Source organism: Streptomyces sp. NPDC006925, assembly GCF_042869575.1.
In the GTDB taxonomy this organism is placed as follows: Bacteria; Actinomycetota; Actinomycetes; order Streptomycetales; family Streptomycetaceae; genus Streptomyces.
Genome location: NZ_JBIAGB010000034.1, coordinates 1 through 56584, shown reverse-complemented (window position 1 = coordinate 56584; position 56584 = coordinate 1). Strand labels below are relative to the sequence as shown.

Annotated in this window: 47 protein-coding genes and 1 pseudogene (1 of these 48 cut by a window edge); 14 read left to right on the top strand and 34 right to left on the bottom strand. The window is 73.0% G+C overall.

The annotated features are described in order from the left end of the window. The 13 genes from ACFYNS_RS29725 to ACFYNS_RS29665 all read right to left on the bottom strand — a co-directional run. Window positions 1-797: the 5' portion of a TatD family hydrolase gene (locus ACFYNS_RS29725; RefSeq protein WP_388605890.1), read on the bottom strand. Its footprint begins 79 nt before the window's first position; only the first 797 of its 876 coding nucleotides appear in the window; its start codon is at window positions 795-797; the stop codon falls past the left edge of the window. A 46-nt stretch (window positions 798-843) separates the two neighbouring features. Continuing rightward, window positions 844-1662 carry an EboA domain-containing protein gene (locus ACFYNS_RS29720; RefSeq protein WP_388605889.1) on the bottom strand — a complete coding sequence of 273 codons (819 nt, stop codon included), beginning with the start codon at window positions 1660-1662 and terminating at the stop codon, window positions 844-846. Then, window positions 1656-2576, bottom strand: a complete 921-nt coding sequence (locus tag ACFYNS_RS29715; RefSeq protein WP_360303818.1) for a sugar phosphate isomerase/epimerase family protein — start codon at window positions 2574-2576, stop codon at window positions 1656-1658. Before ACFYNS_RS29715 ends, ACFYNS_RS29720 begins: the two co-directional genes overlap by 7 nt. Further along, entirely contained in the window at window positions 2573-3505 is a 933-nt protein-coding gene (locus ACFYNS_RS29710; RefSeq protein WP_388605887.1) for an SCO3242 family prenyltransferase, read from the bottom strand. Before ACFYNS_RS29710 ends, ACFYNS_RS29715 begins: the two co-directional genes overlap by 4 nt. Next, on the bottom strand, window positions 3502-4752 hold the full coding sequence (locus ACFYNS_RS29705) for an inositol-3-phosphate synthase (RefSeq protein ID WP_360292271.1): 1251 nt from the start codon (window positions 4750-4752) through the stop codon (window positions 3502-3504). The genes ACFYNS_RS29710 and ACFYNS_RS29705 overlap by 4 nt, the downstream gene beginning before the upstream one ends. A gap of 192 nt (window positions 4753-4944) precedes the next feature. Next, on the bottom strand, window positions 4945-6321 hold the full coding sequence (locus ACFYNS_RS29700; protein ID WP_388605886.1) for a ThuA domain-containing protein: 1377 nt from the start codon (window positions 6319-6321) through the stop codon (window positions 4945-4947). A gap of 13 nt (window positions 6322-6334) precedes the next feature. Further along, the gene (locus ACFYNS_RS29695) at window positions 6335-8761 is read right to left on the bottom strand and encodes a PQQ-dependent sugar dehydrogenase (protein ID WP_388605884.1); all 2427 of its coding nucleotides are present in this window, start codon (window positions 8759-8761) and stop codon (window positions 6335-6337) included. A gap of 321 nt (window positions 8762-9082) precedes the next feature. Next, complete coding sequence (locus ACFYNS_RS29690; RefSeq protein ID WP_388605882.1) at window positions 9083-10081, bottom strand: sugar phosphate isomerase/epimerase family protein; 999 nt, start codon at window positions 10079-10081, stop codon at window positions 9083-9085. Between the two features lie 9 nt (window positions 10082-10090). Then, on the bottom strand, window positions 10091-11305 hold the full coding sequence (locus ACFYNS_RS29685; RefSeq protein WP_360292279.1) for a Gfo/Idh/MocA family oxidoreductase: 1215 nt from the start codon (window positions 11303-11305) through the stop codon (window positions 10091-10093). A gap of 124 nt (window positions 11306-11429) precedes the next feature. Then, the gene (locus tag ACFYNS_RS29680; protein ID WP_360292281.1) at window positions 11430-12515 is read right to left on the bottom strand and encodes a substrate-binding domain-containing protein; all 1086 of its coding nucleotides are present in this window, start codon (window positions 12513-12515) and stop codon (window positions 11430-11432) included. Beyond that, window positions 12512-13522: an ABC transporter permease gene (locus ACFYNS_RS29675; RefSeq protein WP_360292284.1), complete on the bottom strand. Its 1011-nt coding sequence runs from the start codon at window positions 13520-13522 to the stop codon at window positions 12512-12514. The genes ACFYNS_RS29680 and ACFYNS_RS29675 overlap by 4 nt, the downstream gene beginning before the upstream one ends. Before the next feature lie 158 nt (window positions 13523-13680). Next, window positions 13681-15168, bottom strand: coding sequence for a sugar ABC transporter ATP-binding protein (locus ACFYNS_RS29670; protein ID WP_388605899.1), 1488 nt, complete (start codon window positions 15166-15168; stop codon window positions 13681-13683). A gap of 190 nt (window positions 15169-15358) precedes the next feature. Then, entirely contained in the window at window positions 15359-16540 is a 1182-nt protein-coding gene (locus ACFYNS_RS29665; protein WP_388605880.1) for an ROK family protein, read from the bottom strand. A 198-nt stretch (window positions 16541-16738) separates the two neighbouring features. On the opposite strand from ACFYNS_RS29665, the gene fdhD reads away from it, so the two are divergent. Continuing rightward, window positions 16739-17653 carry a formate dehydrogenase accessory sulfurtransferase FdhD gene (gene fdhD, locus ACFYNS_RS29660; protein ID WP_388605878.1) on the top strand — a complete coding sequence of 305 codons (915 nt, stop codon included), beginning with the start codon at window positions 16739-16741 and terminating at the stop codon, window positions 17651-17653. A 73-nt stretch (window positions 17654-17726) separates the two neighbouring features. Here fdhD and ACFYNS_RS29655 read toward each other — a convergent pair whose 3' ends face one another. Then, window positions 17727-18752, bottom strand: coding sequence for a bile acid:sodium symporter family protein (locus tag ACFYNS_RS29655; RefSeq protein ID WP_388605876.1), 1026 nt, complete (start codon window positions 18750-18752; stop codon window positions 17727-17729). A gap of 366 nt (window positions 18753-19118) precedes the next feature. On the opposite strand from ACFYNS_RS29655, the gene ACFYNS_RS29650 reads away from it, so the two are divergent. Continuing rightward, the gene (locus ACFYNS_RS29650; protein WP_360292294.1) at window positions 19119-20945 is read left to right on the top strand and encodes an AMP-dependent synthetase/ligase; all 1827 of its coding nucleotides are present in this window, start codon (window positions 19119-19121) and stop codon (window positions 20943-20945) included. Window positions 20946-21081: 136 nt separating this feature from the next. After that, entirely contained in the window at window positions 21082-21921 is an 840-nt protein-coding gene (locus ACFYNS_RS29645) for an aldo/keto reductase (RefSeq protein WP_388605874.1), read from the top strand. A 34-nt stretch (window positions 21922-21955) separates the two neighbouring features. Here the strand turns inward: ACFYNS_RS29645 and ACFYNS_RS29640 are convergent, their stop codons facing one another. Further along, the gene (locus ACFYNS_RS29640; RefSeq protein WP_360292298.1) at window positions 21956-22351 is read right to left on the bottom strand and encodes a 4a-hydroxytetrahydrobiopterin dehydratase; all 396 of its coding nucleotides are present in this window, start codon (window positions 22349-22351) and stop codon (window positions 21956-21958) included. Between ACFYNS_RS29640 and ACFYNS_RS29635 the strand changes: the two genes are divergently transcribed. Next, window positions 22350-23222, top strand: a complete 873-nt coding sequence (locus ACFYNS_RS29635) for a helix-turn-helix transcriptional regulator (protein ID WP_360292301.1) — start codon at window positions 22350-22352, stop codon at window positions 23220-23222. The two genes, ACFYNS_RS29640 and ACFYNS_RS29635, sit on opposite strands and share 2 nt — an antisense overlap. Window positions 23223-23243: 21 nt before the next feature. Then, the gene (locus ACFYNS_RS29630; RefSeq protein ID WP_360292303.1) at window positions 23244-23552 is read left to right on the top strand and encodes a YrhK family protein; all 309 of its coding nucleotides are present in this window, start codon (window positions 23244-23246) and stop codon (window positions 23550-23552) included. A 172-nt stretch (window positions 23553-23724) separates the two neighbouring features. Here the strand turns inward: ACFYNS_RS29630 and ACFYNS_RS29625 are convergent, their stop codons facing one another. Beyond that, window positions 23725-24093 carry a VOC family protein gene (locus ACFYNS_RS29625; protein WP_388605872.1) on the bottom strand — a complete coding sequence of 123 codons (369 nt, stop codon included), beginning with the start codon at window positions 24091-24093 and terminating at the stop codon, window positions 23725-23727. Window positions 24094-24496: 403 nt separating this feature from the next. Between ACFYNS_RS29625 and ACFYNS_RS29620 the strand changes: the two genes are divergently transcribed. Then, window positions 24497-25630, top strand: a complete 1134-nt coding sequence (locus ACFYNS_RS29620) for a fatty acid desaturase family protein (RefSeq protein WP_388605870.1) — start codon at window positions 24497-24499, stop codon at window positions 25628-25630. 7 nt (window positions 25631-25637) lie between these two features. Here the strand turns inward: ACFYNS_RS29620 and ACFYNS_RS29615 are convergent, their stop codons facing one another. Further along, entirely contained in the window at window positions 25638-27803 is a 2166-nt protein-coding gene (locus ACFYNS_RS29615) for a phage holin family protein (protein WP_388605868.1), read from the bottom strand. A gap of 298 nt (window positions 27804-28101) precedes the next feature. On the opposite strand from ACFYNS_RS29615, the gene ACFYNS_RS29610 reads away from it, so the two are divergent. Beyond that, window positions 28102-28878: an MBL fold metallo-hydrolase gene (locus tag ACFYNS_RS29610; protein ID WP_360292315.1), complete on the top strand. Its 777-nt coding sequence runs from the start codon at window positions 28102-28104 to the stop codon at window positions 28876-28878. Continuing rightward, the gene (locus ACFYNS_RS29605; RefSeq protein WP_360292318.1) at window positions 28875-29540 is read left to right on the top strand and encodes a VTT domain-containing protein; all 666 of its coding nucleotides are present in this window, start codon (window positions 28875-28877) and stop codon (window positions 29538-29540) included. Before ACFYNS_RS29610 ends, ACFYNS_RS29605 begins: the two co-directional genes overlap by 4 nt. A gap of 49 nt (window positions 29541-29589) precedes the next feature. On the opposite strand, the gene ACFYNS_RS29600 is transcribed toward ACFYNS_RS29605, so the two are convergent. Next, window positions 29590-30969: an MBL fold metallo-hydrolase gene (locus ACFYNS_RS29600; protein ID WP_388605866.1), complete on the bottom strand. Its 1380-nt coding sequence runs from the start codon at window positions 30967-30969 to the stop codon at window positions 29590-29592. Then, window positions 30970-32274 (bottom strand): aminotransferase class I/II-fold pyridoxal phosphate-dependent enzyme, encoded by a 1305-nt coding sequence (locus ACFYNS_RS29595; RefSeq protein ID WP_388605865.1) that lies wholly within the window; start codon window positions 32272-32274, stop codon window positions 30970-30972. A 544-nt stretch (window positions 32275-32818) separates the two neighbouring features. Here ACFYNS_RS29595 and ACFYNS_RS29590 point away from each other — a divergent pair. The 3 genes from ACFYNS_RS29590 to ACFYNS_RS29580 all read left to right on the top strand — a co-directional run bounded on the left by ACFYNS_RS29590 (window position 32819) and on the right by ACFYNS_RS29580 (window position 34683). Next, complete coding sequence (locus ACFYNS_RS29590) at window positions 32819-33346, top strand: CBS domain-containing protein (protein WP_360292327.1); 528 nt, start codon at window positions 32819-32821, stop codon at window positions 33344-33346. 69 nt (window positions 33347-33415) lie between these two features. After that, window positions 33416-34225, top strand: coding sequence for a methyltransferase domain-containing protein (locus tag ACFYNS_RS29585; RefSeq protein ID WP_360292330.1), 810 nt, complete (start codon window positions 33416-33418; stop codon window positions 34223-34225). A gap of 95 nt (window positions 34226-34320) precedes the next feature. After that, on the top strand, window positions 34321-34683 hold the full coding sequence (locus ACFYNS_RS29580; protein WP_360292332.1) for a VOC family protein: 363 nt from the start codon (window positions 34321-34323) through the stop codon (window positions 34681-34683). Between the two features lie 66 nt (window positions 34684-34749). On the opposite strand, the gene ACFYNS_RS29575 is transcribed toward ACFYNS_RS29580, so the two are convergent. Both ACFYNS_RS29575 and ACFYNS_RS29570 read right to left on the bottom strand, forming a co-directional pair. Continuing rightward, on the bottom strand, window positions 34750-36762 hold the full coding sequence (locus ACFYNS_RS29575; protein WP_388605862.1) for a DUF5107 domain-containing protein: 2013 nt from the start codon (window positions 36760-36762) through the stop codon (window positions 34750-34752). Window positions 36763-37129: 367 nt separating this feature from the next. After that, the gene (locus ACFYNS_RS29570; protein WP_388605860.1) at window positions 37130-37984 is read right to left on the bottom strand and encodes a helix-turn-helix domain-containing protein; all 855 of its coding nucleotides are present in this window, start codon (window positions 37982-37984) and stop codon (window positions 37130-37132) included. Window positions 37985-38010: 26 nt separating this feature from the next. On the opposite strand from ACFYNS_RS29570, the gene ACFYNS_RS29565 reads away from it, so the two are divergent. Further along, the gene (locus tag ACFYNS_RS29565) at window positions 38011-39291 is read left to right on the top strand and encodes an MFS transporter (RefSeq protein ID WP_360292340.1); all 1281 of its coding nucleotides are present in this window, start codon (window positions 38011-38013) and stop codon (window positions 39289-39291) included. Here the strand turns inward: ACFYNS_RS29565 and ACFYNS_RS29560 are convergent. The 12 genes from ACFYNS_RS29560 to ACFYNS_RS29505 form a co-directional block, all read right to left on the bottom strand. Beyond that, window positions 39269-39961 carry a 4'-phosphopantetheinyl transferase family protein gene (locus ACFYNS_RS29560; RefSeq protein ID WP_388605858.1) on the bottom strand — a complete coding sequence of 231 codons (693 nt, stop codon included), beginning with the start codon at window positions 39959-39961 and terminating at the stop codon, window positions 39269-39271. The two genes, ACFYNS_RS29565 and ACFYNS_RS29560, sit on opposite strands and share 23 nt — an antisense overlap. A 336-nt stretch (window positions 39962-40297) precedes the next feature. Further along, on the bottom strand, window positions 40298-40831 hold the full coding sequence (locus tag ACFYNS_RS29555; RefSeq protein ID WP_388605856.1) for a DinB family protein: 534 nt from the start codon (window positions 40829-40831) through the stop codon (window positions 40298-40300). Beyond that, entirely contained in the window at window positions 40828-42852 is a 2025-nt protein-coding gene (locus ACFYNS_RS29550; protein WP_388605854.1) for a prolyl oligopeptidase family serine peptidase, read from the bottom strand. Before ACFYNS_RS29550 ends, ACFYNS_RS29555 begins: the two co-directional genes overlap by 4 nt. A gap of 4 nt (window positions 42853-42856) precedes the next feature. Then, window positions 42857-44302: a M20/M25/M40 family metallo-hydrolase gene (locus ACFYNS_RS29545; protein ID WP_360292351.1), complete on the bottom strand. Its 1446-nt coding sequence runs from the start codon at window positions 44300-44302 to the stop codon at window positions 42857-42859. Between the two features lie 25 nt (window positions 44303-44327). Then, on the bottom strand, window positions 44328-45161 hold the full coding sequence (locus tag ACFYNS_RS29540; protein ID WP_360292354.1) for a M55 family metallopeptidase: 834 nt from the start codon (window positions 45159-45161) through the stop codon (window positions 44328-44330). A gap of 74 nt (window positions 45162-45235) precedes the next feature. Continuing rightward, window positions 45236-45931, bottom strand: coding sequence for a hypothetical protein (locus tag ACFYNS_RS29535; RefSeq protein WP_388605852.1), 696 nt, complete (start codon window positions 45929-45931; stop codon window positions 45236-45238). A 321-nt stretch (window positions 45932-46252) separates the two neighbouring features. Then, a complete protein-coding gene (locus ACFYNS_RS29530) occupies window positions 46253-47125 on the bottom strand; it encodes a GNAT family N-acetyltransferase (RefSeq protein ID WP_388605850.1) in 873 nt (290 codons plus the stop codon). A gap of 121 nt (window positions 47126-47246) precedes the next feature. Continuing rightward, window positions 47247-48575, bottom strand: a complete 1329-nt coding sequence (locus ACFYNS_RS29525; protein WP_388605848.1) for an asparagine synthase-related protein — start codon at window positions 48573-48575, stop codon at window positions 47247-47249. Then, window positions 48572-48712 carry a hypothetical protein gene (locus ACFYNS_RS29520; RefSeq protein ID WP_388550810.1) on the bottom strand — a complete coding sequence of 47 codons (141 nt, stop codon included), beginning with the start codon at window positions 48710-48712 and terminating at the stop codon, window positions 48572-48574. Before ACFYNS_RS29520 ends, ACFYNS_RS29525 begins: the two co-directional genes overlap by 4 nt. Window positions 48713-49975: 1263 nt before the next feature. After that, the gene (locus ACFYNS_RS29515; RefSeq protein WP_388605846.1) at window positions 49976-50797 is read right to left on the bottom strand and encodes a hypothetical protein; all 822 of its coding nucleotides are present in this window, start codon (window positions 50795-50797) and stop codon (window positions 49976-49978) included. 111 nt (window positions 50798-50908) lie between these two features. Next, window positions 50909-51727, bottom strand: a complete 819-nt coding sequence (locus tag ACFYNS_RS29510) for a relaxase/mobilization nuclease domain-containing protein (protein WP_388605844.1) — start codon at window positions 51725-51727, stop codon at window positions 50909-50911. Then, complete coding sequence (locus tag ACFYNS_RS29505; RefSeq protein ID WP_388605842.1) at window positions 51724-52110, bottom strand: hypothetical protein; 387 nt, start codon at window positions 52108-52110, stop codon at window positions 51724-51726. Before ACFYNS_RS29505 ends, ACFYNS_RS29510 begins: the two co-directional genes overlap by 4 nt. A gap of 2435 nt (window positions 52111-54545) precedes the next feature. Here ACFYNS_RS29505 and ACFYNS_RS29500 point away from each other — a divergent pair. Together ACFYNS_RS29500 and ACFYNS_RS29495 are read left to right on the top strand one after the other, a co-directional pair. Next, window positions 54546-55091 (top strand): transcriptional regulator, encoded by a 546-nt coding sequence (locus ACFYNS_RS29500; protein WP_388605840.1) that lies wholly within the window; start codon window positions 54546-54548, stop codon window positions 55089-55091. After that, entirely contained in the window at window positions 55088-55477 is a 390-nt protein-coding gene (locus tag ACFYNS_RS29495; protein WP_388605838.1) for a winged helix-turn-helix domain-containing protein, read from the top strand. The genes ACFYNS_RS29500 and ACFYNS_RS29495 overlap by 4 nt, the downstream gene beginning before the upstream one ends. A gap of 114 nt (window positions 55478-55591) precedes the next feature. On the opposite strand, the pseudogene ACFYNS_RS29490 reads toward ACFYNS_RS29495, so the two are convergent. Next, window positions 55592-56584, bottom strand: a pseudogene (locus ACFYNS_RS29490) (hypothetical protein); the annotation flags it as partial.

Below are 56584 nucleotides of genomic sequence, written 5' to 3'. Positions count from 1 at the left end.
AGGCGTCCGCTCTGGCCGTAGAAGGCGACGGGGTTGCGCCACAGCACTGTGTCGACGTCGTCGTCCTCGAAGCCGGCGGCGAGCATGGCGTCGGCGACATGGCCGGTCTTGAGCGGGTCGCTGTGCCCCCAGTCGGCGGCGGAGTTGACCAGCACCCGCTCGGTGCCGTGCACCCGCAGGATGCGGACCATCCGGTCGGGGTCCATCTTGGTGTCGGGGTAGATGGAGAAGCCCAGCCAGCAGCCGCTGTCCGCCGCGTCGCCCACCGTCGTCTCGTTGAGGTGGTCGAGCAGCACCCGCTCGGGAGCCAGCGGGGATTCCCGGAGCACGTCGAGGGTGCGGGCCAGCCCGGCGGCCTTGTCCCGGTGCGGGGTGTGGACGAGGGCGGGCAGTTCGTGGTCGTGGGCGAGTTGGAGCTGGGCGGCCAGTGCGTCGTCCTCCGCCGGGGTCATCGAGTCGTAGCCGATCTCACCGACGGCGACCACCCCGTCCTTGAGGAGGTAGCGCGGGAGTTCGTCCAGTACCGGGAGGCAGCGCGGGTCGTTGGCCTCCTTCGGGTTGAGCGCGAGGGTGCAGTGGTGGGCGATGCCGTACTGGGCGGCCCGGTAGGGCTCCCAGCCGAGCAGCGCGTCGAAGTAGTCGAGGAACGTCGCGGGCGAGGTGCGCGGCTGGCCGAGCCAGAAGGAGGGCTCGACCAGGGCCCGCACCCCGGAGGCGTACATCGCGGCGTAGTCGTCGGTGGTGCGGGACGTCATGTGGATGTGCGGGTCGAAGATGCGGCGGGTCGGCCTGGTCATGGGCGTCACGCTCCTCGCTCCGGGCGCCGCTGCGGCGCGCGGCTGGCTACGGCTCGGGGGACGGGCGGGGCGGGGTCGGTGGTGCGGCGGCCGGGCGGGGCGGGTGCACAGGCGCGGACTTCCCGGTCTCCCCCGGCGCTGCGAGCCGGGCCAGCCGCAGCGCGCGGTCGAGGTCCTCGGGCACGGTGCGGCCCGCCGCGGTGCGCTCGTGCGCGTAGTCCTCCAGCATCCGGGCGAGTTCCTCGTCCCCCGAGGCCCGGTGCGCCAGCCCGGCCAGCGCGGCCAGCGGTACGCCGGTGAACAGGCACTTGAGCACGCCGTGCCGCCACTGGTGCGCGTCCAGGTGTGCTGCGGCGTACGGTCCGAGCGCGGCGGCGATCAGCCGGGTGTCGTTGGTCCGCAGCGCGTCCTCGACCAGTTCCAGGGCTGCCGCCGGTTCGGGCGGCGGGTCCAGATGCGGCAGGGCCAGCAGGACGGCCCGCCGCTCGTCGCCGGTGCCGTGCCGGTAGAGCCGGGTCAGCTCCCGGATGCCGGGGGCGGCCGCGTGCAGGATGAGGACGCGGGCCGCGTCGACCGGGTCCGGCACGTCGGTGCTGTCCGCGGCCGCCCCGCGGCAGATGCGGCCGGCGCGGGCGAAGTGCAGCTCCCAGCGCGGGAGGCGGGGCACGGAGCGGGTGCGGGTCGCGGGGGTCCGGGTGTCGGACAGTGGGCTCGCGGTCTGCTGGACACCGGCCGGCGGGGCGTCCGCGTCCGTGCGGTGCCGGTCGTCCGCCGCTTCGGCCAGCGCCCGTTGCAGCCAGGCGCGGGGCTCAGCGGCCAGTCGCAGTTCCAGGCCGGTGCGCAGGGAGGCGAGCGGGGTCAGCACGGGATCTCCTCCTGCGGCAGGGTGCTGTGCCGTGCCAAGGCCGCCGTCCCGGCTTCGGTCTCGGCGGCGGTCAGGAACGCGAGCGAGTCGGCGGCGCGTGCGGGGCCGGCGTGCGAGTCGCGGGGCAGTTCGACCGTGACCAGGCCGTCGTAGTCCGCCTCGCGCAGCGCTGCCAGCACCGGCGGGAAGTCGATCTCGCCGTCGCCGAACGGCAGGTGCGTGTGGTCGCCGCGCCGCATGTCCTCGATCTGCACATGCCGCAGCCAGGGTGCCGCGTCCCGGACACAGTCGGCCGGGGGGCGCGGTTCCAGGCACTGGCAGTGGCCGATGTCGAGGGTGACGCCGAGGAGTTCGGGGCTGCCGAGCGCGGTGCGCAGCCGGTGGAACCCGGCCAGGTCCCCGAGCAGGTGGCCGGGCTCCGGCTCGATGGCCACCGGGACGCCCGCCGCGCCCGCGGCGTCCAGCACCGTGCCGATGCCGTCCGCCAGCCGTGCCCATCCGGTCTCGGGGTCCGTGCCGGTCGGGAGGGGGCCGCTGAAGCAGTGCACGGCGTGGGCGCCGAGGTCCGCGGCGACGCGGACGGCCTTGAGCAGCAGGTCGGTGCGGGCGGTGCGGGCTTCGGCGTCCGGGTCGAGCAGCGTGGGGTGGTGTTTGCGGCGTACGTCGAGCACGTAGCGCGCTCCGGTCTCGACGGTGGCCGTCAGCCCGTGGCGGTCCAGCGCGCGGCCCACGGCGGCGGTGCGGGCCGGGAGCCGGGGGGCGAGGGGGTCGAGGTGCATGTGGTCGAGCGTCAGCCCGACGCCCGCGTACCCGAGGTCGGCGAGCAGTCCGAGGGCGTCCTCGAGCCGTAGGTCGGCCAGGCCGTTGGTGCCGTAGGCGTAGCGCAGTGCGGAGGCGGTCCTGGGCGGGGTCATGTGGGGCTGACCTTCCGGGAGAGGCGGCGGGCGACGGGCAGCAGGCCGAGCAGTGCCGCGGCGGAGAGTGAGGCCGCGGTCCGGGCCCGCGGCGGGTGGGAGGAGCGGCAGCCACGCGCGGTGAGCGCGGCCTGGAGCGGGATCATGGCGCGGATCCCGCCGCCCACCGCGCGCTGGAGCAGCGGCGGCGAGGGGTTGAGCGCGGCGTGTGCCAGCGGTCGGGCGGCTGTCGCCGCGTAGGCCGTGCTCGCCGCGAGGGTCAGCGGTGCCCGCTGCCGGGCCAGCACGGCGGTGGTCGCCGCCACCGCGCCCAGTGCCGCGAGCGGCACCGCCGGGGCGCCGCCCTCGGCCTCCCGCCGGGAGACGGAGGTGACCGCGAGGGTGTGTGCCCCCATGAGGGCGGCCGCGCCCAGCACCGGTGCGGGGCTGCGCCTCGGCGGGGGTGCGAGGGCGCCGTCGGTCCCGGGCGCGGCGGGGCGCGCGGTGGCCGCCGCGCCCAGGAGTACGTCCAGGGAACGGGCCGTCGCCATGGCGACGGGACCTGCCGGGGTGTGCTTGAGGCGGAGGTCGTACGCCCACACGGTGGTGGCCAGCGCGGTGGCCGTGAGGAGCGGGAGGCGCCCGGCGCGGGCGGCCAACGCCAGTCCGGCAGCGGTCAGTCCGGTCGCGGCCGCGAGGGCGGCCCCCGGCCGGATGCGACCGGAGGGCAGCGGCCGCTGCGGTCGCTCGCGGGCGTCCTCCTCCTGGTCGGCCCAGTCGTTGAGCGCCATGCCCGCCTCGTACAGGCACAGCGAGGCCCCCGCGGCCAGCACCGTCCCCCGGCCCGGGCCGCTGCCGCCCGCCACGGCGCCGACCAGCGCGTCGCCGGGCACGGTCGAGACCGCGGAGATCCGCAGGAGTTGCGCCCAGGCGGCTCCTCGGCCGGTCACCGGGCGGACCCGGCGCCGTCGGCGGATCCCGTACCGTCGGCGGACGCGGCACGCTCGTCCGGCCCGGCAGCGCCTCCCGGCGCGTGCTGGAAGCCGCGGGCGAGGTCGAGCAGGGCCCGCCACTGCCCCGGCAGGTCGGCCGGACCGCTGTCGGGGTCCTTGAAGTAGAAGCCGAGTCCGGGCACCGGGCCGGTGAGGCCGCGTTCGTCGGCGCGGGCGAGCAGCCGGGCCAGGTCGAGGACGAGCGGGGCGGCGAGCGCCGAGTCGCAGCCCTGCCAGGTGGTCTGCAGCGTCATACGGGAGCCGAGAAAGCCGTCGAAGGCGATGTGGTCCCAGGCGGTCTTCCAGTCGCCCATCGCCGGGACGTCGTCGATGTGCACCTCTCCTTCCGGGAGGGTGCCGAGGTTGTCGGCCAGGACCCGCGCTTTGCCCGCGTTCTTGGCGGCCGCCGCCGCGGGGTCGGCGAGTGCCGCGCCGTCCCCGCCGCCGAGCAGGTTGGTGCCGCTCCAGGCCCGTACGGCCAGCGCGCGCTGCGCGAACATCGGGGCCAGCACCGAGCGCAGCAGGGTCTGCCCGGTCTTGCCGTCCCGTCCCGCGTACGGGACGCGGGCGGTACGGGCGGCTGCGGCCAGCCGGGGGTGGTGGAGGCCGGCGGACGGGGTGAAGTTGATGTACGGGCATCCGGCGCGCAGGGCCGCTGCCGCGTAGCGGGAGCTGGGCGGCAGGGGGGTGTGCGCGGTGCCGGGCGCCTCCCCGGGTTCGGGCGGGGGCGGCTCGGTGCTGGCCACGTTGATCACCACGGTGCGGGCCAGGCCGTGGGTGCGGGTGAATTCGGTGAGGTCGGCCGCGTATTGGGCGATCAGTTCTTCCTCGGCGCCGGCGTCCTCCGCGGCTGGTCCGGCCGCCGGGGCGCCGGGGCGGAGGGCGGTGTCGGCGGTGGCGAGTTCGGCGCGCACCGCCGCTGGCAGGCCGTGCGGGATCACCCCGGCTTCGGCCAGCGCCTCGGCCCGCTTGGGGAGCGGGCAGGAGGCGGTGTCGTGTCCGCCGAACACGAGGGAGTCGAGCGGCGGCAGGGCGGCATCGGCGAAGGGTCCGGTCTCGGTGACCATCCCGACGGGTGAATGCAGCCGGGCCGCGAGCGCCGCGGCTCCGGTGATCGCGGTGGTCGCCACGGAGCCCCTGGCGCCGATGAGCCACACCCCGGTACGGGGCGGCCGGAGGCCGGAGCTGTCGGTGCGGTCGGTCACGGTGTCCTCCCTGATGCTGCTGCGTACGAGGGGCCGCGGGTGGGCGGGAGCGCGGGGCCGGCCGCGCCCCGCCCGCGGCGGCCGGACCGGGCAGGACGGGCCCGGGTGGAGGTCCGGGCCGCCCGGGCCCGAGCCGCCCGGCCCGGAGGGACCGGACGGCGGGACGGCCGGGCGGCCGGTGGGGAAGCGGTGTCAGCGGGGTGCCGACGCGCGGATGCGTACGTCGCGGAAGGCGACCTCGTCCCCTTCCCCGTGGTTCTGCAGACCCACGTATCCGTCGGTGAGGCTCCGGGCCGGGTCGGTGTTGGTGAAGTCGTTGATCAGTACACCGTTGAGGTGGACGCGCAGCCGCTCACCCTCGACCCGGATCTCGTAGGTGTTCCACTCACCGGGCGGGTTCAGCGCGGCGTCCCGTGCCGCGAGGTCGGCCGACTGGAAGCCGTAGACCGCCCCGGTGGTCCGGTCGTCGGCGTCGGTGGCGTCGGTGGCGTCGATCTGGATCTCGTACCCGCGGTCCACGGCCGACCAGGGGTCGTCGGAGGCGGGGAAGCCGACGAAGACACCGGAGTTGTCGTCCCCGTCGGCACTGGCCATCCGCCAGTCGAGCTTGAGCGAGTAGGAGCCGTAGGAGCGGGCGGCGTACCACAGCAGGCCCATCCCGCCGCGGGTGGTGAGGGTGCCGTCGGCGCTCTCCTCGAACGAGCCGGGACCGGCCTGCCGCCACTCCTCGGTTCCGGGACCGTCGCCGGTTCCCTCGTACAGCGTCGTATAGCCGGTCTCCGGACGGCAGTCGGCACGTACCGCGCCGGTGGCGTACCGGATGCCGCCCAGCAGGTGTGCGCGGAAGGCGGGGTCGGCATAGGACTCCCGGGTGTGCCCGGCGCCGGTGTAGAAGGCGCGGCCGCCCGCGTACTCCTGGCACCAGGCCAGCGGGTGCTCCTCGCCCATCGTGCCGCCGGTGTAGGAGTCCTCGTCCAGGGACGCCAGGATGCGGGCCTGTTCGCGCGGATCGGAGCGGTAGTTGTACCACTCGTCGGTGCGCTCCCAGTCCGTGCCCAGGTGCGCGGTGGCGGGGTGGGCGCGGTCCTCGATCCGCACCGTGGCGGGCTGGATCGCCGGGTGGGACGCGAAGTAGGCGCCCGCGAGCCCGCCGTACCACTCCCAGTCGTACTCGGTGTCGGCCGCGGCGTGCACGCCCACGTAGCCGCCGCCGTCGCCGATGTATTCCTCGAAGGCCGCCTGTTGGCGCGGGTCGAGCACGTCGCCCGTCGTCGAGAGGAAGACGACGGCGTCGTAGCGGGCCAGCTTCTTCGGGGTGAAGGCGGCGGCGTTCTCGGTGGCGTCGACGGTGAAGCCGTGCTCGGCGCCGAGTTCCCGCACGGCGGCGATGCCGTCGGCGATGGAGTCGTGGCGGTATCCGGCGGTCTTGGAGAAGACCAGCACGCTGCCGGCCGCCGGCTCGTGCCCGCCTGGGTGCTGCGCGGCCTGGCTCGGCGCGGCGAGCGCGCCGGCCAGTAGCGCACCGGCTGCCAAGGTGAGGCGGGCGCGAGGGGTGGATGCCCGGTTCATACGCGTCCTCCGTTCAGCCGGTGGTGACGGTGAAGCTGTCCAGGTCGTAGAGCGCCCCGTCGCCTCCGGTGAAGACGAGGCAGAGCGCGCCCGCGTCCGCGGGGACGCCGCTGATGTCGGTGCTCACCTCGGTCCAGCCGTCCGTGGCGGAGATCTGCGCGGTGCCCAGCAGGGGGCCGTCGGGGCCGTCGGCGCGGACTTCGAGCGCGGCGTCAGCGGTGCCGGCCACCCGCGCGGTGAGTTGGGTGACGTCGGCGGGCGCGTACGGCTCGTAGGCGATCCACTGGCCGTCCCGCGCCCCGGTGACGGCCTTGCCGCCCTCGGCTCCGGCGGGCTCGCCGGTGCTGACGCCGTCCGCCGCGCCGGTGAAGTGCTCGGCCTGGCGGTGCTCGGGCTGCAGGATGCTCTGCCCGTGGCTGGTGAGCGGGGGTTGCCCGCCTGCGCCGTTGTCGGTGTAGGAGGCGTCGAGGACGCCGAAGATGTCGGCGTTCGGGTCGTGTTCCCCGTCGGCGAGGGTCTTGATGGTGCCCTTGCAGCCCTTGGCGGAGGTGAGGGGGTGGCCGTGGCTGTCGTGGCCGAGGATGTAGGCGACCTCGACCCGGGAGCAGTCGATCTGTTCCTCCTCGGGGTCGGTGACCTGCACCTCGAAGGGGATCTCGTCGCCGAAGGAGAAGGGCTGCCCGTCGGCGGGGAGCTTCAGTTCGACCTGGGGCGCCGTGTTGCCGACGGTGAGGTGCACGCTGGCGGAGCCGGTACGGCCGGAGGGGTCCTCGGCGGTGACGGTCGCGGTGTAGGTGCCGTTTGCCTGGTAGGTGTGGGTCGGCTCGGCCTCGTCGGAGGTCGCGCCGTCGCCGAAGTCCCAGCTCAGTTCGGTGGTGTCACCGTCCTGGTCGGTGGCCTGGGCGGAGAAGGAGACGGTGAGCGGGGCCTGGCCGTCGCTGATGTCGCTGCTGGCCTCGACGACGGGGCTGTGCCCGTCGGCGGCGTTCTCGATGCGGTAGAGGGCGGAGTTCTCGTCGCCGTTGAAGTAGCCGGTGCCGTAGTCGAGGACGTACAGCGCACCGTCGGGGCCGAAGTCCATGTCCATGACCTGGGTTCCGGACCAGGGGAAGTCGTTGATCCGCACGTTGCCGCCGTCGCGGTCCTGCTCGACGCGCTTGATCCAACGGCGGCCGAACTCTCCGGCGAAGAAGTCCCCGTCGTACTCGCGGGGGAAGGCCACCGGGGAGTCGTTGTGGGGGTCGTATCGGTAGACGGGGCCGCCCATCGGGGACTCGGAGCCGTCGCCGAACTCGGGGACGGAGTCGCCGTCGTAGGGGATCCACGCCGGCTGGGCCGCGGGGAGCCGGGTGCGTCCGGTGTTGTGGGGCGAGGTGTTGCGCGGTGCGGAGCAGTCGAACTTCTCGCCGGAGGTGCCGGTGGCGAAGTCGTAGTCCGTGTAGGCGTCGTTCTTGCCGGTGCAGTACGGCCAGCCGTAGTTGCCCGGGCCGGTGACGCGGGCGAACTCGACCTGGCCCGCGGGGCCGCGTTGCGGATCGGCGGTGCCCGCGTCCGGTCCGTAGTCGCCGACGTAGACGGTGTCGGTCTTCTTGTCGACGGTCATCCGGAAGGGGTTGCGGAAGCCCATGGCGTAGATCTCGGGCCGGGTCCTCGCGGTGCCCGGCCGGAAGAGGTTGCCGCGGGGAATCTTGTAGGAGCCGTCCTTGCGGACCTTGATGCGGAGGATCTTGCCGCGCAGGTCGTCGGTGTTGCCGGCGGAGCGCTGCGCGTCGAAGGCGGGGTTGCGGTCGGCGCGCTCGTCGATGGGCGTGTAGCCGTCCGACTGGAAGGGGTTGGAGTCGTCGCCGGTGGACAGGAGCAGGTTGCCCTTGGAGTCGAAGGCGATGTCGCCGCCCACGTGGCAGCAGGTGCCGCGGTCGGCGGGGACGTCGAGGACCGTGCGCTCGCTGGACTCGTCCAGTGTGCCGTCGGGGCGCAGGACGAACCGGGAGAGCCGGTTGACGCCGGCGAACTTCTCGAAGTCGGCGGCGGTGCCCGTGTCGGGGGCGTCGCCCTCGGGGGTGTCGAGCGGCGGCGCGTAGTAGAGGTAGACGAAGTGGTTCTTGGTGAAGCGCGGGTCGACTCCGACGCCTTGGAGGCCCTCTTCGTCGTGGTTGTAGACGTCGAGGCGGCCGGCGGTCTTCGTGTTGCCCTGCGCGTCGGTGAGCCGCAGGGTGCCGTCGCGTGAGGTGTGCAGTACGGAGCGGTCGGGCAGCACGGCCATCGTCATGGGCTCGCCCATCTCGGCCACGCCTTTGGCGAGGGTCACCTGCTGGAAGTCGCCGGCGGCGGGCGGGGCAGCCTTGTCCGGGGCGGTGGTGGCGGGTGTGTCGGTGGCCTGGGCGGCCACCGCGGTCGCGCCGGTGAGCAGGAGGGCGCCGACGAGTGCGGCGACGCGCATGCGGAGACATCGTTGTCCGCGGGGTCGAGTGTGCACAGCGGATCCTCCCTGGTGGGGGTGGGTTGACTGGTGCCGTGCGCTGCGCCCGCGCTGCACAGGAGGGGGCGCGCTGTTGTCCCGTACGCCTCAAGGACGGTAGCGGCGTTTATCCGGAGCGGGAACCCCTTTGACACGCATCCCCGGTAGTTTTGTCCACAGGCAGGACAAAGACCCGGGAGCGCGCGGCGGCCCCGCGCGACCGCACCGAGGCGGAAGCGCGCAGGGCGGAGCCGGGGCACCCGGAGCGGTGCCCGCGGCCCCGCACCGGCGCCGTGCGACCGGTCAGTTGCCGAACGCGGAGTCGAACGAGGCAGTCGGGGGTTCGTAGTCGAAGGCCCGCAGCCGCGCCAGGGCCTCCGGCGCACCGGCGAGCCGGTCCATCCCGGCGTCCTCCCACTCGACGGACACCGGTCCCGCGTAGCCGATGGCCCGCAGCATCCGGAAGACGTCCTCCCAGGCGACGTCGCCGTGCCCGGCCGAGACGAAGTCCCACCCCCGGCGCGGATCGCCCCACGGCAGATGCGAGCCGAGCCGGCCGTTGCGGCCGTCCAGCCTGCGCCGGGCCTCCTTGCAGTCGACGTGGTAGATCCGGTCCCGGTAGTCGTAGAGGAACCCGGCCGGATCCAGGTCCTGCCACACGAAGTGCGAGGGGTCGAAGTTCAGTCCGAAGGCGGCCCGATGCTCGACCGCCTCCAGGGCGCGCTGGGTGGTCCAGTAGTCGTAGGCGATCTCGCTGGGGTGCACCTCGTGCGCGAACCGCACGCCCTCGGCGTCGAAGACGTCCAGAATCGGGTTCCACCGCTCGGCGAAGTCCGCGTAGCCTCGGTCGACCATCTCCGGGGGCGTCGGCGGGAACATGGCCACCAGATGCCAGATGGAGGAGCCGGTGAAGCCCACGACGGTGCGCACGCCGAGCGCCGCGGCGGCCCGCGCGGTGTCCTTCATCTCCTCGGCGGCCCTGCGGCGCACCCCCTCGGGGTCGCCGTCGCCCCAGATGCGCGGGGCGACGATGGCGCGGTGGCGCTCGTCGATGGGGTGGTCGCAGACGGCCTGCCCGGTGAGGTGGTTGGAGACCGCCCAGCACTCCAGGCCGTACTTGTCCAGCAGGCGCCGCCTGCCGTCCACGTATCCGGGCTCGTGCAGCGCCTTGTCGACCTCGAAGTGGTCGCCCCAGCAGGCCAGTTCCAGGCCGTCGTAGCCGAAGTCGCGGGCGAGGCGGCAGACCTCCTCCAGCGGCAGGTCGGCCCACTGCCCGGTGAAGAGGGTGAACTTTCGTGCCACGGTGACCTCCTAGGCGGTTGCCGCGGCCGCCCCGGCCGCGGATGCCTCGTGCTGGACCGGTGTGTAGACGCAGTTCCGCCCGGCGCTCTCCTCGACGGCGGCCAGCACGCGCTGGACCTGGAGCCCGTCGTCGAAGGTGGGGGCCGGCGGGGTGCCCGTCGCGATGGCGTGCACCAGGTCGCGGGCCTGGTGGGTGAAGGTGTGCTCGTAGCCGAGGCCGTGGCCGGGCGGCCACCACGCCTCCAGGTAGGGGTGGTCGTGCTCGGTGACCAGGATGCGGCGGAATCCGGCTTCCCCCGCGGTCTGGGTGTGGTCGTGGAACTCCAGCTCGTTGAGGCGCTCCAGGTCGAAGGCGAGGGAGCCGAGGGTGCCGTTCAGCTCGACGCGCAGCGCGTTCTTGCGCCCCGCGGCGACCCGGGTGACCTCGAAAGAGGCCAGCGCCCCGGAGCCCAGCCTGCCGGTGAAGACCGCGGCGTCGTCCACGGTGACCGGGCCCCGCTCCCCGTCCGGCTCGCCCTCGCGCAGCGGGCGCTCCCGGACGAACGTCTCGGTCTGCGCGGAGACCCCGGCCAGCGGGGCACCGGCCAGATGCTGGGCGAGGTCGACGGCGTGCGCCCCCAGGTCGCCGAGGGCCCCGGAGCCGGCCGCCTCCCGGCGCAGCCGCCAGGCCAGCGGGAAGGCCGGGTCGACCAGCCAGTCCTGGAGGTAGCACACCCGCAGGTGCCGCAGCTCCCCCAGTCTGCCGTCCGCCACCATGCGGCGCGCGAGCGCCAGCGCGGGGGTGCGGCGGTAGTTGAAGCCGACCATGGCGACCTGGCCGCGCTCCCGGGCCGCACGTGCTGCCGCGGCCATGGCCTCGGCCTCCTCGACCGTGTTGGCCAGCGGCTTCTCGCACAGCACATGCTTGCCCGCCGCCAGCGCCGCGATCGCGATCTCGGCGTGGCTGTCACCGGGCGTGCAGATGTCGACGAGCTGGACGTCCGGGCGGGCGATCAGCGCCCGCCAGTCGGTCTCGGCGGCGGCCCACCCCAGCCGCTCGGCCGCGGTGCGCACGGCTGCCGGGTCGCGCCCGCACACGGCGGCCAGCGCGGGCCGCAGCGGCAGGTCGAAGACCCGCCCCACGGTGCGCCAGCCCTGCGAGTGCGCCTGGCCCATGAAGGCGTAGCCGACCATGCCCACGCCCAGGGGCGGCGCGGTGGCGGGCGCGGTGCTGTCGTACGGCATCGAGGTCCTCCCTCTGGAGGGGCTCCTGCTCCGGCCCCGGGCCGGGAGGTCCCCCCGGATCTGCGTCAGCGGTCCGGACGGTGCGGCGGGCGGTCCCGGCGGAGGGGGCCGCCCGCCCGGGCTGTCAGGTGAAGCCGATCGGGAGGTACTCCTCGACGTTCTTCTCCGTCACCACCGCGGAGTAGAGGGTGACCTGGGCGGGGATCTCGTATTCGGCCATGCCCGCGATGCCCTTGCCCTGGCCGAGGGCGCGGGCCAGGTCGATGGCGGAGGCGGCCATGGTGGGCGGGTAGAGGACGGTGGCCTTGATGACGCTGTCGCCGTCCTTGATGGCCTGCATCACGCGCTTGGACCCGGCGCCGCCGACCATGAAGAACTCGTCCCTGCCCGCCTGCTTGATGGCGCGTTCGGCACCGACGCCCTGGTCGTCGTCGTGGTTCCACAGCGCGTCGAAGCTCTGCTGGGCCTGGAGGAGTTCGGACATCTTCTGCTGCCCGGACTCGACGGTGAACTCGGCGGCCTGCCGGGCGACCTTCTTGATGTTGGGGTAGTTCTCCAGCGCGTCGTCGAACCCCTTGGTGCGCTGCCGGGTCAGCTCCAGGTTGTCGATCCCGGCCAGCTCCACGACCTTGGCGCTCTTCTTGTCCTTGAGCTGTTCGCCGATGTAGTGCCCGGCGTTGAGGCCCATGCCGTAGTTGTCGCCGCCGATCCAGCAGCGGTACGCCTGCTGCGAGGAGAAGACGCGGTCGAGGTTGACCACGGGGATGCCGGCCCGCATGGCCTTGAGGCCGACCTGGGTGAGGGCCTTGCCGTCGGCGGGCAGCACGACGAGCACGTCGACCTTCTTGTTGATGAGCGTCTCGACCTGGCCCACCTGGGTGGCGTTGTCGTTGGAGCCCTCGGTGGCCTCCAGGGTGACGTCCTGGTACTTCCCGGCGCGCTTCTTCGCCTGGGTGGTGATGGCGTTGAGCCAGCCGTGGTCGGCCTGCGGGCCGGCGAACCCGATGGTGACCTTCTTGCCCGGCTTGTCGTCGGCGACCTCGGCGCCCGCCGAGTCCGTGTCGGCGTCGTCGTTGTTCTCGTTGCTGGTGCAGCCGGTGGCGAGGAGGGCCGCTCCGGCCGCCGCGGTGCCGAAGAGCATGCTGCGGCGGCTGGTGGCCGGGAGGCGGGAGGCGGGTGGCGTGTCAGGGGTGCGTGGTCTGATGCTCATGACGTGGAACGACCCTTCTGGACCAGGACGGCCGCGACGATGATCGCGCCCTTGGCGATCTGCTGGATGTCCGTCTGGAGGTTGTTGAGGGCGAACAGGTTGGTGATGGTGGTGAAGACCAGGACGCCGAGCACCGAGCCGAGGATCGTGCCGCGACCGCCGCTGAGCAGCGTGCCGCCGATGATCGCGGCTGCGATGGCGTCGAGTTCGTACAGGTTGCCGTTGGTGTTCTGGCCCGAGCCGGTGAGGATGACGAGCATGAACGCGGCGATTCCGCAGCACAGTCCGGAGAGCAGGTAGAGCAGCAGCCGCTGCCGCCGTACGGCGATGCCGGCCAGCCGGGAGGCTTCCGGGTTGCCGCCGACCGCCACCGTGCGGCGTCCGAAGGTGGTGCGGTTGAGCAGCAGCCAGCCGAGCACGCAGACGAGCGCGAACACCAGGACGATGGGCGGGACGCCGAGCACGTAGGAGTCCTTGACGCCCAGGTCGAGCACGGCGTCGACGGTGACGACCTGCGTCCTGCCGTCGCTGATCTGCAGGGCCAGCCCCCGGGCCGAGGCGAGCATGGCGAGGGTGGCGATGAAGGGCACCATCGGCCCGTAGGCGACCAGCAGCCCGTTGACGAGTCCGCAGCCGACGCCGACCAGCACACTGCACAGCAGCATCCCGCCGAGGCCGAAGTCCTGGGTGGCCAGCGTCGTCGCCCACACCGAGGCGAGCGCGACGATGGCGCCCACCGACAGGTCGATGCCACCGCCGATGATCACGAAGGTCACGCCGACGGTGACGACGCCGATGACGGACGCCTGGGTGAGGACGAGACGGAGGTTCTCGGCCGCCAGGAACTCGTCGGGTCTGGTGATCGCCCCGACGACGGCGAGCGCGACCAGCACCCCGATGAGCGAGAGGTGGCGCACGTCGAGCGGGAGGCGGCGGACGGCCGGTGGCCGGTCCGCCACGGGTGCGGGCGTACCGGGCTCGCTGGTCGCGGTTGCTGGTGGGTTCATGACGGGTCACCTCTGAGGGGACGGAGGCTGGTGGGTGGATGCGCGGGCGCCGCCCCCGGAGGGCGGGCGCGGCCGCGCGGCCCTCGCCGGAGGACGGGTGCGGCCGCGCGGCCCGCAGCCGCACCCCGGCAGCGGCCGGGAGGTGCGGGGGGCGCCGCTCATTCCGGGGTGCCTTCCATCACGAGGTCCAGCACCCGGTGCTCGTCCAGTTCGTGCGAGGGAGCCGCATGCACCACCCGGCCCTCGCGCAGCACCAGCACCCGGTCGGCGAGGCCGAGGACCTCGGGCAGCTCGCTGGAGACGAGCAGTACGCAGACCCCGGAGTCGGCGAGCCGCCGGATGACGGCGTACAACTCGGTACGCGCGCCGACGTCGACGCCGCGGGTCGGCTCGTCCAGCAGCAGCACCCGGCAGCCGCGCAGCAGCCAGCGTGCCAGCACCGCCTTCTGCTGGTTGCCGCCGGAGAAGGTGCGTACCGGCCGTTCGGGATCGTCGGGGCTGAGCGCCAGCTCACGGGTGCGCCTGCGGGCCTCGGCACCCTCCCGGGCCCGGTCCAGCCAGCCGCCGCGGGAGAAGCGGGGCAGCGAGGAGACGGAGACGTTGCGGGTGACCGACTCCAGCATCAGCAGCGCCTGGGACTTGCGCTCCTCGGGCGCCAGCCCCAGCCCGGCGCGTACGGCGGCGGGGATGCTGCCCGGACGCAGCGGCCTGCCGTCCACCAGGACGCGTCCCGCGGTGGGGCGGCGCGCCCCGTAGAGCGTCTCCAGCACCTCCGAGCGGCCGGAGCCCACCAGCCCGGCCAGCCCCACGATCTCGCCGGGCCGCAGCTCCAGATCCAGCGGCTCGAACTCGCCTGCCCGCGCCAGCCCTTCGGCGACCAGTACCGGCTCGGCGCGGGGCGCGTCCGGCGCCGAGCGCTGCGGGAAGACCTGCCGGGCGTCCCGGCCCGTCATCCTGGCGACCAGTTCGTCGGTCGGTGTGCTGCGGGCCGGCAGGTCGCGGGCGGCGACGCGGCCGTCCTTGAGGACGGAGACCCGGTCCCCGATACGGCGGATCTCCTCCAGCCGGTGGGAGATGTAGACGACGGCGACGCCGTCGGCCGTCAGATCGCCGACGATCCGGAAGAGGTTGTCGACCTCGTCGGGGTCGAGCGCCGCCGACGGCTCGTCCATCACGATCAGCCGTACGTCGTGCGAGAGGGCCCGGGCCATGGACACGATCTGTGCTCCGGCGGCGGACAGGGAGCCCACGAGCGCGGCCGGGTCGATCTCGGGGTGCCCGAGCCGGGCCAGCAGTTCCGCGGTCCGCGCCCGCGCGGCGCGGGGGCGTACCAGGCCACGGGTGGCGATCTCGTGCCCGAGGAAGACGTTCTCCGCCACCGACACGTGCTCCACCAGGTCGAGTTCCTGGTAGATGGTGGCGATGCCCAGCCGCATGGCGGAGACGGGGGTGGGCAGCCGGACCCGCTCGCCCCGCCAGGCGATCTCGCCGCCGTCGGGCTGGTGGGCGCCCGCGAGCACCTTGATGAGGGTGGACTTGCCCGCGCCGTTCTGGCCGAGCAGGCAGTGCACCTCGCCTTCCTCGACATCGAGGTCGACACCGTCCAGCGCACGGACACCGGGGAACGACTTGGTGATTCCGGACATCGTCAACAGGGGCATGCAGGATCTCCGTCCCAGGGGGTCGTACGGGAGTTCGCCGTGCGGGAGCGGTGCCGTCGATCAGTTGCTGGTGCGGTGCGCTGCGCTGTGCGTCGTACGGGCCGGGGGACGCTTCGCGGCCGGGCCGGGAGGTGGGGCGCGCGGTGTGCGGAGTCGGGGGGCGCCGGAACCGGGGTTACGCGGGCGAGAACAGGTGGTCGCTGGTGAGCCGGGCGGCACCCGTCACCCCCGCGAGCTGTCCCAGCTCGCCCAGGACGATGGGGAGGTTGCCGGTCGCCAGCGGCAGCGACTGGCGGTAGACCTGGGTGCGGATACTGGCCAGCAGGGTGTGGCCGAGCCCGGTGACACCGCCGCCGATGACCACGAGCCCGGGGTTGAAGAAGCTGACCAGGCTCGCGATGATCTGGCCCACCCGGGCGCCGCCGTCCCGGATGAGGTCGAGCGAGGTGCCGTCCCCCGCGGAGGCGGCGGTGGCGATGTCGGCCGCGTCGAGCCGCCCCTTCTCGGCCAGCAGCCGGGCCAGTTCGGGCGACCGGCCCTCCCGGGCGGCCTCCTCCGCGTCCCGGGCGAGGGCGGCGCCGCCGAAGTACGCCTCCAGGCAGCCGCGGTTGCCGCAGGTGCACTGGCGACCCTCGGGTTCGACCTGGATGTGCCCGATGTCGCCCGCGCTGCCGGTGGTCCCGCGGTGCACCTCGCCTCCGACGACCACTCCGCAGCCGATCCCGGTGCCGATCTTGACGCAGAAGAAGTCCCGCACCGAGCGCGCGACCCCGGCCTGCATCTCGCCGGTCGCCATCAGGTTCACGTCGTTGTCGACCATCACCGGGCAGCCCAGTTCCTGACTGAGTGCCTCCCGGACGGGGAAGCCGTCCCAGCCGGGCATGATCGGCGGTGCGACGGGGGTGCCCTCCGGGAACCGGACGGGTCCGGGAACGCCGATGCCCGCACCGTCGAACCCGTCGGCGACCCCGCTGTCGCGGAGTTTGGCCACCATCGCCAGCACCTGGTCGAAGACCGCGACAGGCCCTTCACGGACGTCCATGGGCTGGTTGAGGTGGCCCAGGATCTCCAGTTCCGGGTTGGTGACCGCGACGTCGACGGAGGTGGCGCCGATGTCGACCCCGAGGAAGCGGAGGCCGGGCGCCAGCCGGATGTTGTGGGAGCGGCGCCCGCCCCGGGAGGCGGCGAGGCCGTCCGCGACGACCAGCCCCGTCTCCAGCAGCCGGTCGACCTCGACGGCCAGCTTGGAGCGGGACAGGTCGACCCGGTCCCCGAGTTCGGCGCGGGACCGCGGGCCGCCGTCGCGCAGCAGGCGGAGCAGCCGCGCCTGGTGCGCGTTCGCGGGCCGTGCAGTCATGCGCCTCACCGCTACCCCTCCAGCCGTACGTGTCGGCGTCGTGTCCGGGAAAGTACGGGGAACGTAGCAGCGGCGGCCGGAGTTGGAAAGAAGTTCTGCACAAACCCGTGCGACTTCTTCCCGGGAATGGACAAAGAGCGTCCCCGCGGGAGCCGGCCGGTTGCCTTAGGGTCGGAGCGACCAGGAGGTGAGGACACCATGGGCAGGGTCACCGCACGACGCCCCGTCGTACGCGTCCGGGAGGGAGCGGTCAGCACACGTCCGGACACCCTCGTCACCGAGGAACCCCTGGAGATCCGGCTCGGCGGCACGCCGTTGGCGGTCACCATGCGCACCCCCGGCGACGACTTCGCGCTGGCGACCGGATTCCTGGTCAGCGAGGGAGTCGTCGCCGAAGCCGAGGACATCGCCGGTATCTCCTACTGCGGAGACGCCCGCGACGAGGACGGCGCCCGCACCTACAACACGGTCGACGTACGCCTCGCCCCGCACGTCCCCGCACCCGACATCGCCGGGCTGGAGCGCAACGTCTACACCACGTCCTCCTGCGGACTGTGCGGCAAGGCCAGTCTGGACGCGGTCCGCACCACGGCGCGCTGGGAACTGGACCGCGAGCGTCCGCACGGCGTCGGCACCGGGCTGCTGGCCCGGCTCCCGGACCGGCTGCGCGCCGCCCAGCGGGTGTTCGACCGTACGGGCGGGTTGCACGCGGCGGCGCTGTTCTCGGCCACCGGCGAACTCCTCGACGTGCGCGAGGACGTGGGACGGCACAACGCCGTGGACAAGGTGGTGGGCCGCGCGGCGCGGGACGGCGCGCTCCCGCTGCGCGACGCGCTGCTGATGGTTTCGGGGCGCGCCTCGTTCGAACTGGCGCAGAAGGCGGTGATGGCGGGCATCCCGGTGCTGGCGGCCGTCTCGGCGCCGTCGTCCCTCGCCGTCGACCTGGCGGAGGAGGCGGGGCTGACCCTGGTCGGGTTCCTGCGCGGCTCCTCGATGAACATCTACGCGGGGTCGCACCGGCTGGCACTGCCGGCCGCCTCGGCCCTGTCCGCCGCCTCGGCCGTGGACACCGGTTCGGCCGCGGACACCGGGTCGGCCACGGAGACCGGCTGAGCAGGCTGCCCGGCTGCCCGGCTGCCCGGCTGCCCGGCTGCGAGAAACCGTCCCCGGGCCGAGCATCCGCCCGTCAGCCGCGGACCGCGCTCGGGCCGGGTGCGGCCTCCCATCCGGGTTCCGGTTCCGGAGCGGTGTCCGGAGCGGACGGCTCCCGGGCCCATCGCCGCGCCAGGTAGGCACAAACCAGCAGCTGCATCTGATGGAAGAGCATCAGCGGCAGCACCGCGACGCTCGCCTCGGCGCCGAAGAGCACGCTGGCCATGGGCAGTCCGGCCGCCAGGGACTTCTTGGAGCCCGCGAAGCAGATGGTGAGGCGGTCGGCCCGCGCGAAGCCCAGCCGGCGGGCGCCGAACCAGGTCAGTCCCAGCATGGCGGCCAGCAGTACGGCTTCCACGCCGAGGAGGGCCGGGAGCCGGACGGGGCTTACCGCGCTCCACACGCCCTCGGTCATGCCCTGGCTGAACGCGGTGTAGACGACGAGCAGCACCGAGGAGCGGTCCACATACCCCAGCGCACGCTTGTGCCTGGTCAGGAAGCCGACCAGGCGGCGGCGGAGCAGCTGCCCCGCGAGGAAGGGCGCCAGCAGCTGGGCGGCGATGCCGAGCAGGCCGTCGGCGGAGAGCGCGGCCCGGCCGCCGATGAGCCAGGCGGCCAGCAGCGGGGTGGCGAGCATGCCGAGCAGGCTGGAGTAGGTGCCCGCGCAGATGGCGGCGGGCACGTTGCCGCGGGCCAGCGCGGTGAAGGCGATCGAGGACTGGATGGTGGAGGGGACGAGGCAGAGGAAGAGCAGCCCGTCCTGGAGCTGCGGGGTGAGCACGTAGGGGACGAGCCCGCGGGAGGCGAGCCCCAGCAGCGGGAAGACGACGAAGGTGCACGCCACGACGGCCAGGTGCAGCCGCCAGTGGCGGAGCCCGTCCACCGCCTCGCGGGTGGACAGCCGCGCTCCGTAGAGGAAGAAGAGCAGACCGACGGCCGCCTTGGTGGCCCAGGCGAACCCGTGCGCGACCCCGCCCGACGCGGGCAGCAGGACGGCGACCAACACGGTGGCCACCAGCAGCAGGATGTAGGGGTCCAGGAAGCGGGCGATGCGACGCATGCCGACCAACATACCGATCTGCGGAATCACTCTTCCGGAGTACTCGGGGGTCCGGGGACCGCAGCGAGTCCCAGGGAGGCGCCCTCCGGCGACGTCTCCGGCGACCCCCGTGGGACGCCGCTCCCCCGCCGTCACCCCACCCTCCGGTGACCCGCACTTTTCGCAAACACTCCGGTTCGCTCGCGAATATTCGGTGCAGAAAACCGATGGGCGGGGAAACGGCCTCGCGGGCATCCGCGAGGAGGTCGGCGAACTGTCCCAATTGACCGACTGACCTGCATCGACACCCCTGCCGATCACGGCCTGCCATCGGATACGGTCCTCGCGCGGTGCCACCTGGTACCGCGCAGTCGAGGAGCAGAGCCTTTGCGCGAGTTCACCGTTCCGGCCCTGACGACCACGCCCCAGGTCGGCGGAGTGGCCGATGCCGTCTTCGCGCACGCCGAGCGGACCCCCCACCTGCCGCTGCTCGCCCGCAAGGGCCGGGACGGCGGCTGGCAGGACGTACCGGCGGCGCAGTTCCGGGACGAGGTCATGGCAGTCGCGAAGGGTCTGCTGGCCCAGGGTGTCCGGTTCGGCGACCGCGTGGCGCTGATGTCGCGTACGCGCTACGAGTGGACGCTGCTGGACTTCGCGCTGTGGACACTCGGCGCCCAGTCCGTGCCCGTCTACCCGACCTCCTCGGCCGAGCAGGTCGCCTGGATGCTGTACGACGCCGAGGTGACGGCCGCCGTGGTCGAGCACGAGGACCACGCGATGACCATCGGTTCGGTCGTCGACGGGCTGCCGCGGCTCGAGAAGCTGTGGCAGTTCGACTCCGGAGCGGTGCAGGAGCTGATCGCCGCGGGGGCGCACCTCGAGGACGAGGTCGTCCACCGGCACCGGCTCGCGCTCACCCCGGACACGGTCGCCACCGTCATCTACACCTCCGGGACCACCGGCCGCCCCAAGGGCTGTGTGATCACGCATGCCAACTTCATGGCCGAGACCGACAACATCATCGCCCGGTACGACGGGGTCTTCAGCGCCAAGGCCGGGGAGCAGGGCTCCCTGCTGCTCTTCCTGCCGCTGGCCCACGTCTTCGGCCGGATGGTGGAGGTCGCGGCGGTGCGGGCCGGGCTCAAGGTGGGGCACCAGCCGGAGATGACGGCGCGGGCACTGCTGCCCGACCTGGCGGCGTTCCGCCCCACCTTCATCCAGGCGGTCCCCCACCTGTTCGAAAAGATCTTCGCGAGCGCGCGCCGCAGGGCCGAGTCCGAGGGGCGGCTCGGCCCGTTCGAGAAGGCCGTTGAGGTGGCCGTCCGGTACGCCGAGGCCGTCGAACACAAGGCGTTCGGCACCGGCCCCGGCCCCGGCGCCTCGCTGCGGATGCAGCACCAGTTCTACGACAAGTTCGTCTACGCCAAATTGCGGGAGGCCATGGGCGGCCGCTGCCGGTACGCCATGTCGGGCGGCTCGGCCATGGAGCGGCGGCTGGGCCTGTTCTTCGACGGCGCCGGAATGCGGATCTTCGAGGGGTACGGGCTGACCGAGACGACGGCCGCCGCCGTGGCCAACCCGCCCGAACGCCCCCGCTTCGGCACCGTCGGGCAGCCGGTGCCCGGCACCACCGTGCGGATCGCCGAGGACGGTGAGATCATGGTCCACGGCGGTCAGATCTTCGCCGGCTATCTGAACAACGCGCGTGCCACCCAGGGCACCCTGCGCAACGGCTGGTTCACCACCGGCGATCTGGGCGCCCTGGACGACGACGGCTATCTGACGATCACGGGCCGCAAGAAGGAGATCCTGGTGACCTCCAGCGGCAAGAGCGTCTCCCCCGGCCCGCTGGAGGACCGCGTCCGCGAGCATCCGCTCGTCGGGCAGTGCATCGTGGTGGGCAACGACCGGCCGTACGTCTCCGCGCTGCTCACGCTCGACGAGGAGGCCGTGCAGCACTGGCTCGCGATGCGCCAGAAACCCGAGACGGACCCCGCGGACCTGCTGCGGGACGAGGACTTGGAGACGGAGATGCGCAGGGCGGTGGTCGCCGCGAACACCCAGGTGTCCCAGGCGGAGTCGATCCGCACGTTCCGCATCCTCGCGACGCCGTTCACCGAGGAGGACGGATTGCTGACCCCGTCGCTGAAGCTGCGGCGCGCCTCGATCGAGGCGGCCTGCGCGGCGGAGATCGAGGCGCTGTACCGGGGCTGAGCGATCCGGTCCCGCACGTGAGCGAAAATGTGTTCGACGCGGAATAGATGTCCGGCGCTGCTCGCTGACCCCGGGGGCGGAACAAACGCCGACAGCGAAGCAACACACGCACCACACTGAACGTAAGGACCCACGCGTGAGCAACGTTCCCACCATCACGCTCAACAACGGCGTCACGATGCCGCAGCTCGGCTTCGGCGTCTGGCAGGTGCCCGCCGACGAGGCGGCCACGGCGGTGACCACGGCGCTGGAGTCCGGCTACCGCAGCATCGACACCGCGGCGGCGTACGAGAACGAGGAGGGTGTCGGCCGCGCACTGGCCGCCTCCGGACTGCCCCGCGACGAGGTGTTCGTCACCACCAAGCTGTGGAACGCCGACCAGGGGTACGACACGACCCTGCGCGCCTTCGACGCCTCCCTGGCCAAGCTCGGCCTGGACTTCGTCGATCTGTACCTGATCCACTGGCCGATGCCGGAGGTCGACAGGTACGAGGAGACCTGGCGGGCCTTCGAGAAGATCCACGCCGACGGGCGCGCCCGCGCCATCGGGGTCTCCAACTTCCAGCCGGCCCACCTCAACCGGATCATCCAGCTCGGCGGGACGGTACCGGCCGTCAACCAGATCGAGCTGCACCCCAGGCTGCAGCAGTCGGTGCCGCGCGCCTTCCACGCCGACCACCACATCGCCACCGAGGCGTGGTCGCCGCTCGGCCAGGGCGGTGACCTGCTCGACGACCCGACGCTGGGCGGGATCGCCGAGCGGCACGGCAAGACCGTCGCGCAGGTGGTGCTGCGCTGGCATCTCCAGCTCGGCAACGTGGTGATCCCCAAGTCGGTCACCCCCTCCCGGGTGCGGGAGAACATCGACCTGTTCGACTTCGAGCTGAGCAGCGAGGAGATGGCCCGGATCGCGGAACTCAACACCGACACCCGGATCGGCCCCGACCCGGACACCATGAACTGGACCGGCGACTGACACCCACCGGGGCCGCCGCCGCGGCGTGCGGCCCTCAGCTCGCCCCGTGGCCCGGCGCGATCTCCTCGATCCGCCGGGCCAGGGCGATGTCCAGCTCGGTGACCCGCCCGCCGGCACTGTGCGTGTTGACGGTGACCGAGAGCGCGTTGTAGCCCAGCGTCAGCTCGGAATGGTGGTCGAGCTCCTCCTGCAGCGCCGCGATGTGCATCGCCATCGCCGCCGCGGGAAGGTGCCCCGGCAGGGAATAGCTGCGCGAGACACTGTCACCGTCGGTCGTCCAGTACGGAAGACCGGCCAGCGCCTGCTCGGTCTCCTCGGGGGTCAGCGGCTGGGGCGCCATGAGGGTCCCTTCCTCGATCGGCTGCGGGCCGGCCGGACGGCGGTCCGGGGCTCCAGCCTGCCACGCTGCGTCGGTTACCGTCTGGTCCATGACGCTTCTGTCCGGGACGCACTCCGACGCACCCTCCGTCGGGACGCTGCTGCGCGGGTGGCGCGAACGCGCGGCGCTCAGCCAGCTCGAACTGGCACTGCGCGCCGACTCCTCCGCACGCCACATCAGCTTCATCGAGACCGGGCGCACCGCGCCCAGCCGCGAGATGGTCCTCAAGCTGGCGGCCACCCTGGACGTCCCGGTACGCGAACGCAACACGCTGCTGCTGTCCGCCGGCTTCGCGCCGGCCTTCGCCGCGACCCCACTGGACGACCCCGCCCTCCAGCAGGTGCGGGGCGCGCTGGAGCGGATGGTCGCCGCCTACCAGCCCTACCCCGCGCTGGTACTCGACGGCTGCTACACGGTGGTGGCCGCCAACACCGGCCTGGCCGCACTGCTGGAAGGGGTGGCCCCGCACCTGCTGGAACCCCCGCTGAACGCCATGCGGATCACCCTGCACCCCGAGGGGCTCGCGCCCCGCATCCGCAACCTCGCCGAGTGGAGGGGCCACCTGCTGGACCAGATGGGCCGGCAACTCGCCCTGCACCGCTCCCCCGCGCTGCGGGCCCTGCACGACGAGGTCGCCGCCTATCCGATGCCGGGCACGGACTCCCCGGCGCCCGGGGACACCGCGGGTCCCGTGCCCGGGGACCCCGCCGCCCCGGCGGACGGCGCCCGTACGGCGGACACGGCGGACCAGCCGCGGTTCGCGCTGCCCCTGGTCATCGAGCACGGCGGACGGACCCTCTCGTTCCTGTCCACCATCGCCACCTTCAACACCCCGCTGGATGTGACCGTCTCGGAACTCGCCGTGGAGACCTTCCTCCCGGCCGATCCGGCGACGGCCAAGGCACTGCACGGCACCGGGTGAGATCCGCTAGCGTTCCTGACCGTGTCTCAGAACCCCCCACACCAGCACAGAAGCGGCAGCCTCACCCTGCATCTCGGCAAGGAGGAGCTGGTCGTCCGGCAGCGCTACGAGACGGCCAGCGTCGCCAACGACGTCCTGATCGCGGTCTGGTTCCTCATCGGCAGCATCATGTTCTTCTCACCCGAGTGGACCCGCACCGGAACCTGGTGCTTCGTGTTCGGCAGCGTGGAGCTGCTGATCCGCCCGGTCATCCGGCTCACCCGGCAGTTGCACATCCAGAAGATGCGCGGCGGCACCCGCGGGATGACCGCCTCCGACCAGGACTACTGACGTTCCCGCGCGGGTTCCCCGGTGCTGTCTCCTGCCGAGGACACCCCTCGGCAGGAGACAGCACCCGAGGACGCGCGGCGCCCGACCCGTGCTGACGGCCCGCGGAGCCACTACCGACAGGCGGTCCCCGCCGCAGACGTCCGACGGCCGGCACGGGCACCGCGGAACAGGGTCACCGGGCCGGGATCGGCTGAGTGAGGTTCACCGCGTTGCCGTCGGGGTCCTGGATGTGGGCGACGCGCTGGCCCCATGGCATGTCCTCGGGGCCGCTGCGGACCGAACCGCCCAGCGCATCCACCCGGCCGAGCGTCTCGTCGACGTCGTCCACACCGATGCTGAGCAGGATGCGCGGCGCTGCCGCGGCCCCCGGGTCCGCCTTGGCCACCAGCCCGAGGTCGGTGTCGCCGATGCGCAGGCCGAGGTAGAACGCCGGGCCCTCCGCCGGCACCCGGAAGATCTCCTCGGCGCCGAACAACTGCGTGTAGAAGCCGAGCAGAACATCGTGGTCGGCAGTGAGGATCACTGGCTGAATGGTGGACATGGCACTCCTGTCGAGAACGGTCGTGTCACTGGACAGACCGTTCGGGGACGGTGGACTCATCGGGAGGACCGCCCGCGGGAGGAGCAACGACACACACGGCCGACCCACCACCAGCGCGAGCACCCCGAACCCACGACACGCCACCTCCCTGCCCGGTTGCTTCATGACGGCGCAGCGTCACGGACCGCCGTGGGCACCGGCTCGGTGCGTATGCGCCGGAAGCCGGCCCCCTTCGGCGTGCACAGCGGCCGTCTCCCCGAGGGGCTGACCCTGAGGACCGGCCTCAGGGATGCCCCCGAGACCCGGTGTAGCCAGGTACACCCGGCGCGGAGGGCAACCCCCCGGCCCGGCAGGCGGGCTGTGCGGCTGTCGGCAGCGGCCCGCGGCCGGAAGGCTGGTGGGCATGACGACAGCGATCGACGCACCGCAGCCGCGGACCGCCCAGGACTCCGGCAGTGCCGCCCCGCGGGCCGCACGGGAGGGTTCCGGCGGAGGGCGGCAGGGCAGCGACTTCTCCCGGCTCTCAGCGCGGATCTCGGACGCCGGGCTGATGGACCGCAGACCGCTCCACTACGCCGTACGCCTCACGCTCGTCGGGCTGGCCTTCGCCGCCGGGTGGGTGGCCCTGTTCACCGTGGGCGTCTCCTGGTGGCAGCTGGCCATCGCCGGGTACCTGGGCGTGGTCTACGGCCAGCTCGCGCTGGTCGCCCACGACTTGGCGCACCGGCAGGTGTTCCGCGGCCGCCGAGCCAGTGAGGTGTTCGGCCGCACGGTGGGCAATCTGTGCATAGGGATGTCGTACGGCTGGTGGATGAACAAGCACACCCGGCACCACGCCAACCCCAACCACGAGGACCTCGATCCGGATGTCGCGCCCGACATCCTGGTCTGGTCACGGGAGCAGGCAGCCCAGGCGCGCGGGCTGCCCCGGTTCGTGGGACGGCACCAGGCGGCGCTGTTCTTCCCGCTGCTGACGCTGGAGGGCTTCAATCTGCACGTCTCCAGCTTCCGGGCACTGCGCCGGCCGCACCTCAAACACAGGGGACTGGAGGGCGGGCTGCTGCTGGTGCACACCGCCTGCTATCTGGGTGCGCTGTTCTGGGCGCTGCCGACCGGCATGGCACTCGCGGTGCTCTTCGTCCACCACGCCGTCTTCGGCGTCTATCTGGGCAGCATCTTCGCGCCCAACCACAAGGGCATGCCCACACTCAAGGGCGACGAGCGCCCGGACTTCCTGCGCCGCCAGGTGCTCACCTCGCGCAACGTGCGGGGCGGGCCGCTCACCGATCTGGCTCTGGGCGGACTCAACTATCAGATCGAGCACCATCTCTTCCCGAGCATGCCGACCCCGCACCTGCGCAGGGCCCGCCCCCTCGTCCGCGACTACTGCGCCGAACTGGGCGTCCCGTACCACGAGACGGGACTGCTCACCTCCTGGCGCGAGGCGATGCGCCACCTGCGGGACGTGGGCACGCCGATCCGGGAGGGCGCCGGGACGGCAGGGCAGACCGAGGACGCCGGGAAGCCGACGGACTGATGGGCAGTCAGCCGCCGGGCGCCGCGGGCAGCGGCTCCTGCGCGCCGGCCGACCCGGCGGTGCCGTCAGCCGGTCCGGCCTCTTCCGAGGCCGCGGCAAGATGGTCGGCCCCGGGCAGCAGGCGCGGCTCGGCCGACTCCGCCAGCCAGCGCCGCAGCACCCGGTGCACGGCCTCCGCACCCACCAGCGACTGCCCCGGCTCGACCGGCGGTGACAGCTCCAAGGGAGAGAGCAGGAACGCGTCGCTCTGCTCACCGCCCAGCCCGCCGTGCGAGCCGATCTGCTCCTCGAAGGCGTGCACCGCACCGGTGGCCGGATCGAGGGCGGAGTTGACCATGACGTCCGGAGCGTGCGGGAACCGCGCCGTACGCAGCAACGCCTGGCGCGCGCCCGCGCCGAACGGGGCCAGCGGGTCGCGGCGGCCGACCACCTCGCCGGTCTCCAGCCGGTGCTCGCATCCGCCCGCGCCCAGCGCCACCGGTCCGTGCTCCGCGCTCAGCACCACCGCGAAGCCGATACCCGGGTGCTCGGCCAGCGTGGGCAGCAGTGCCGGGCGCAGCTCCTGGATGCGCTCGCGGGTCAGCCGCCCGGGGTGCTCGGGGAAGGAGATCAGCCCCAGGTTGCCGGAGGCCAGGACGACCGGTCCGGTATCGCGCCGGGGGGTGCGCGCCGCCTCCTGGCCGGAGTCCTCGGGGCGGCGCAGGGCGGCGCGCGCCGCGGCCCGTGCCTCCGAGCCGCTGGCCGTCCGCCCGGCGCGGCGGGGCACCTGCAGCCCGCTGCCCGCCCGGACCAGGTCCTCCAAGGTCAGCCCGTACGCGTGCTCGAACGTCTCTCCGAAGCTCTGCCCGTGGTCGGAGAGCAGCACCAGCCGATACGGGCGCGGCGCGTGCTCGGCGACCTTGGCGATCAGCCGTACCGAACGGTCCAGCCGCCGCAGCACCTGCCGGGTGTCCCTGCCGCGCGGCCCCGAGTGGTGTGCCACCTCGTCGTAGCCGACCAGGTCGGCGTAGACCGCCGTCCGGCACCGGAGCATGTCCCCGAGCACGGCAGCCACCACCACGTCGCGCTCGACGACGGTCGCGAAGGCCCGGACGAACGGGTACAGCCCGCCGCGGCCCACCCGCGGCCGGTCGCGGCGCAGCAGCGCACGGGTGGACTGGACCATCTCGCGGAGCACCTCGGCGACGAACGAGACGGCGGTGCGGGTCGCGTTGGCGGGGTCGGAGAAGTAGGCGAAGTACCCGGCGCGGGAGCGGGTCTCCTTGCCGCGGCGGGCCGAGACCGACAGCACCAGTGCGACCTGCCGGGCGCCGCCGGTGAACAGGTTGCCGCGGCTGGCTCCGTCCTGTGCGAGCAGGCCCGGGTCGCCGGTGCGCTCGACGGCGCGGCGCTGGAGTTCGGCCGCGCTGGTGGGCCGGTTGCTGACCACGACCTCGCCGGTCTCCTTCTCGTACCAGCGGAACGCGGGCACGTCGGCGTTGCTGCCGTGCAGGATGCCGAGCTGGCTGGCGCCGGTCTGGCTGGACCAGTCGGTGCGCCAGCGGGTGAGCCGGTGGGTGCGCCCGTACAGCCCGGCTACCGCGGGCATCAGCGGCTCGCCGCCGGGCGGTGCCTCCAGCGCCTCCTTGAGCACCGCGTGCCCGAGTCCGTCGAGCTGCAGGAAGACCGTGCCGGGGGTGCGGGGCGGCGCGCCCTGGCCCTCGCGCCGCCTTCTGCGGCCCGCGATCCGGGCCAGCCGGTGCCGGTAGCCCCGGTCGTCGCGGACCGCGAGGAGAGCGTTGGTCGCCGAGGAGGCCGCGGACATCGCGGCGGCGACGACGACGGACATGGACGGATCCGCGCTGCCCCTGCCGTAGGGGATCAGGGACAGCGCGAGCCACAGCAGCGACCCGTTGAGGAAGAAGACGAGCAGTCCGAGGACCAGCGCCGGCACCAGCAGGAAGGCACGCACCAGCAGCGGCCACACCAGGGCGCTCAGCAGTCCGAAGACCCCGGCGCCGACGGCGGCCGTGATGCCGATGACGGTGGCACTGTCGCCGCCTGCGGACTGCAGCCGGAAATCCGGCAGCACTCCGGCGAGCACCAGCATCGTGAGGGTGCCGGCCAGCCAGACGGCTCCGACGCGGAGCGAGGCCGCGCCCAGCCTGCGCCACGGTATGCGGGGAACGCGCACGCCCGTCAGGTCACCTCCCTCACGGTTGACGGAACAACCTCCACTTTTGCACAGTCTCGTCCGGCGGCAGGAGGGCGCTCGAGGCGTGCGCGAGGCTCACGGACGGCGCGGGTCGGCGAGGGGCCGGGGTCGGCGGGGGCCGGAAAGGGCGGCGGGGGGCGGGAGCGGCCGGGATCGGAGACGGCCAGGGGCCCGGACCCCGGCGGGACGCACTCGGAGGCGGCGGTCCGGTCGCCCCGGTGCGCGCTTAGGCTCGTAGAAGCCGCAGCAGCCGACGAGGTCCCGGAGAGGAGCGCACGTGCCGGTCGAGGTCACCTGGTGGGGACATGCCACCGCCACCGTGCGGGACTCCGGGGTCACGGTGCTGACGGACCCGCTGCTGGTACGCCGGCTCGCCCATCTGCGCCGTCGGCGCGGGGCGCTGCCGCCGCCGCACGCTGCGCGCGCCGACCTGGTCCTCGTCTCCCATCTGCACGCCGACCATCTGCACCTCGGCTCGCTCGCCATGCTGGCGCCGGGCACCCGGGTGCTGGTGCCGCGCGGTGCGCTGCGGGCCGTGCCCGGACTGCGGCGGCTGGCGCCGGTCCTGGAGTTCGTCGAGGTCGTCCCGGGCGACGAGGTCGAGGCGGGCCCGCTGACCGTCCGGGCCGTCCCCGCCGCGCACGACGGGCGGCGGCTGCCGCTGGGACGGCACACGGCTCCCGCGCTGGGCTTCGTGGTGGCGGGCGAGGAGCGCACCTACTTCGCGGGGGACACCGGGCTGTTCGACGGGATGGCGCAAGCGGTCGGCGCCGTGGACACGGCGCTGCTGCCCGTCGGCGGCTGGGGGCCCTTCCTGGGCGAGGGACATCTGGACGCGGGCCGCGCCGCCGAGGCGCTGGCCCGGCTGCGCCCGCGCAGCGCGGTGCCGGTGCACTTCGGCACGTACTGGCCGGTGGGCATGGACGCGGTCAGGCCGCACGAGTTCCACTCCCCCGGCGCCGAGTTCAAGCGGCTGGCGGCGCGACCCGCGCCGGAGGTCGCGGTACACCTGCTGGGGCACGGGGAGAGCGTGCGGCTGGAGGCGGACAGATGACCGGTGCGCTCCCGGACGGCCTCGGCGCGGTCGCCCACACCGTCTCCGAGGCCGTGGTGCGCCCGCCCGAGTCCACCCAGCAGGCACTGGGCTATCCCTCACTGTTCCTGCTGGTGGTACTCGGCTCGCTGGTGCCGGTCGTTCCGACGGGGGCGCTGGTCAGCGGGGCCGCAGTGGTGGCGCTCCACCAGAGCATGCCGGTGCTCGCGCTGCTCGCCGTCTTCGGCGTCGCCTCGCTCGCCGCCTTCCTCGGCGACCTGGGACTGTACTGGCTGGGCAGGCGCGGGGTCGGCTCCCGGAACGGCTCCCGCTGGCTGTCGGCGCTGCGCGAGCGGGCCGCTCCCGAACGGCTCGCGCAGGCCGACGCCCGGCTGCGTACGCACGGGGTGACGGTGCTCGTCGTCTCCCGGCTGATCCCCGCGGGACGGATCCCCGTGATGCTCGCCTGCCTGCTGGCCCGGATGCGGATGCGCGAGTTCGCCCGCGGGGACGTCCTGGCCTGCCTGGCGTGGGCCGCCGCCTACCAGCTCGTCGGCGTCGCGGGCGGCTCCCTCTTCCGCCGGCCCTGGGAGGGGATCGTCGCGGCTGTCGCGCTGACCCTGCTCCTGAGCGCCGCCCCGGCGGTGTGGCGCCGGTTCCGCGGGGCACGCAGCTCGGAGTAGCCCTGCCGCGGGCCGTCCGGCGGCAGAGGCCGGCGCCTCTCGCCGGGAGCTACGCCGCCTCCAGGATCCTGGAGGCCCCCACCGGGAGGTCCCACAGGTCCTCCCGGGGGCGCCCCGCCTCGGCCCAGGCGTTGCGTACCCGGGTGAGCGGCTCCAGCGGGGGCTCTCCGGAGAGCAGGAAGGTGGACCAGTGCATGGGTGCCATCCGGCGCGCGCCCACGTCCTGGCAGGCGCGCACGGCCTCCTCCGGATCGGTGTGCACGGGACGCAGCATCCAGCGCGGGTCGTAGGCGCCGATGGGCAGCAGTGCCAGGTCGACACCGGCGAAGCGACGGCCGATCTCGGCGAACCAGTGGCCGTATCCGGTGTCACCCGCGAAGTACACGCGCTGCCCCTGCGGGACGGTCAGCACCCAGCCGCCCCACAGGGAGCGGCAGGTGTCGGTGAGGGTGCGCTTGGACCAGTGGTGGGCGGGCACGAAGTCGAAGCGCACCCGGTCCCTGCCGCCGCCCTCCGCCGCCGAACCGTCCCGCCGTGCGGGCAGCTCGGCCCCCTCCCACCAGTCCAGTTCGGTGACGGTGGTGAAACCGCGCTTGCGGCACCAGGCGCCGAGCCCGGCGGGGACGAACAGCGGAGTGGAGCGCGGCAGTCTGCGCAGGGTGGGAGCGTCGAGGTGGTCGTAGTGGTTGTGCGAGATGACGACGGCGTCGATCGTCGGCAGGTCCTGCCAGGCCACCCCGACGGGGGTGATGCGGGCGGGAGTGCCGAGGATCTTCCGCGACCAGACCGGGTCGGTCAGCACCGTGAGACCGCCGATCCGCACCACCCAGCTGGCGTGCCCGGCCCAGGTGACCGACAGGCCGTCGGGGCCGGGTTCGGGGAGCGGGCCCGGTGCGAAGGGCAGCTGCGGGATCTCCTCGGCGAGGGCCGTTGCGACCGGCCGCATGGCGCCCTCGCGGGCGAGCCTGGCCAGCGCCCGGACACCGGGCAGCGGCGAGGTGAGCCGGTGTGCGAAGGAGCGGGGCCAGACCCGCCGGGCACCGACCGGGCGCGGCGGGGAGAGGGCGGGCGGGAGCGGCTGCAGGAGCACGTCGGTGGGACCGGGCCGGGTGCTCCCCCCGGCGCAGGGCGGGGACACGGGCCCCTCGGCGGCCGGCTGGACACCGTCGGGTGCGCCGTCGCCCGCGGCATCCTGCCGGGCGGCGGCCTCCGAGGGCTCGGTCCCGGACGCGCCGGGTGCCCCCGCGGCGGGCGTCCCGGAGGACGTCCCCGCGGGCCTCCCGGCCGGGGTTCCGGCAGGCGGGGTCTGGGCCGAGGAGGTCTGCGGCGAGGGGGTCTGCGCCGGTCCGGAGGTCTCCGAGGCGGCGGCCCCGTCCGGCCGGGGGGAGGAGGGAGAGCGCTCGGAACGCTGCCCGGTCCGTTCTGTCATCTACCGACAACTCCCATCCGTGAGGTCGACCAGCACCGACTGCACCTGCGCCAACGTCTCGGCGGCTCCGGGCCATTCCTGCGGGTGCGGCCGCGCGGTCGGTCCGGCCGCACCCGGGGCCACCGGCCCGCCCGCGCCCCCGGCCCGCCCGGAGGACCGTGCCGCACCGGCCGCGAGGTCCGTGGTCAGCCGCACCCGCAGCTCTCCAGGGTCGTCGCCGAAACGGTGCCCGCCCCGCACGTACGGGCCCAGCCGCCGCACCAGCTCGGCCTCCAGCCGAGCCGCGTCGGTGACGCCGCGCGCGGCCAGGCGCGGCCGGAAGGGGTCGAGGTCGACGTACAGGTGGCGGCCCAGATGCGGCGGGCGGCACACCGCGCCCGCCGCGGTGACGGCCCGGTGCAGCGCGCGGGCCTGCTCACCGCGCAGCCGGGCCGCCTCGGCCCGCCGGGACAGCAGCTCGGGGGGCTCCCGGAGCATCGCGGCGGCCGCCGCCGCGACCGGGCCGGGCAGCCCTGCGCCGAGCTCGGCCAGCAGGTGGTGCACTCGTTCGCGGAACGTCCTGCCGCGCTCCGTGTCGGCGAACCGGGCGATCCCCGGGGACAGCCCTGGGGATGCCTCGGCGGGACCGGGACCGGGACCGGCGCCGGGGCCGGAACCGGGGCCCTCCGCCGTCACTTCGTCCGTCGCCTCGAGTCCGGCGAGCACCACCACGTGGTCGGCCCGTCCCGCCTCGGTGAGCATCTCGGCCGGACTGACGACGACGGTGTCGTGCGGGTCGTGCGAGGTGTCGCGCCAGGTCTCGTCGCTGACGATCAGCAGTCCCTCGGCGACGGCGGCCTCGCACACCTCGTGCAGCAGCTCGGGCGGTGCGGCGGTACCGGTGATGTCGTCGGCGACGGAGAGCACCAGCGCGTGCGGGAACTCCCCCGCGTCGCGGGACCTGCGCACCGCCTCCAGCAGCGCGAACGGGTCCGGGACGCCGCCGCACTCCGCGGGCACCGGAACGGTGTGCACCGTCCGGCCCAGCTGTCGCGCCTGCGCCGCGTGCCAGGGCGGACACGGATGCGGAAGCAGCACGCTGCCGGGCGCCCGCAGTCCCTCGCCGCCACCCTCGGGCGCACCGGCCGCGGCCGCCAGCACGGTGAGCAGCAGCAGCGGAACGCCGGGGGCCACGGCGACCTGCGGAGGGCCGGTCGGCAGGCCGCGGCGGTGCCAGTAGCCGCAGGCGGCTTCGCGGACGGCAGCCACGGACGGGACGGCGAGCAGCTCCGCGCTCCCTCCCCCGATCTGGTCCGTGCGCCGCATCACGTGGCCTCCGCCGCTTATCGGACAACCTTTCTTGCGTACACCTTCCCAGAAGGCGGTGGCACCGGCAGCGCCGACACGTGCGGTTTCGCTCCTGGGCAGGAGCCCGCGCGGCGCCCCGGTGCGGGCCCGTCGCACGGCGGACCCCGGGCACGGCTCGGGCGGCGCCGGGCCCGCGGGCTGGGGACGGGCCACGTCGGGAGGGGCCACGGGTCGGGAGGGGGCCGGACGGCGGGGGCCGGCAGCAGCGGGCAGCCGGGGCGGGCCGGACGGCGGCGCCGGACGCCGACGTGGGAGCGGCGGAGGGCGGCGATCGGGCTCGCACGGGTGAGCACCGAGCGGCCCGGGCGGCGCCGGAGCGGGACTGCCCGGTGGCGGGGAGCGGGACCGGCGTCGGACGGCGACATCGAGCCGGTGGGCCCCAACTCCCGCCCATCGCGGGGGTGTCGGCGGCGCGTCTGCGGGTACGCCGTGCTGTCCCATGGGGGGAGGGAGCACACGGCGCGGACGAGGCAACCCGGAGAACCGGAGAAGAGGACAGGACATGGCGCGGTTGGTGCGAGACATCATGACGCCCGCGGCGACGACCGTCCGTCCTGACGCGTCCCTGGTCGAGGCCGCCCAGTTGATGCGCGCGCAGGACATCGGGGACGTGTTGGTGGTGAAGGACGGCAGGCTGCTCGGGCTGCTCACCGATCGGGACATCACTCTGCGTGCGGTGGCCGACGCGGTGGATCCGCTGGGCGTGAACTGCCTCTCGGCCTGCACCCGCGACCCGGTGACCGTCTCGCCGGACACGGAGCTGCGGACGGCGGTGGAGCTGATGCGTACACACGTGGTGCGCAGACTGCCGGTACTGGACAGCGGTCGGCTGGCGGGGATGGTCAGCATCGGCGATCTGGTGCGGGAGAGCGATCCGGAGTCGGTCCTGGCCCACATCAGCCGTGCCGTACCGGACTCCGGACCGGACCCGGACATCGGCGCGGCACCGGGACAGGGCTCCGAAGCACCTCGCGGCGCAGGGGCGGGACCGCCCGCCGAACAGGAGGACGGTCCGCCGCACTCCGAGTGAGGGGGACGGGTCGTCCATATCGTGGAATACTCTTGCTCGCATAGCGAGACGGCGAGCTACAGTGCGCGCATGGCACACGAGACCGCCGTGTACACCCACGGCCACCACGAGTCCGTCCTGCGCTCGCACCGGTGGCGCACCGCCGCCAACTCCGCCGCCTACCTCCTCGACGAGCTGCGTCCGCACCACCGGGTCCTGGACATCGGCTGCGGACCCGGCACCATCACGGCGGATCTGGCCGCGCGGGTGCCGCAGGGCTCGGTCACCGGACTCGACGCGGCGTCCGGAATCCTGGAGCAGGCCCGTGCCACCGCACGGGAACGCGGGCTCGCCAACACCGCCTTCACCACCGGCGACGTGCACGCGCTCGACTTCGCCACCGGCGACTTCGACGTGGTGCACGCCCACCAGACGCTGCAGCACGTGGGCGATCCGGTGGGCGCGCTGCGCGAGATGCGCCGGGTGTGCGCGCCCGGCGGAGTGGTGGCGGTCCGGGACGCGGACTACGGCGGCATGTTCTGGTACCCGCATTCCCCCGGCATGGACGCCTGGCTGGATCTCTACCGGCGGGTCGCGCACGCGAACGGCGGCACCCCGGATGCCGGACGGCGGCTGCACGCATGGGCCCGCGCGGCGGGCTTCAGCGACATCACCGTCACCACGAGCACCTGGTGCTTCAACACGCCGGACGAACGTGCCTGGTGGAGCGGACTGTGGGCCGACCGCACCGTGGCCTCCGGCTACGCGGCGCTCGCCGTCGAGGGCGGCCTGGCCGACGAGGACGAGCTGCGCGGGATCGCGGAGGCGTGGCGGGCCTGGGGACGGGAGGAGGACGGCTGGTTCACGGTGGTGCACGGCGAGATCCTCTGCCGCGCGTGAGCGGTCGCGGGCGCCGCGACGCGCGGGCCGACAGCAACTGCGCGTTTCCGTACTGTGGTTCGGCGCGGCGGGCGGTCCCGTTCTAGGGTGGTGCCATGGATATCCTGGGGACCTCGCTGCGTATCTGCGTCGACGATCTGGACGCGGCCGTGCCGGTGTACGAACGGCTGGCCAGTGCGGAGGCGATGCGCTTCCAGAACGGTCCCGTGGAGGTCGCGGCGGTCGGTCCCTTCTTCCTGATGAGCGGTCCCGAGGAGCATCTCGACGTGCTCAGCAAGGTCAAGGCGACCCTCGCGGTGAAGGACGTGGACGACGCGCTGGCCGACCTGCACACCGTGGGGGCCCAGATCATCGCGGGTCCCAAGGCCACTCCGATCGGCCGCAATCTGGTCGCCCGCCATCCGGACGGCAGCGTCTTCGAGTACGTGGACCGCAAGCAGGACGCCCCCGAGCAGTAACGGGACCACGCTCCCGGTGCGGTTTCCACCGGGAGCTCCGCGGCAGCCTCGCCGACCCGCCGGTCCCTATGGCCGCATACGGAAGTCGTATCGGGCCGGGAGCGGGTCGGAGGTGAGCGCCTCCCAAGTGTCGCTCAGCACCTCCTCGCCCTCCCGCAGGTCCTCCACCTCGAAACCGGCATCGAACAACGCGCGGGCGCCCGCGGTGTCGCCCTGGGCCAACAGGATGCGCGCGCGCAGCAGTCGGCAGCGGCCGCGCTGTTGCTGCTGCCGGGACAGGCCCGCCATCACCTGCTCGGCTTCCTGCGCCCGGTCCTCGGCCAGCAGCGCTTCGACCGCCTCCGCTGCCAGGGCGGTGAGTGCCGCCTCGGCAGCAGGGTCGCTCGGATCGAGCCGCTCGCGTGCGTCGCGCACGGCCGCCAGAGAGCGCTCCGCGGCACGGGCTCCGTTGCCCTCCTGCCGGTCGGCGACGGCCAGGCAGCGCAACGCGGGCCAGCGCGCCCCCTGTTCGAGGGACCGCTCCCAACTGCGCACCGCCTGCGAGCGGTCACCGGCGTGCCATTGCGCGACGCCCAGGTGGTAGTCCACCTCGCGCCACGAGGCAGCGCCCGCCGCGGCGGAGTCCGGCTCCGCGTCGGCGGACTCCAACAGCTCGCGCCACTCCGGTGCGACCAGCGTGGGGCCCGGCGGAAGGTGTTCCGGGCCGCCGGGCAGTGTGCCGGTGTGCAGCAGCGCGGTCCACGACCGCTGCTGCTCGCCCTTGGTCTCCGGCGGGAACGGTGTACCCGGAAGGGTGAAACCGCCGCGCTCCACCTCCAGCGCCCCCCAGCCGGAACCCGACGCCAGCCAGCCATCCGTCGGTTCCCCCTCGGGGGCCGTGTCCGCGCAGGGCCGCCAGGCCGCGTACGCCTCCTCAACCGTGCCGCGCGGCAGTGCGCTCGCCAGCCGCTCCTCGGTGTGCGCACGGGCCGCCGCCCAGTCCGCGCCGTGCACCGTTTCCGGATCGGCATCGAGCGGGCCGTACGCCTCCAGCCAGGCGAACTCGCCGCCCGCCTCCAGCGGCAGGTGTTCCAACTGGGTGCGGGCCAGCCCCGCCTGGATCTCCACGTACCCGGGCGTGCCCGGCTCCGTCAGCCACTCCTGCCAGCGTCTGCCGCCCGGTCCGGCGCCCCAGACGAACAGCTTGCGGCCGCACAGCAGGTCGGTCGAGGTCTGCACCAGGCCCCGCCCCTTCTCGTCGAGGGCGGCGATCCACTTCCGCGAGGGTGCGGGCACCTCGTGGAAGTAGTCGGCGGGGAACCGGCTGCCCAGCGGATAGCTCAGATCGACGCCCTCCCACTCGGGCACGGGTATCCGGCGCAGCGTGCGCTCGTAGGCGAAGTACCAGCTCTCCTCGGCCGGGGCGAGCACCCGCGTCCCCGGGCTCTCGGGAACCGCGATGTTGGACCACCAGTACACCGGCACGGTGCGGTGGTGCGGGTTGCGGATCCGGGCGCCGACGTAGAGGAAGTCCGAGTCCTCCGGCAGCCACAGGTCGACCTGGAACGGGGTGTCCCGCAGCCGCTCCCACTCCCACAGCCGCACCATCGCACCGTCCCCGCCGGGTGCGGGCACCCGGGCCGCGTGCAGGGGTGCGCAGGAGAGCGTCGTATGGCCGGTGGCACCGATGTTCCACTCGACGCCCCCGGAGAACCAGGCTCCGTTGAGGGCGAAGTCGGCGGGCTGGAAGACCGGGTTCGCATACAGCAGCTCACGCCCGGTCGGCTTGTGGAACAGTGAGGCGAGGCGGCCGCCGAGGCCCGGGTGGACGGTGGCGCGCAGTCGTGCGTTCTCCAGGACGATCGTCTCGAGCGCGGTCGGGGTGCGCTGCCGTCCGTAGCCGTCCAGCACGCGGGTGGGCAGCACCGACCGCAGTGGGGCGTAGCCCACCTGGCGTGCCATCTCCGATGGCAGCGCGGCACGTTCGGCTCCGTCCAGGACGTGGGCCTCGTCCCGTGGCAGCAGCGCGGGCAGCGGGTTCTCGGGACCGAGCGGCGCGGCGGGCAGGGTCCTGGTGCTGCGTCGTACGGTCGTGGCCACGGCAACCTCGCTTCTTCCATACGTCCACGGGCGCCACCGCCTGACCGGGACCCCCCGATGACCATGGAACACGCTCCGTCGGCCGCACGCCAGATCCTTTCCCCGGCGATGCCCCGGCGCCGGCAGGACCGTCGGCACACACGGGACGACGGGGACGGCCGGGGCAGCCAGGACGGCCGGGGCTTGGGGGGCAGCCGGGGCTTGGAGGGCAGCCGGGGCTTGGAGGGGGGTACGCGTCACGCCGCCTTCCGGCGGGCCGCCGAGACCCGTCGCACTCGGGCCTCCCCTCCCCCGGACCGCCGCGCCACCACGCCCGCGGCACCGGGCCCCGGGCGTCCGGGCCCGCGGAACTCAGACCGCGCCGCGCTCACGAGGGGGCGAAGTAGTCCCGGGGCGTGGTGCCGAGTGCGCGGCGGAACATGGCGGTGAAGGCGCTGGGCGTGGCATAGCCGACGGCACCCGCGACCGCGGTGACGGGGGAGCCCCGCGCGAGCAGGGTCACCGCGTGCACGAGCCGCGCCTGCTGCACCCAGCGGCCCAGGCTCATTCCGGTCGCGGCGGTGAAGTCGCGCTGCAGGCTCCGGGGGCTCAAATGCGCGAAGGCCGCCGCCCGGTCGGTGGTCCAGGAATCCGCCGGAGACCGCCGCACCGCATCGCAGAGCGCCGCCAGCCGCGGGCTGTCCGGGGCCGGCAGATGCAGCGCCGGCACGGGATGCGGCGTGAGCTCCCGCAGCAGCAGGGCCATCACGTGTCCGTCCCGGCCCTCGGCCTCGTACTCCACCGGCAGCCGGGTCGCCTCCTCGATCAGTTCCCGCAGCAGCGGCGGGACGGAGACCACGGTGGGGACGTCCGGCAGCGCCACCGCGGCGGCCGGATCGAGGTAGAGGGTGCGCATCGCCACCGGTCCGGCACACCGCATCTCATGGGTGAGCCCCGGCGGCACCCACGCACCACGGGTCGCCGGAACCACCCAGGTGCCGTGGCCGGTGACGACCGTGATGGCGCCCGTGGTGCCGTAGATCAGCTGAGCACGCCGGTGGCAGTGCGGCGGGATGTGGTGACCGTCGGGCAGATCCCGCGCCATCGCCGCGACCGGCCGGGGAACCTCCTGGTAGTCGTCCCGGTCCTCGCTCTTCCCGTACATGGCCCACTTCGCCGCCGCCCCCAGCTCCGGGTTGGCGCACTCTCGACAGTTGCTGGCGTACCGGCGAAAGTCTGCCACGCTGCGCGTCCCTAGCCTCATTGCCCGTGAGCCACTCTTCCGCGGTCCCCGCCGAACCGTCCGGCCGCTTCCACCGCCGGATGCTGCTGCTGGCGGTCACCAGTGCCGTCACCGCAGCCAACGTGTATCTCAGCCAGCCCCTGCTGGAGGGCATCGCCCGGTCCCTGGGCGGCGGTCCCGCTCTGCTGGGAGCCGTCCCCACCGCCACCCAGCTCGGCTACGCCACGGGCATCCTGCTGCTGGTGCCGGCAGGCGACAGCCACGACCGGCGCCGCCTGATCCTGACGCTGGGCGCCCTCTCCTCGCTGGCGCTGGCGGCCTGCGCGCTCGCCCCCACCGCGGAGTTCCTGCTCGCCGCCGCCTTCGCACTCGGCCTGTGCTCGCCGGTGCCCCAACTGGTGACGCCGCTCGCGGTCGCCCTCGCGGAGCGGCGGAGGGGCGCGGTGGGACGGAGGGACGCGGTGGGGCAGGCGGTCGGCAGTGTGCAAGCCGGACTGCTCGTGGGAGTACTGGCCTCCCGTGCCTACTCCGGCCTCCTCGCGGAAGCCGTCGGGTGGCGCGGCGTCCACCTGTGCTCCTGCGCGCTGACCCTGGCGCTGGTCGCTCTGCTGCGCTCGGCGCTGCCATCCACACCGCACATGCCGGCCACCCCTTCCTCCTCGGTGCCGAGCTACCGCGCCGCGCTCGCTTCCCTGCCCCGGCTCGCGGCACACCCGCTGGTGTTCCGGATCGTGCTGTCCGGGGCGCTGGTCGGCGTCGCCTTCGGTGCGTTCTGGACCAGCCTGACCTTCCTCCTCGGCAGCCACTACCACTACGGACCGGCCCGGATCGGCCTCTTCGGGCTGGTGGCCGCGGCCAGTGCCGCGGCCTCGCCGTGGGCCGGGCGGGCAGCCGACCGAAGGGGACGCCGCGGCGCGTCCGCGGCGCTCCTCGCGCTCGTCCTGGCGGGATGGCTGGTGCTGCTGCCCGGCGGAGGCTCGCCGTGGTGGCTGATCCCCGGAGTGGTGCTGCTCGACATCGGGGTGTGGGGCAGTCAGGCGGCCAGTCAGACCGTGCTGTTCACTCTCGACCGCAGCCTGCACAGCCGCCTCAACACTGTCTGGTTCACCTCGCGCTTCCTGGGCATCGCGCTCGGCTCCCTGGCCGGCTCGCTCGCCTGGACGACCGGCGCCTGGCCCGCCGTCGTCGCGGTGGGCCTGTCGTTCAGCGCCCTGGGCCTGCTCGTCGCGGTCCTGCCCGGCGGCGACCGGCGGACACCGGTCGTGCCCCGCACTGAGCGAGCACTCACCCGACCTCGTGTGCGGTGATCTGCCGCAGCGCACTCGCGGCAGCGTAGCCGGGCGGCGCCGGAAGATCCGCGAGCCGCCACCCCGGCACCGGAGCCGGATCCTCCAGCGCGCTGACGTAGGTGACCGAGGGGTCCTCACCCAGCCCCGTCCCGGTGCCCTTCAGATACGCCTCTTTCCGGGTCCAGCAGCGCGCGAACACGGAGGGCAGTGCCGCGGTGTCCACGACCGCCGCCAGTTCGGCCTGCTCCCGGGGGTGCAGGGCGGTCATCGTCTCGCGCGCCGTCCCGGCGGTGGGGAACTCCTCGACGTCCACACCGACGGGCACGGCCGCGAAGGCCAGCAGCACCACGTCCCCCGCGTGCGAGAGGGAGAAGTGCACCGGGTCGCCGGGGACGATCGGCCGCCCGTGCGGGCCCCCGCACACCGGGCAGTCCGCACGGGCCAACCGCACCTGTGCGGGATCCAGATCGAGCAGCGCACCCAGCTCCCTGCGCAGCGCACGATGCGCGACGAGGTACCGGTCGCGGTCCGCGGACCGGACGAAGGCCTCGGCCCGCTCCCGCTCCTCCTCGGACAGTGCCGCGAGCGCACCGGGAACCCTGGTCGCGGCGGCCTGCTCGGAGACCCGGAGCACGCGAACGGCCGGAGAGCTGGCGGGACCATCGATACCGGGTGCGACGCTCGTCATGCCGTGACCGTACCCGAACAGACGAGTGCGGCGCTGCTCCTTCGAGCTACCGGAACTCTCGTACGGACCGCGAGAACGGACGGCAGGCGGACGCGGGGCGACGACGGGACTCGGAGCGGGATCTGCACCGGTCCGCAGGCGGGGGCGGAGAGCTCCGCGACTGCGGCACAGGGCTCCGCGAAAAGCCGCTCGGCGACGGGCGGAGCGCGCCTTACCGTGGTGCGGACCCGGCAGCCTGGACCACAGCCTCGCCCTGCTGCGGCAGGCCCGGCTCCTCGCCGAGCTGGCCGGTCTCTAGCACCGTGACCCGGGCCTCGGTCCGGCCAGGGAGCAGCGCTACTCCCCCGTTCCGCCACCCGCCAACTCCACCACCACGTCGAGCTGCCCGACGTGGCGCGCATACTCCTGGAGCAGATGGAAGAGGATCCAGGCGAGCGTGGGTGCCTCCGCCTCGGTGGGAAAGCGGCCGCCTGTCGCCGCGCGCCGGTCGAGTCGCCCGCCGGCCGTGATCTGCCGGGAACGGTCGCACTGCGCCGTATACGCGTCGAGCACCTCCTGGGTACTCGTCCCTTCGGGTACCTGCCAGCGGTCCGCGGCTTCGCCCGTGCCGTGGTCGCCCCAGGGGCGAGGCACGGGCTCCGCTCTGAATCCCCAGTTCAGCCAGCGCTGTTCGACGTGCTGGAGGTGCCGGATCAGCTCCAGCGGTGTCCAGCCCGAGGGGAGGCGGGTAGCCCGCAACTCCTTCTCCGAGAGTCCGGCGGCCTTGCGGAGCAAGGTTCCGCGGTAGTAGTCGAGATAGCCCTCCAGCAGGTCGTGCGGATCGGCCGAGGTGGGGGGTGGCTCTCCTTCGGGCAGCGGCGGAATACTCACGGCCGCAGCTCCACCGGGGTGATGTCCTCCCGCGCCAGTCCGAAGGTCTGGCAGTACAGCGAGAGTTCGGCCTCCACCGCGCGCACGATCGTCTCGGCCCGGCGAAAGCCGTGCCCCTCGCCCTCGAAGGCGAGATAGGCGTGCGGGACTCCCCTCCCCTTGACCTGCTCCAGGAAGCGCTCGCACTGCACCGGCGGACAGATCACGTCGTCCAGCCCCTGGAGCAGCAGGAAGGGTGCCGCCGTCCGGTCCGCGTGCTGCAGCGGAGAGCGCTCGCGGTACCGGCCCGGTACCTCGGCGAGCGGGCCGACCAGGGACTCCAGGTACTGGGACTCGAAGTCGTGGGTCTCGCCCGTGGCCCAGCCTGTCAGGTCCAGGATGGGATAGGTGACGGTGCCGCAGGCGTACAGGCCCTCGGCGAGCGGGGAGGTGAGCGACGCGGCGCTGGTCCAGCCGCCCGCGCTACCGCCCCGGATGGCGAGCCGCGCCGGATCGGCTGTGCCCTCCTCAGCGAGGGTGCGGGCCACCGCGGCGCAGTCCTCGACGTCCACGACGCCCCACTGCTGCCGGAGGCGGTTGCGGTACGCGCGTCCGTAGCCGGTGGAGCCACCGTAGTTGACCTCCGCCACACCGATGCCGCGCGAGGTGAAGTAGGCGATCTCCAGATCGAGCACCAGCGGGGAGCGGCTGGTGGGTCCGCCGTGCACCCACACCACATAGGGCGGCAGTTCCCCCGCGGGTGCGGTGTGGTCGGGGTGGTGCGGGGGGTGGAGGTGGGCGTGGATGTCGCGGCCGTCGGGCCCGGTGAAGGTGCGGCTCCGCGGCTCCGGATAGTAGGCCGGGTCCACCTGGTCCTCGTGGTGCGCGGCCACGGCGACCGTGTGGCCGGTGCGGGTGTCCAGCTCGACGATCTCGTAGGAGGTGCGGGGGCTCGCGGCGATCCCGGCGACGCGGGAGTCCACGACCGCGAGCGAGGGCGCCCACTCGGTCCACGGCCCGGCGGCGTCGACCAGTTCGCCCGTCCCCGGGTCGAGCACACCCAGCCGCTGCGCGCCCCGCCCGTGCAGCGTGGCCACCAGTCCGCCGGGCAGCGGTGCGAACCAGCGCTGCCCGATCTTCCAGGCGGCACCCGCGAACTCCTCCTCGCGCGGGCACAGCGGCACCCCCCGGGGTGCGGAGCCGTCTGTTTCGGCAGCCCCCGCATCCACCCGGCGGAGATTCCACCAGCCGCTCGCGTCGGAGGCGATCAGCAGCGTGCCGTCGGAGGCGAACTCCGCCTGCGCCACCGACTCCTCGGGGCCGCCCGCGACCGCGCGCGGCGGTTCGAGGCTGCCGTCACCGCTGACCCGTGCCGTCATGACGCGGGTACCGTCCCACGGCATCGCGGGATGATTCCAGGCCAGCCAGACCAGGCGCTCGCCGTCCGGGGAGAGCCGCGGGCCGCTCAGGAACCGGTCGTCGTCCCCGGTCAGCTCGCGCACCCGGCCGCGGTCGGCGGCGGCCGAGCCGTCCAGTGGTACGGCCGCCAGCACCCTGCGCAGTTCGGTGGGGCCCTCGCCGGTGAACTCCTCCAGTACGCACCACACCTCGCCGCGCTCGACCAGCACCACCGGATCGCACCAGCGCAGCCCGTCCTCCGTGACGTCGGAGAGCGGGGTCAGCGGCCGGGGCGCGGCATCGGGGGCGTCGGGCTCGACCGCGTAGAGCCGTTGGTCGGCGAAGTGAGTGAAGACGATCAGTGGCCCACCGCTGCTGCGAGCCGCACCGGCCCAGGGCAGACCCCCGTACTCGATGACCCGGTTCCGCACGTTCCAGGGCGCGGGCAGCACGCTGACCGGGGGCTGCCGGCCGTCGACCGGCAGCCGCAGCAGAGCGCGGCGGCCGCCTTCGTCGGGGCGAGGCTCGGTCCACCACAGCTCGCCGCCGACGGCTCCGAGGAAGTCGGGCCGTCCGTCGTGCGCGGCGACGAGTCCGGCGTCGATCGGGGAGGGCCAGGTGCCGTAGGGGGCCTGGACGGGCATGAGGTCAGCCTCCTGACGGGGTCGTGTCGTCACGTCCGGCGGTGCGGTCACCGCCGGCCGGGTCGCCACCGTTGGCGGAAGTGCGGGAGGGGGCGCTGGACCGCGCTGCGGTGCCGAGCAGGGTGCGGTCCAGGACGCGGATGCCGAAGTGCAGCGCCTCCACGGGCACACGTTCGTCCACGCCGTGGAACAGCGCCTGGTAGTCGAAGCCTTCGGGCAGCTTGAGCGGGGTGAAGCCGTAGCCCGCGATACCGAGCCGGGAGAACTGTTTGGCATCGGTGCCGCCGGACATGCAGTGCGGCACCGCGTGCGCTCCCGGGTCGAAGTGCTCCAGCGCCTCGCCCATGGCGGCGAACAGCGGAGATTCCAGCGGTGCCTGGAGCGGAATCTCCCGATGCTGGAACTCCCAGTCCACCTCGGGGCCGGTGAGCGCGTCGAGCGTGGCGTGGAACTCCTCCTCGGCGCCGGGCAGCATCCGGCCGTCCACCCGCGCGGTGGCCGTCCCCGGGATCACGTTGACCTTGTAACCGGCCTCCAGCACCGTGGGGTTGGCGCTGTTGCGCACGACCGGCTCGACCAGCGCGGCCGCCGGGCCGAGTTCGGCGAGCAGGGCGTCCACCTCGGCGTCCGGCGCATCGGGGCGGAGCGGGCGCAGCCCGTGCAGTTCGGCGAGGCGGACGAGCGCCGCCCGCACGGTGGGCGTCAGCCGCACCGGCCACTCGTGCTCGCCGATGCGGTGGACGGCGGCGGCGAGCCGGCTGACGGCGTTGGCGTGGTTGACCTTGGACCCGTGCCCCGCCCGGCCGTGGGCGGTCAGCTTGAGCCAGGCCGTTCCGCGTTCGCCCGCCGCCACGGGGTAGAGCCGCATCCCGGGGCCGGCGTGGAAGGTGAAGGCGCCGGACTCGCTGATGCCCTCGGTGCAGCCCTCGAAGAGGTCCGGATGCTCCCGCACCAGGAAGTCGGAGCCGAACTCGGCGCTGTCCTCCTCGTCCGCGGTGAAGGCCAGGACGATGTCGCGCGGCGGCCGCACCCCGGCCCGGGACCAGGCGCGGGCCAGGGAGAGGGCCATGGCGTCGGCGTTCTTCATGTCGATGGCGCCGCGGCCCCACACCACCCCGTCGCGGATCTCTCCGGAGAAGGGGTGCACTGTCCAGTCGGCGGGCTCGGCCGGGACCACGTCGAGGTGGCCGTGCAGCAGCAGCGCCCCGGCTGTCGGATCGGTGCCCTCGATCCTGGCCACCACGTTGGTCCGGCCGGACTTCTTCTCCAGCAGCCGGGGTTCGATGCCCGCCTCGGCCAGTGCGGAGGCGACGTACTCGGCTGCCGAGCGTTCGTTGCCCTCTCCCGCACCGTGGTTGGTGGTGTCGAGCCGGATCAGTTCGGAGGTCGCCCGCACCACCTCCTCGAAGACCTGCGCGTCGAGGTGTCCGTCCTCCACCGGAGTCGTCATCCCGCCTTCTTCCCGTGCTGCCCGCTCAGCCATACTGCTCCTCCACCGCGGCGGAGACGACGGTCGTGACGGCCTTGAAGCAGCGGATCATGTCGTAGGCCCCGGCCGAGGTGAAGGCCACACGGCGCTCGCCGGAGCGCTCGACACCGGGTACGACCGTGGCGGCGCCCACCAGGTGCTCGGCGTCGAACTCCAGCTCCACGGTGTGCGGTTCGGGTTCCGGTGGAATGCGGCGCCCGGCCAGCGGGACGGCACGCCGGGCGGCGTCCCGGATCTCGGCCGCGGTACGGGCGGGAGGGCGGCACACCGCGGCGTACCGCGAGACGTAGTCCTTGACGGCGACGCCCAGCGCGTCGGGCGCATAGCCCTTGGCGTCCTCGACGGTACGGTCGTCGCCCGTCACCAGCACCACGGGGACGCCGAACTCGGCCGCCACCAGGGTGTTGAGGAAGCCCTCGCCGGCCCGCACCCCGTCGGCCCACACCCCCGTGAGGGAGTTGGCGAGATAGGTGTGGGCGAGGACGCCCTCACTGCCGGCACCGGTGTGGTAGCCGATGTAGGCGACGCCGTCCACGTCGCCGTGCTGGATGCCTTCGACCATCGACAGCGCCTTGTGCCGACCGGTGATCATCTCGGCCCGCTCGTCCAGCTGTTCCAGCAGGAGGTTGCGCATCGTCCAGTGGGCCTCGTTGATGAGCACCTCGTCAGCGCCTGCCTCGAAGAAGCCCCGGACGGCGGCGTCCACGTCCGAGGTGAACATCGAGCGGCAGCGCTCCCACTGCGGGGTTCCCGGCAGGACGTCCGCCGGCCAGGTGACTCCCGTTGCGCCCTCCATGTCGGCGCTGATGAGGATCTTCATGTCCGGCACGTTACGCGGTGGCCAACCGCCAGGACACCCCTGTGGATAACTCCACTGGTCCACACCACCTGTTTTCACCCGGGCAGGCGAGGATCCTCCCCGCATCCACCGCTGACCTGCGCGTTCAACGCCGCGAGCGTGGGATCGTCCGGGCTCACGGGCCGATGCACCTCCACCACGGGACAGCCCAGTTCCCGGATCCGGGAGGCCGCCGGTGCCGCCGCAGCGCGTCCCGGACGGCCGAGCATCCGCGGCAGCCGCGCGCCCAGCTCGGTCGCCTCCGGGAACCAGCGGTGGTGGCCGAACGAGGGCACGATCCTGGTCCCCCGCAGCGCCCGCTGCCGCTGAAGCCGGGCGGTACCGGTGGCGAGGACCAGCAGCCGGACGGGCGCGGGAGCAGCCAGCGGGTAGCTCCACCACAGCACATCGGCACGGTCCCGACCGGGCGCCGGAAGGCGGGCCCGCCCCGCCATGGCGGCACCGGACCCCGTCAGGTCTCCGGCGCCGTCGAGCCAGTGGTGGTCGCCCGCGCGTGCGGAGGCGTTCAACGCGCCCGTCACCGGCAGGATGTCGGCCGCAGGGGCGCCGAGCACGTCCTTGCGGCGGTGTCCGAACAGCGCGCTCGCGCCGCTGCCCCAGTGCACGACCGTGCCGCGCGCGCCGATGCCGACCGCCACGAAGGGAAGGCAGCCGCGGACGGCGACCAGGGTCTCGGCCGCGCAGGGACCGGTCCGGCGGATCCCACGGTCAGCGTCCGGCTCGCTTCCCATGAACCAGTCCTCTCTTCCGGCGGCGGCCGGTCCCGCCACGCCGGGCAGCCTTCACCACCGTAGAGCCGGACGGGAACCACAGGAGAAGCAACGCCCGAACGGGGGACGCGACGGGGGTGGGGGGGGGGGGCCGCCCCCCCCCCCCCCCCCCCCCCCCCCCCCCCCCCCCCCCCGCCCTGGCGTGGTGCAGGCTCAGGCACCGGGAAGGGGGCGCAGAGGCCCGCACCACAGCAGTGGTCGCCCCTCACCGCCGGAGGCCTGGAGAACACCCCGGCCGGCAAGCCCCCGGCCCTGACCGCAGCCCTCCTCTGCCGCACCGGCTCAGGGCCGCGGACCCCGCGTGTAGAACCACAGACGGTCGACCTCGACGAACCCGACCGACTCGTACAGCGCGTTGGCAGCGCTCCGGTCGTCCTCCGCGCGGGGCCCGTCGTCCACGTACAGGATCACCTCACGGGCACCCTGCTCCAGCAGCAGGTCCAGGGCCGAACCCACCAGCGCACGCCCCAAGCCACGGCCCCGCGCCCGCTCCTCGACGGAGATCCACCACAGCACGCCGGTTCCCGCCACGGGGGGACCGACGACGACCTCACCGGTCTTCCGCCCCCAACGGTCACGAACCCGCACCTCGAAGTTGCCGTCCTCGCACTGCCGCGCCCTCACCCCGGTACTGCGGGGCAGAAGTTCCCGCGACTCCAGAGGCATCCGCATGTAGCGCCACAGGTTCTCCCCCGTGAACCCCGCCTTCTGCAAGGCCCGGTGGGTGGCCTGACGGCGCCGAACGGGCAGCGCCTCCAGCCCCCGGGTCAGTGCCGATGCGAAGTCGAAGGCACGCACGGAATCCGTGCCCAGCTCCACGCACGCGTGGTCCACCAGCGCCGTCGCCAGGGACTCGTCCTCCCGGCAGTGCAGCCACAGGAGGAACCCGACCGGCTCCGCGGCATGCACCGCGTACGACACCACTCCGACCACCTGGCCCGAGCCGTCCACCGCCACATCCGTACGCACCGGCGCCAGCAGCGCCCACCACCCCGCGTCGATCTCCGACCGCCCCGCAAGCGCCTCCGCCAGCATCTCGGCGGAGACCCGAGGCTGACCGGGGAGCCGGTCCTCGTTCACGATCTCCAGGACCATGCCCTCGTCCGCGCTCTCGTACGGCCGCATCGTCACGACCGCCTTCGGACTCGCACTCATCTCGACCTCCTTCTCCGACGTGCCGACCGACTCGCCGGTCACTGTTTCTGCCGTGAAAGGGCCGGGACGGGATCGGCATCCCGCCCCGGCCAGCAACCCACCTGGACCGGCAGCTCTCCGGTCAGCCGAACGTGGCGCCGTGCCGCTGCGCCCCCTTCAGCCAGCGCTCGATGCCGGCCAGGTAGATCAGGGTCCCCGTGTCCCGCTCCTGGGCGAGCCGTTCCCGATCGACCAGTCCCACCTCGGTGAGCAGCAGCGGCTGGTCCTTGTCCAGCAGTGCGGCCTGACCTGCGAGCGCACCGCTGTAGTACTGCTTGCGCGGCGACAGCTTCGCCGTCGCGCCCGGCGGCAGCAGGTCCAGAACCAGCGCCTTGCCCCGCCAGTACTTCGAGGGGAGGCCCGGCCCGTACCGGTCGGCCAGCGGCACCGCCAGCGCCGCCTCCAGGAAGGAGCGGTGCAGGAACGGCGACTCCTCGGGAACCCGCCCCACCGGCGGCGGCAGGGTGTAAGGGAACAGCGCGTCGTACGCGTCGGCCTCCGCCCAGGACCAGCCCTTCGCGGCGTGCGCGGCCACCTCGTCGGCCACCCACTGGCGCGACCACTCCGTCGCCTGCGCCCGGTAGGGCTCCGCCAGGATCGACGGCGCCACCGGATCGCACCACTCGGGCCAGTTCTCGGCCCAGTACCCCAGAGCACGCAACCGGCGGGACACGAGACGCGAACCGACAGCAGCGGTCTCCCCGAACAGGCCCGGACCGGTACCCGCCACGTCCCTGAGGTATTGACGGGCTCCCTGCAGGCCGTGCCGTCGGGCGATCGCCGTCGTGGCGTAACGGGGGGTGCCGAGAAGTTCATCCGAACCGTCGCCGGAAAGGATGATGTCGAGCCCCAGGTGCTCCGCCCGCACTGCGGCGGCCGCGTGGACCTCGGGCAAACCGTCGAGCCGGGGCCCCACCGGCGACCACTCCGGCTCGAGCCGGTCACGCCGCGGGTCGAGAACGACCAGCTCCACGTCCAGGTCGAAGGCGTCGAGCAACCGCTTGACCTCTGCGACCGCGCCTCCGCCGACGTCGTCGGGAATGTCGATGGTGAAGGCCACCACACGCCTGCCCTCGGCGACCGCGCACGCATGAAGCAGCACGGCCAGCGAGTCGAGCCCGCCGGAGACCATCACCCCGATGCCCCGCGCCTGGGCGGTCATCTCCCGGAGAGCGTCCGAGAAAGCCGCGTGCAGACCCAGCGGTGACGGCTTCGGAGTGACGGGCTGGGGGCTCAGACGCTCGACGCCTTCCCAGAAGCTGACGGGCACGAACTCGCCCGACAGCACGGGCGGGGCCAGCAACAGCCCCACCGAACGCAGATCGACCCCCGGAACGGGGCCGGCGATCACCAGCGGGTTCGCCGCGGTGTCACCAGCCCCGTTCCGAAAGCCTGCGGACCAGTCGATCACTTGGTGACCGAGAGACCCGTCAGCTGGCGGAGCCGGGCCAGGAAGCCCTTGCCGCCGCGGGGCGCCTCACCGAAGGTGAAGCCCTTCGAGCCGAGACCGTGACCGCCACCGTCACCCGGGGTCGACTTCTTTGACATGCTCATCAGCTCCTCGTGAACTGCGTGGACGTCCCGCGCTGCGGCGGTGGCGCCCGCCGGGTCCTTCCCGGCACGAGCCGTCCGGCGGGCCCCCTGGGTGGCCGCAAGTGCTCTTCTTGCGGCCACCCAGGGGGTCTGCCAGGCTCAAGTGCCGGGAAGGACCCGGCCGGTGCCACCGCTGCGGACCGCCCACCCGGTTCACAAGGAGCACCAACGGCGTACGCGGGTGACTCGGGATGTCGCCTCGCGGTTCGTGGCCCCCGGGTGAAGGTCCTACGGCCCGCTGATACGGGCACGGACGAGCACGGCCCCTCGGCACGGGCAACGACATACACCGTGTGGGTCGCATGGCCGCCTACGTCTTCGACCTCACAGGCCGTCGGCCGCTGGCCGACGGGCGTACTGCGTCTCCTCACTGCAAAGCAGAGAACTTCCCGCTGTCCGTGGGCCGTACTGCGACACCAAGTGGCCATCTCGGAGACGGGGATGAGGTGGCTGGCAGGAAGCCTCCCGTCGGCCCCAGGCTCCGACCACCCGGTGGTCCAACCGGCGCCGTTCCAAAAGGTGGGCCTGCGCTGTCGGCGCCGCCGTGAAATCGCCGACCGGGTCTTCCCGCACCCTCATGGAAGCAAGCCGGCCGACAGCGGCCCTCCGCGAGGAGACGGAACCTGCCCCGCGCGCATCGTCACGGATGCCGCCGTGGCCCTCGCCACCACCGGCAGCAGCAGGTCGCCGCTGCTCGGAGCCTCCGCCCTCCTCAGGGCCATCGTCATGGCTGCTGGCAGTCGGCGCGCGCAGGCTCCTCGGCCACTACCGACACAGCGCAGGATGTTCGAACTTCCGCCACGGACGTGCGTTCACCAAAGCCCCTCGTCGGGGACGTGGCAATGGCAGCGAACCGAGTTGGCATGCGCCGCCACCGGTCGGTTCGACCACAGCCTGCGGGCAGCGACTCTCCGGCGGTGTACGTAGCCACCACCTCCACGGACTCACCCACTCGACGCCGCTTGCCACCACACCTCCCAGCGTCTTCGCGACGGATGCCGCAGAGCCTGCAGCGAGCCGGCGGAGCCTGGAGCTGACCGGCATCGGATACCGCCGTTCCGCATAAGCGAAGCCCTATTGCATAGCTCGCTCTCTTCCTTTCACTACCTCTCTACCGGGGGCTACGAGAGGTAGTGAGTCGCTGTCACGCCGAAGGGGCGAGGGAGCCAGATGCTCCCTCGCCCCTTCGGCGTTGCGCGTCTCTTCCGGCCGGCGGCGCTACCGCGCCGACAGGCGTTCCACTCCCCCACGGGCGTAGCGGCCGAAGCGCCCCGGCGTCAGCCCGTTGCGCTCGGCCGTGACCTCGAACTTTCCGACTGGCCAGCCCAGCAGCTGTGCGGCCTCCGCACTGCTGAGGCTCGCCTCGACCCAGGCGTGCCGGTCGGATATGGCCGCGGTGACATCCGCCGGGTCGAGGCCGTCCAGGTCCTCGATGGCGTACAGCGGCCAGCCGCGGAAGTCACCGACGGGCCGCAGGATGCCCTGCTCGGCCAGCAACTGGATGTCGGCCCGCTCCACCTCCAGGCCGGTCCGCTGTGCCAGATGCTCCGCAGCCTTCTCGGAGCCGAGGCCGGGGTGGTCGCCGACGGCGGCGAGGATCTCCTCGACCCTGTCCGGAAGGGCTGCGACCGACTCCTTCGACCAGCGCTGCTGCTCGGTGTCGGGATCCGGGATCAGCCCCCTCTCCCGAGCACGCTGCAACTGCCATTTCTTCAGGCCCAGATGGCGGCTGAGCTGCACCGGACCGAACGTCTCCGTCCGGTGCGCGCCACGCGCCCGGGAAACGGCCGGACCACTGTCGGCTGCGGCGGCTGCGGGAGGTGCAGGAACCGCAGGCTCCTCCCGCCGCGGCTCGAGGGCGGCAACGATCTCGTCGACGTGGTCCGGAAGAGTCCTGGCGAGGGCGTAGGACCAGCGTCTGTCGTCGATATCAGGCGGCGGGATCAGCCCCCGGTTCTGCGCACGACGCAGTTGTGACTCCTCGATGCCCAACCAGCGGGCGAGCTGCACGGGGCCGAAGTCGGCACGGTTCTGACTCACAGCGCTTCCCCTCCGCATGACACGTTCGCGGGCGGTATGCCGGCAGGCCGGCCGGTGCCCGGGCCTGCCTCCAGTGTCCCGTGGCGCTCTGACAGCGGGCTGAGCCCGTCCTCAGGTGCAGCCGCCGGGGGCCGGATCCGGGGCGGAGCCGGGGGCGAGGTCGGCATGCAGTTGTGGCCAGCACAGGTCTTTGGCGACCTTGGAGGCGGCTATCCAGATCTGTCCGCCCTCCCGGTCCTGCCAGGTCGGCAGACTGAAGGAGTAGCCTCGCATGCCTCCGGAGGCGGTGGCGTGGCTGCGCCATTCCACTCCGGCCTCGGTGAGGGCTCCTTCGAAGGCGCTCCTCCCCCGGGCGCGGGTCGCGTCGCGGGCGGCGCGTATACGGACGCGGAGTTCTTCGCGCTCGGGGCGGGGCGCTCCCCTGCTCCTGCTCGCGGCGCGCTCTGGGCGTGTGACCTGGGGAGCGACACGGTTGCTGCGTTCCTCGGCGTTGACCAGCTTCCAGATCCGCTCGATGTCGCGGACGACGGGCCAGGAGCGCTGGTAGTCGAAGGCATCCCGCACCAGCAGGCCGGTCCAGTCCACTCGGCTGATGGTGAGGTGGATGTGGTCGTCTCCGTGCCGCACGGCCACCCAGGGGCAGTTGCCGTATCCCATCCGGCTGACGTAGCGCTCGGCGATCCGGGCCCAGGTCGTGTCCGGGAGGAGGGGGTCGTCGGGAGCGGCGCGCAGAGCGCAGCGCCAGATCGGGCGGGATATGTCGCTGCGGCGGGCGGTATGGGTGTCGATGAGATGTGCCAGTTGTTCGACGGTGCCGGGGACGTTGCCCGTCACCAGTCGGGGGTTGATGTGTTCCTCGTCGCGGCCGGGGCCGAAGTCGTAGCGCAGGGCGCGGTCTGCACGGCGCCCCTTGGTGATCTTGGCGATCACTGTGACGGCCGGGTGGAGCTCTCGGGGGCCGCGGGCAGGCCGCGCACCTGGAGCGCCGCGTTGCCGAGCCGGGCGAGCGTGGCGTCGGTGTCTGGGGGGAGTGCGGCTCCCTGCTCGCTGGCGAGGGCGATCAGGCTTCGCAGGTCCTGTGCTGCCTGGACCAGGTGTGTGTAGGCGTTCTCGTTGGTCTCGGGCACGCGGGGGACGTCGCCGGGGACTCCGGGATGTCCGTTGAGGGATTCCTCGACGACGGCGCGGACCCAGGCGCCGAGTTCCTTGCGCTCGGTCTGCTGGCGGGCTCCTTGCCAGCGTGCCAGTTCTTCGGCGTTCAGCCGCACGCTGACGCAGTGCGTGCGCTTGCTGTCCGCTTTCCCTCGCACCATGTCGTGTCCCCCTCGGCCCTGTTGGTCACTGAGGTGACGCGGCACCACCGTGATGCGGTTGCGCAGCGGGCACGTGAGCAGTGGGCTGCGGTCCTGAGTTCGGGACGGTTGCCGTTGCTCGGGGCATGGGAGCCATGCCGCGGCGGGACGGCCAGGCGTTCTGGCACTCGTTCGGGTTCTGGCCCACTCTCCATTGTCACGCTTGGGACTTGGGTTGATGTCTGTGACCAGATGCGCCGTCAAATGTGTTGTGTGAACCGTGGGGTGTGAGCTCCACTGTGCTGGGCTCGAAGGCAGGCGCGAGGATCCGCACTCCTTCTGATGCCCGCCTGACAGCGGGGCCGTCGTGGTAGCGGGTCGGCCTGCCCTGCTCACGAACTGTCGGCGCTGGTCCTTTCCCCCGGTAGCGGTCGCGAGGTCCCTACCGGGGCGAGGCTCCGCATTTCTCGAGCTTCCGCACTGCGGTTCGGCACAGAGGAGAGTGCTATGGCTGCCGCTTCCCCTGTCAGCCGGGGATCCGACTCAACGCACCGTGTCACGGCGGCTGGACAGCTGGATACGGACGCCCTCATGCGCCTGTGTGCCCTTGTCTTTGGGGACAAGAGGCTGAGCTTCAGAGCAAAGGGGCTGTTCGGGCTGATCTCCACGCACGGATGCGGCTTGGGTGGAGCCGTGGGGCCAGAACTCGCCGCGGAGTACGCCACGGACGGCGTTGCGGCGGTCAGGGCCGCTCTCGGGGAGTTGGAGGAGTTCGGCTACCTGGTGCGTGTTCGGCTGGAGGAGTCGGATGTGAGTGAGGCTTCGTCGGTGTACGTGCTTGCGGAGTCGGGCAGCACCGCGCTGGGCGGTACTGCCCGGCCCCCGGACGACGCGTCGGTGTCCGGCGTGACATCTGAACGCCGGGAGGCTCCTGCGGGCGGCGGGACAGGGAGTCGGGAGCGCACGGGCGATCGGGGGCGGGCTCCCGGTGAACCGTTCCTCGTGAGCGGCCAGGTGCAAGAGGTCTTGCTGGCCCTTCCCGGTGATCTCAGAAAGGCACTGCGGGCCACCGCGCGTACGGACCGCCCGCGCGCGCTCGTCACTGCCATCGACCGGGAGTTGCAGGTGGTGAGTTCGGGTCGGCTGGTGGAACGGGTCCGGCGCCGGTGGGTCTCCCACGGGTACGGGCGGCTGCTGGCTGTCGGAGCGCTCAGAAGGCCGGTGGGGGCGGCGGTTGCCCTGGTCCGGGCAGGGCCGTGTCCCCATCCTCAGTGTGAGGAGGGCCGCCTGGAGGACGGATCGGTCTGCCGTGCCTGTGCGGAGCGTGAGAAGGACAGGCGGGCCGAGTTGACTCACCGTGGCGGGCAAGCGCAGCAAAGCCTCCAGGCCTCGGCGCCGTGTGAGTTGTGCGGCGCTGCGCGGGACGCGGAGGGTGAGCCCTGCGCTGCATGTGCACGGCAGTCGAAGGCAGTCGCCGAGGAGGTCTCCGAGCTGGTCGAGATGGCTGTGCGGGGCTGGGCTACGGTGCCCGGTGTCCCGGTGACGGTGGCGCGCGAGGCGGTCGTTCGGGCAGTGTCGCGGGCCCGTACTGATGCCGCTGAGGCAGGCGCTTCGGCGGGCGGCCAGGCGCTGGCCGCCCGCTTGGCCGCCCTGGAGGAGGCCGAAAGCGCGCGAAGGCGGGGCCGTGAGCCGGAGGGCGGCCATCAAGCCGGTCTGCCTGCAGTTGCCGATCGCTTGGGCCACAATGCCAGCGCCCCTGTCGGAGCACGGCAAGCGTCGATAGCGGATTCCTGTCCTGGTGTGGAAGGTTCAGGTTGTCCGGAGGGGCGGCCTGCTGTCGGAGGGGAAGGGCTGTGTGTGCGCTGCCGTGTCGTGGCCTTGGGTGGAGAAGCTCGTACTCGAGGCACCGGTAGTCACCAAAGTGCCTAGGCTGACTCACCCTTACGAGAGACGGTGACGGGGTCCGGGACGGCCCGGCTGTCATTGCTGCGCTCGGGGTGGTGTGCAGGACCTCGGCTTGGACAGTGCAGGTGAAGGTTTTGCTGTCGCGGCGGAGCCGCCCTCATACGTGGTGGACCACTGACCCGCGGATGTCCGCGATGGTGACGCGGAGTTCGCGGCGGAGCCGCCTGCTCCGTGCAGTGCCCGGGTGCCGCAGTGAGGCGGCGTGGGTCAGTGGATGTGGTTGTCGGTAGCTGCAGGTCGCCTGGTGGCGCGGGTCTGTGCTTTTAGAGAGGAACGGCGTTCTTGCAGGTCAAGGCGTTGTGAAATAGCTCCGTTCCGTGTTTCGAGTTGCGTTTTCGGATGTTGCAGTTGCCCATAGGCAATCAATGTTCGATTTCAGTTCGCCGCCGTGAGAAGCTGTGACTCGGCAGTGACGTGCCTATAGGCAACTGCTGAGTAGGGTCCTCGTATTCGTGTTGCCTATGGGCAACATTGCAGGTGAGAGGAGGGGTATGGGGCAGACGAGCGCAGCCCGGCGGCTACCGGCGGTCGACCGTGGGACGGGCGAGATCGTGCAGCTCGAGTTGCTGGGCCGCGAATCGTTCCAGCAGGGAGAGGTGCGGGAGAGGCCGGTACTGCCGGGGGTCCGGTACGACTGGCAGCCCTATGCGGGACGCCATGTGAACGTCGCCAAGTCCTTGATGAGAAAGGTCTGGCACAAGGACAGCGGTTACCGGCAGAACGACCGGGACATCTTCGGGTTCTACGTGGCGCACTCGCCCGAGCGCGCCGAACCTCTGCGCATGACCTTCAAGGAGATCGCGCAGACCCTCGGCATCCGGCCCGATACGGTGGCCCGGTCGGTGGGCAGGCTCCATGCCGGCGGGTTGTTGTTGGAGGCCGAGAAGGTGGGCCGGATGAAGTTCTACCGAATCAACCCCCGGGCTGCCTACGACGGTTCGGCATCCGACCAGACGCGAGCCGTCCGGGACGCCCGGTACCCGGTGGTTCCCGCGCCGAAGGCCCCACCGGGACCCCGGAAGAAGGAGGCCGTGTGACCTTTCCCGCGACACCGCAGTCCGAACTGCCCTTCACTCCTGAGCTGATGCACACTCTGCTGCTGGGAACCGCCGAGGCTCCCGGAGCCGACTTTCGCGTGCTGAGCTACTACGCGACGGCGGTGCCGCTCGGCGAGACCGTGCGCAAGACGGCCAAGGAGATCTCGCAGGCCGTTCAACTCAGTCCGCCCAATACCGGCAAGAGCATCCGCCGGCTGGTGGAGGACGGCTGGCTGGAGGTGTCCTACCGCATGGGCCGGGTGACCTTCTACCGGGTCGGCCCGCGGGTCATCGCCTCGGCGGTCCGGGATGCCGAACGGGGCGGCTCCTCTGCCGTGGCGAGCGTCAGCTACCTGCCGAGTGCCTACGACGCCGAGGGCAGCTGAACAGACGCTGCTTCTGAGTGCCACCGGTTCACGCGGCCGGAGGTGACAGCGGCCATATGCGTCCGCAGTCCGGCAGGTGCGTCCAGCTACGGCTCCGCGCGCCTGCCGGACTGTTCACCGGGCGGTGAGGGCCGCGTAGCGGCGTCGGAAGTCGGGGAGGTGGCCCTGCAGATCCGGCTGCGCCAGTCGCTCTCCTCGTCCGCCCTTGGACCGGATGGCGTGCTCCGCGCACAGCTCTTCCAGCTCGCCGAGAGACGGTTCCGCACCGCCGTGGTCCTCGAGGTACTGCGCCCACACCCGGTAGATCCGCCAGCCCATGCGGTATCGGCGCAGCGTGCTCGGACTGATCCGGCCGCCGCCCCGGCCTGACATGCCCCTCACCCAGAGGTGGTCGGACAGGTCCTGCACATCGGGCTCGGCCCCCAGCTTGTCGGTGAGTTGGGCCCACGCCTCGTAGTAGCGGTCGACGATAGTCGGGCTCCGCTCCCCCGCCGTCTGCAGCAACTGGTCGGCCGCGCGCGGCTCTTGTTCCCGGCTGACGGCGCTCTCGGGCTGCTCCTGCGGGGGAACGGCTGTGTGCTGTCGGCCTTGGGCCGGGGCCGTCGTGTCGCCGTGTCGGCTGTCCCTGCTCTCCCCCGGTGTCCGCGCATGTACCGCGGTGCTGCCGGGGGTGCCCGGCTCGGCTTCGCGCCCAGGCCCCCCGGGGAGACGATCCCCCGAACCCGTGCTCGTAGCTCCGGAAGCGGCCTCCTCCCCCGCCACCCGTGCTTCGACCACCGGACGGGAGGTACGGCCCTCCCCCGCCGCAACGGCCCGGCCCGCATCCGGGGCCGGCAGGAGCCTCCTGCGCAGACGGCTCCCTGCAGCAGCTCCAGGCTGCGGAGGGAACTCCTCGGCGCTCTTCGGTCCCCGAGGCGGGAGGTTGTCCGGCGGGGAGTGCTCCGCGGAGAAGTCTTCACCGAGCATCGCGGGGGCGTCGGCACGCAGTTTCTCCGAGGGCACGGTCCTCGCGAGCGGGATGCCGTAGCGGGTGAGTTTGAGGGGCATGAGTGCTTCGACGGGTGCTTTGCGGCGCCAGGAGCGGCCGTAGCGGGCGCGCAGCCGGGT

What these genes read in the sequence shown, in the direction of transcription:
- ACFYNS_RS29715 (WP_360303818.1), bottom strand. Translation starts at nt 2,576, where the DNA reads ATGACCCCGCCCAGGACCGCCTCCGCACTGCGCTACGCCTACGGCACC.
- ACFYNS_RS29700 (WP_388605886.1), bottom strand. Translation starts at nt 6,321, where the DNA reads ATGAACCGGGCATCCACCCCTCGCGCCCGCCTCACCTTGGCAGCCGGT.
- ACFYNS_RS29695 (WP_388605884.1), bottom strand. Translation starts at nt 8,761, where the DNA reads ATGCGCGTCGCCGCACTCGTCGGCGCCCTCCTGCTCACCGGCGCGACC.
- ACFYNS_RS29685 (WP_360292279.1), bottom strand. Translation starts at nt 11,305, where the DNA reads ATGCCGTACGACAGCACCGCGCCCGCCACCGCGCCGCCCCTGGGCGTG.
- ACFYNS_RS29680 (WP_360292281.1), bottom strand. Translation starts at nt 12,515, where the DNA reads ATGAGCATCAGACCACGCACCCCTGACACGCCACCCGCCTCCCGCCTC.
- ACFYNS_RS29675 (WP_360292284.1), bottom strand. Translation starts at nt 13,522, where the DNA reads ATGAACCCACCAGCAACCGCGACCAGCGAGCCCGGTACGCCCGCACCC.
- ACFYNS_RS29670 (WP_388605899.1), bottom strand. Translation starts at nt 15,168, where the DNA reads ATGTCCGGAATCACCAAGTCGTTCCCCGGTGTCCGTGCGCTGGACGGT.
- ACFYNS_RS29665 (WP_388605880.1), bottom strand. Translation starts at nt 16,540, where the DNA reads ATGACTGCACGGCCCGCGAACGCGCACCAGGCGCGGCTGCTCCGCCTG.
- fdhD (WP_388605878.1), top strand. Translation starts at nt 16,739, where the DNA reads ATGGGCAGGGTCACCGCACGACGCCCCGTCGTACGCGTCCGGGAGGGA.
- ACFYNS_RS29655 (WP_388605876.1), bottom strand. Translation starts at nt 18,752, where the DNA reads ATGCGTCGCATCGCCCGCTTCCTGGACCCCTACATCCTGCTGCTGGTG.
- ACFYNS_RS29635 (WP_360292301.1), top strand. Translation starts at nt 22,350, where the DNA reads ATGACGCTTCTGTCCGGGACGCACTCCGACGCACCCTCCGTCGGGACG.
- ACFYNS_RS29640 (WP_360292298.1), bottom strand. Translation starts at nt 22,351, where the DNA reads ATGGACCAGACGGTAACCGACGCAGCGTGGCAGGCTGGAGCCCCGGAC.
- ACFYNS_RS29625 (WP_388605872.1), bottom strand. Translation starts at nt 24,093, where the DNA reads ATGTCCACCATTCAGCCAGTGATCCTCACTGCCGACCACGATGTTCTG.
- ACFYNS_RS29620 (WP_388605870.1), top strand. Translation starts at nt 24,497, where the DNA reads ATGACGACAGCGATCGACGCACCGCAGCCGCGGACCGCCCAGGACTCC.
- ACFYNS_RS29605 (WP_360292318.1), top strand. Translation starts at nt 28,875, where the DNA reads ATGACCGGTGCGCTCCCGGACGGCCTCGGCGCGGTCGCCCACACCGTC.
- ACFYNS_RS29600 (WP_388605866.1), bottom strand. Translation starts at nt 30,969, where the DNA reads ATGACAGAACGGACCGGGCAGCGTTCCGAGCGCTCTCCCTCCTCCCCC.
- ACFYNS_RS29595 (WP_388605865.1), bottom strand. Translation starts at nt 32,274, where the DNA reads ATGCGGCGCACGGACCAGATCGGGGGAGGGAGCGCGGAGCTGCTCGCC.
- ACFYNS_RS29590 (WP_360292327.1), top strand. Translation starts at nt 32,819, where the DNA reads ATGGCGCGGTTGGTGCGAGACATCATGACGCCCGCGGCGACGACCGTC.
- ACFYNS_RS29585 (WP_360292330.1), top strand. Translation starts at nt 33,416, where the DNA reads ATGGCACACGAGACCGCCGTGTACACCCACGGCCACCACGAGTCCGTC.
- ACFYNS_RS29580 (WP_360292332.1), top strand. Translation starts at nt 34,321, where the DNA reads ATGGATATCCTGGGGACCTCGCTGCGTATCTGCGTCGACGATCTGGAC.
- ACFYNS_RS29560 (WP_388605858.1), bottom strand. Translation starts at nt 39,961, where the DNA reads ATGACGAGCGTCGCACCCGGTATCGATGGTCCCGCCAGCTCTCCGGCC.
- ACFYNS_RS29550 (WP_388605854.1), bottom strand. Translation starts at nt 42,852, where the DNA reads ATGCCCGTCCAGGCCCCCTACGGCACCTGGCCCTCCCCGATCGACGCC.
- ACFYNS_RS29545 (WP_360292351.1), bottom strand. Translation starts at nt 44,302, where the DNA reads ATGACGACTCCGGTGGAGGACGGACACCTCGACGCGCAGGTCTTCGAG.
- ACFYNS_RS29540 (WP_360292354.1), bottom strand. Translation starts at nt 45,161, where the DNA reads ATGAAGATCCTCATCAGCGCCGACATGGAGGGCGCAACGGGAGTCACC.
- ACFYNS_RS29535 (WP_388605852.1), bottom strand. Translation starts at nt 45,931, where the DNA reads ATGGGAAGCGAGCCGGACGCTGACCGTGGGATCCGCCGGACCGGTCCC.
- ACFYNS_RS29530 (WP_388605850.1), bottom strand. Translation starts at nt 47,125, where the DNA reads ATGAGTGCGAGTCCGAAGGCGGTCGTGACGATGCGGCCGTACGAGAGC.
- ACFYNS_RS29520 (WP_388550810.1), bottom strand. Translation starts at nt 48,712, where the DNA reads ATGTCAAAGAAGTCGACCCCGGGTGACGGTGGCGGTCACGGTCTCGGC.
- ACFYNS_RS29505 (WP_388605842.1), bottom strand. Translation starts at nt 52,110, where the DNA reads ATGGTGCGAGGGAAAGCGGACAGCAAGCGCACGCACTGCGTCAGCGTG.
- ACFYNS_RS29500 (WP_388605840.1), top strand. Translation starts at nt 54,546, where the DNA reads ATGGGGCAGACGAGCGCAGCCCGGCGGCTACCGGCGGTCGACCGTGGG.